Source organism: Streptomyces sp. NPDC054975 (assembly GCF_053609105.1).
Genome location: NZ_JBSGWV010000001.1, coordinates 165,987 through 223,657, shown reverse-complemented (window position 1 = coordinate 223,657; position 57,671 = coordinate 165,987). Strand labels below are relative to the sequence as shown.

Annotated in this window: 49 protein-coding genes and 2 pseudogenes (2 of these 51 cut by a window edge); 30 read left to right on the top strand and 21 right to left on the bottom strand. The window is 69.6% G+C overall.

All coding sequences use genetic code 11. From position 1 onward, the window contains the following. Both ACWF79_RS01075 and ACWF79_RS01070 read left to right on the top strand, forming a co-directional pair. Positions 1 to 1,068, top strand: the 3' portion of a protein-coding gene (locus ACWF79_RS01075) for a dihydrolipoyl dehydrogenase family protein (RefSeq protein ID WP_453725925.1). Its footprint begins 381 nt before the window's first position; the window shows 1,068 of its 1,449 coding nt (coding positions 382–1,449); its start codon lies off the left edge, out of view; the stop codon is at positions 1,066 to 1,068. After that, on the top strand, positions 1,065 to 1,970 hold the full coding sequence (locus ACWF79_RS01070; protein WP_453725924.1) for a 3'-5' exonuclease: 906 nt from the start codon (positions 1,065 to 1,067) through the stop codon (positions 1,968 to 1,970). Before ACWF79_RS01075 ends, ACWF79_RS01070 begins: the two co-directional genes overlap by 4 nt. 6 nt (positions 1,971 to 1,976) lie before the next feature. On the opposite strand, the gene ACWF79_RS01065 is transcribed toward ACWF79_RS01070, so the two are convergent. Continuing rightward, complete coding sequence (locus tag ACWF79_RS01065; protein ID WP_453725923.1) at positions 1,977 to 2,591, bottom strand: TetR/AcrR family transcriptional regulator; 615 nt, start codon at positions 2,589 to 2,591, stop codon at positions 1,977 to 1,979. 139 nt (positions 2,592 to 2,730) lie between these two features. Here ACWF79_RS01065 and ACWF79_RS01060 point away from each other — a divergent pair, with 139 nt between their 5' ends. Together ACWF79_RS01060 and ACWF79_RS01055 are read left to right on the top strand one after the other, a co-directional pair. Continuing rightward, the gene (locus tag ACWF79_RS01060) at positions 2,731 to 4,149 is read left to right on the top strand and encodes a purine-cytosine permease family protein (RefSeq protein ID WP_453725922.1); all 1,419 of its coding nucleotides are present in this window, start codon (positions 2,731 to 2,733) and stop codon (positions 4,147 to 4,149) included. 70 nt (positions 4,150 to 4,219) lie between these two features. Continuing rightward, complete coding sequence (locus ACWF79_RS01055; protein WP_453725921.1) at positions 4,220 to 5,881, top strand: amidohydrolase; 1,662 nt, start codon at positions 4,220 to 4,222, stop codon at positions 5,879 to 5,881. A gap of 53 nt (positions 5,882 to 5,934) precedes the next feature. On the opposite strand, the gene ACWF79_RS01050 is transcribed toward ACWF79_RS01055, so the two are convergent. From ACWF79_RS01050 to ACWF79_RS01040, 3 genes are all read right to left on the bottom strand, one after another. Next, entirely contained in the window at positions 5,935 to 6,570 is a 636-nt protein-coding gene (locus ACWF79_RS01050; protein ID WP_453725920.1) for a DUF305 domain-containing protein, read from the bottom strand. 95 nt (positions 6,571 to 6,665) lie between these two features. Then, on the bottom strand, positions 6,666 to 7,112 hold the full coding sequence (locus tag ACWF79_RS01045) for a DUF6153 family protein (protein ID WP_453725919.1): 447 nt from the start codon (positions 7,110 to 7,112) through the stop codon (positions 6,666 to 6,668). A gap of 79 nt (positions 7,113 to 7,191) precedes the next feature. After that, the gene (locus ACWF79_RS01040) at positions 7,192 to 7,536 is read right to left on the bottom strand and encodes a tetratricopeptide repeat protein (protein ID WP_453725918.1); all 345 of its coding nucleotides are present in this window, start codon (positions 7,534 to 7,536) and stop codon (positions 7,192 to 7,194) included. A gap of 142 nt (positions 7,537 to 7,678) precedes the next feature. On the opposite strand from ACWF79_RS01040, the gene ACWF79_RS01035 reads away from it, so the two are divergent. Beyond that, positions 7,679 to 8,644, top strand: coding sequence for a pirin family protein (locus ACWF79_RS01035; protein ID WP_453725917.1), 966 nt, complete (start codon positions 7,679 to 7,681; stop codon positions 8,642 to 8,644). Positions 8,645 to 9,545: 901 nt separating this feature from the next. Here the strand turns inward: ACWF79_RS01035 and ACWF79_RS01030 are convergent. The 5 genes from ACWF79_RS01030 to ACWF79_RS01010 all read right to left on the bottom strand — a co-directional run bounded on the left by ACWF79_RS01030 (position 9,546) and on the right by ACWF79_RS01010 (position 13,232). Beyond that, complete coding sequence (locus ACWF79_RS01030; protein WP_453725916.1) at positions 9,546 to 10,007, bottom strand: hypothetical protein; 462 nt, start codon at positions 10,005 to 10,007, stop codon at positions 9,546 to 9,548. Positions 10,008 to 10,051: 44 nt separating this feature from the next. Further along, a complete protein-coding gene (locus tag ACWF79_RS01025) occupies positions 10,052 to 11,044 on the bottom strand; it encodes a hypothetical protein (protein ID WP_453725915.1) in 993 nt (330 codons plus the stop codon). Positions 11,045 to 11,075: 31 nt separating this feature from the next. Beyond that, positions 11,076 to 11,576 carry a hypothetical protein gene (locus ACWF79_RS01020; RefSeq protein ID WP_453725914.1) on the bottom strand — a complete coding sequence of 167 codons (501 nt, stop codon included), beginning with the start codon at positions 11,574 to 11,576 and terminating at the stop codon, positions 11,076 to 11,078. A 79-nt stretch (positions 11,577 to 11,655) separates the two neighbouring features. Beyond that, positions 11,656 to 12,792, bottom strand: coding sequence for a peptidoglycan recognition protein family protein (locus ACWF79_RS01015; RefSeq protein WP_453725913.1), 1,137 nt, complete (start codon positions 12,790 to 12,792; stop codon positions 11,656 to 11,658). Further along, positions 12,789 to 13,232, bottom strand: a complete 444-nt coding sequence (locus tag ACWF79_RS01010) for a hypothetical protein (protein ID WP_453725912.1) — start codon at positions 13,230 to 13,232, stop codon at positions 12,789 to 12,791. The genes ACWF79_RS01015 and ACWF79_RS01010 overlap by 4 nt, the downstream gene beginning before the upstream one ends. Before the next feature lie 389 nt (positions 13,233 to 13,621). Here ACWF79_RS01010 and ACWF79_RS01005 point away from each other — a divergent pair, with 389 nt between their 5' ends. From ACWF79_RS01005 to ACWF79_RS00990, 4 genes and pseudogenes are all read left to right on the top strand, one after another. Further along, positions 13,622 to 22,072 (top strand): golvesin C-terminal-like domain-containing protein, encoded by an 8,451-nt coding sequence (locus ACWF79_RS01005; RefSeq protein WP_453725911.1) that lies wholly within the window; start codon positions 13,622 to 13,624, stop codon positions 22,070 to 22,072. A gap of 99 nt (positions 22,073 to 22,171) precedes the next feature. Continuing rightward, positions 22,172 to 22,792, top strand: a complete 621-nt coding sequence (locus ACWF79_RS01000) for a hypothetical protein (RefSeq protein ID WP_453725910.1) — start codon at positions 22,172 to 22,174, stop codon at positions 22,790 to 22,792. A gap of 171 nt (positions 22,793 to 22,963) precedes the next feature. Continuing rightward, positions 22,964 to 23,770, top strand: coding sequence for a hypothetical protein (locus ACWF79_RS00995; RefSeq protein WP_453725909.1), 807 nt, complete (start codon positions 22,964 to 22,966; stop codon positions 23,768 to 23,770). 223 nt (positions 23,771 to 23,993) lie between these two features. After that, a pseudogene (locus ACWF79_RS00990) lies at positions 23,994 to 24,152 on the top strand (SulP family inorganic anion transporter); the annotation flags it as partial. Between the two features lie 329 nt (positions 24,153 to 24,481). Here the strand turns inward: ACWF79_RS00990 and trxB are convergent. Genes trxB through ACWF79_RS00975 form a run of 3 tightly spaced genes read right to left on the bottom strand, consistent with a single transcriptional unit; the run spans position 24,482 to position 26,565 of the window. Next, positions 24,482 to 25,453 (bottom strand): thioredoxin-disulfide reductase, encoded by a 972-nt coding sequence (gene trxB / locus ACWF79_RS00985; protein WP_453726161.1) that lies wholly within the window; start codon positions 25,451 to 25,453, stop codon positions 24,482 to 24,484. 14 nt (positions 25,454 to 25,467) lie between these two features. Next, entirely contained in the window at positions 25,468 to 25,881 is a 414-nt protein-coding gene (locus tag ACWF79_RS00980) for an arsenate reductase ArsC (RefSeq protein WP_453725908.1), read from the bottom strand. Positions 25,882 to 25,923: 42 nt separating this feature from the next. After that, positions 25,924 to 26,565, bottom strand: a complete 642-nt coding sequence (locus ACWF79_RS00975) for an arsenate reductase/protein-tyrosine-phosphatase family protein (protein WP_453725907.1) — start codon at positions 26,563 to 26,565, stop codon at positions 25,924 to 25,926. A gap of 74 nt (positions 26,566 to 26,639) precedes the next feature. Between ACWF79_RS00975 and ACWF79_RS00970 the strand changes: the two genes are divergently transcribed. The 5 genes and pseudogenes from ACWF79_RS00970 to ACWF79_RS00950 all read left to right on the top strand — a co-directional run bounded on the left by ACWF79_RS00970 (position 26,640) and on the right by ACWF79_RS00950 (position 30,769). Continuing rightward, on the top strand, positions 26,640 to 26,954 hold the full coding sequence (locus ACWF79_RS00970) for an ArsR/SmtB family transcription factor (RefSeq protein WP_453725906.1): 315 nt from the start codon (positions 26,640 to 26,642) through the stop codon (positions 26,952 to 26,954). Between the two features lie 43 nt (positions 26,955 to 26,997). Further along, positions 26,998 to 27,765 (top strand): aquaporin, encoded by a 768-nt coding sequence (locus ACWF79_RS00965; protein ID WP_453725905.1) that lies wholly within the window; start codon positions 26,998 to 27,000, stop codon positions 27,763 to 27,765. Then, a complete protein-coding gene (locus tag ACWF79_RS00960; RefSeq protein ID WP_453725904.1) occupies positions 27,762 to 28,826 on the top strand; it encodes an ArsO family NAD(P)H-dependent flavin-containing monooxygenase in 1,065 nt (354 codons plus the stop codon). The genes ACWF79_RS00965 and ACWF79_RS00960 overlap by 4 nt, the downstream gene beginning before the upstream one ends. Before the next feature lie 299 nt (positions 28,827 to 29,125). Further along, on the top strand, positions 29,126 to 29,872 hold the full coding sequence (locus tag ACWF79_RS00955) for an SAM-dependent methyltransferase (protein WP_453725903.1): 747 nt from the start codon (positions 29,126 to 29,128) through the stop codon (positions 29,870 to 29,872). 100 nt (positions 29,873 to 29,972) lie between these two features. Then, a pseudogene (locus ACWF79_RS00950) lies at positions 29,973 to 30,769 on the top strand (IS5 family transposase). A gap of 415 nt (positions 30,770 to 31,184) precedes the next feature. Here the strand turns inward: ACWF79_RS00950 and ACWF79_RS00945 are convergent. Beyond that, entirely contained in the window at positions 31,185 to 33,101 is a 1,917-nt protein-coding gene (locus ACWF79_RS00945) for a potassium channel family protein (RefSeq protein ID WP_453725902.1), read from the bottom strand. A 355-nt stretch (positions 33,102 to 33,456) separates the two neighbouring features. On the opposite strand from ACWF79_RS00945, the gene ACWF79_RS00940 reads away from it, so the two are divergent. Beyond that, positions 33,457 to 33,627, top strand: a complete 171-nt coding sequence (locus ACWF79_RS00940; protein ID WP_453725901.1) for a hypothetical protein — start codon at positions 33,457 to 33,459, stop codon at positions 33,625 to 33,627. A gap of 153 nt (positions 33,628 to 33,780) precedes the next feature. Here ACWF79_RS00940 and ACWF79_RS00935 read toward each other — a convergent pair whose 3' ends face one another. From ACWF79_RS00935 to ACWF79_RS00920, 4 genes are all read right to left on the bottom strand, one after another. Continuing rightward, complete coding sequence (locus ACWF79_RS00935; protein WP_453725900.1) at positions 33,781 to 34,146, bottom strand: hypothetical protein; 366 nt, start codon at positions 34,144 to 34,146, stop codon at positions 33,781 to 33,783. 179 nt (positions 34,147 to 34,325) lie between these two features. Then, positions 34,326 to 35,750: a flotillin family protein gene (locus tag ACWF79_RS00930; protein ID WP_453725899.1), complete on the bottom strand. Its 1,425-nt coding sequence runs from the start codon at positions 35,748 to 35,750 to the stop codon at positions 34,326 to 34,328. A 52-nt stretch (positions 35,751 to 35,802) separates the two neighbouring features. Beyond that, positions 35,803 to 36,309 carry a hypothetical protein gene (locus tag ACWF79_RS00925; protein ID WP_453725898.1) on the bottom strand — a complete coding sequence of 169 codons (507 nt, stop codon included), beginning with the start codon at positions 36,307 to 36,309 and terminating at the stop codon, positions 35,803 to 35,805. A gap of 101 nt (positions 36,310 to 36,410) precedes the next feature. Continuing rightward, positions 36,411 to 37,169: an alpha/beta fold hydrolase gene (locus tag ACWF79_RS00920; protein ID WP_453725897.1), complete on the bottom strand. Its 759-nt coding sequence runs from the start codon at positions 37,167 to 37,169 to the stop codon at positions 36,411 to 36,413. 249 nt (positions 37,170 to 37,418) lie between these two features. Between ACWF79_RS00920 and ACWF79_RS00915 the strand changes: the two genes are divergently transcribed. From ACWF79_RS00915 to ACWF79_RS00905, 3 genes are all read left to right on the top strand, one after another. Then, positions 37,419 to 38,792, top strand: coding sequence for a TrkH family potassium uptake protein (locus tag ACWF79_RS00915; RefSeq protein ID WP_453725896.1), 1,374 nt, complete (start codon positions 37,419 to 37,421; stop codon positions 38,790 to 38,792). Further along, complete coding sequence (locus ACWF79_RS00910) at positions 38,785 to 39,501, top strand: potassium channel family protein (protein ID WP_453725895.1); 717 nt, start codon at positions 38,785 to 38,787, stop codon at positions 39,499 to 39,501. Before ACWF79_RS00915 ends, ACWF79_RS00910 begins: the two co-directional genes overlap by 8 nt. 73 nt (positions 39,502 to 39,574) lie before the next feature. Beyond that, entirely contained in the window at positions 39,575 to 40,231 is a 657-nt protein-coding gene (locus tag ACWF79_RS00905; RefSeq protein WP_453725894.1) for a hypothetical protein, read from the top strand. Here the strand turns inward: ACWF79_RS00905 and ACWF79_RS00900 are convergent. Both ACWF79_RS00900 and ACWF79_RS00895 read right to left on the bottom strand, forming a co-directional pair. Then, the gene (locus tag ACWF79_RS00900) at positions 40,134 to 40,442 is read right to left on the bottom strand and encodes a DUF3040 domain-containing protein (protein WP_453725893.1); all 309 of its coding nucleotides are present in this window, start codon (positions 40,440 to 40,442) and stop codon (positions 40,134 to 40,136) included. The genes ACWF79_RS00905 and ACWF79_RS00900 overlap by 98 nt on opposite strands. A 104-nt stretch (positions 40,443 to 40,546) precedes the next feature. Beyond that, positions 40,547 to 41,608 carry a PucR family transcriptional regulator gene (locus ACWF79_RS00895; RefSeq protein ID WP_453725892.1) on the bottom strand — a complete coding sequence of 354 codons (1,062 nt, stop codon included), beginning with the start codon at positions 41,606 to 41,608 and terminating at the stop codon, positions 40,547 to 40,549. Between the two features lie 228 nt (positions 41,609 to 41,836). On the opposite strand from ACWF79_RS00895, the gene ACWF79_RS00890 reads away from it, so the two are divergent. The 12 genes from ACWF79_RS00890 to ACWF79_RS00835 all read left to right on the top strand — a co-directional run bounded on the left by ACWF79_RS00890 (position 41,837) and on the right by ACWF79_RS00835 (position 57,198). Beyond that, positions 41,837 to 42,310 carry a hypothetical protein gene (locus ACWF79_RS00890; protein ID WP_453725891.1) on the top strand — a complete coding sequence of 158 codons (474 nt, stop codon included), beginning with the start codon at positions 41,837 to 41,839 and terminating at the stop codon, positions 42,308 to 42,310. 99 nt (positions 42,311 to 42,409) lie between these two features. After that, positions 42,410 to 44,413: an SPFH domain-containing protein gene (locus ACWF79_RS00885; RefSeq protein ID WP_453725890.1), complete on the top strand. Its 2,004-nt coding sequence runs from the start codon at positions 42,410 to 42,412 to the stop codon at positions 44,411 to 44,413. A 100-nt stretch (positions 44,414 to 44,513) separates the two neighbouring features. Further along, the gene (locus ACWF79_RS00880) at positions 44,514 to 49,370 is read left to right on the top strand and encodes a DNA repair ATPase (RefSeq protein WP_453725889.1); all 4,857 of its coding nucleotides are present in this window, start codon (positions 44,514 to 44,516) and stop codon (positions 49,368 to 49,370) included. A 14-nt stretch (positions 49,371 to 49,384) separates the two neighbouring features. Next, positions 49,385 to 49,843 (top strand): hypothetical protein, encoded by a 459-nt coding sequence (locus ACWF79_RS00875; protein WP_453725888.1) that lies wholly within the window; start codon positions 49,385 to 49,387, stop codon positions 49,841 to 49,843. Between the two features lie 422 nt (positions 49,844 to 50,265). Then, positions 50,266 to 51,804, top strand: a complete 1,539-nt coding sequence (locus ACWF79_RS00870; protein ID WP_453725887.1) for an alanine/glycine:cation symporter family protein — start codon at positions 50,266 to 50,268, stop codon at positions 51,802 to 51,804. A 230-nt stretch (positions 51,805 to 52,034) separates the two neighbouring features. Beyond that, the gene (gene nhaA, locus ACWF79_RS00865) at positions 52,035 to 53,333 is read left to right on the top strand and encodes a Na+/H+ antiporter NhaA (RefSeq protein WP_453725886.1); all 1,299 of its coding nucleotides are present in this window, start codon (positions 52,035 to 52,037) and stop codon (positions 53,331 to 53,333) included. A gap of 2 nt (positions 53,334 to 53,335) precedes the next feature. Continuing rightward, positions 53,336 to 53,599 carry a hypothetical protein gene (locus ACWF79_RS00860; RefSeq protein WP_453725885.1) on the top strand — a complete coding sequence of 88 codons (264 nt, stop codon included), beginning with the start codon at positions 53,336 to 53,338 and terminating at the stop codon, positions 53,597 to 53,599. Next, positions 53,599 to 53,904 carry a hypothetical protein gene (locus ACWF79_RS00855; RefSeq protein ID WP_453725884.1) on the top strand — a complete coding sequence of 102 codons (306 nt, stop codon included), beginning with the start codon at positions 53,599 to 53,601 and terminating at the stop codon, positions 53,902 to 53,904. The genes ACWF79_RS00860 and ACWF79_RS00855 overlap by 1 nt, the downstream gene beginning before the upstream one ends. Before the next feature lie 233 nt (positions 53,905 to 54,137). Then, on the top strand, positions 54,138 to 55,016 hold the full coding sequence (locus ACWF79_RS00850; RefSeq protein ID WP_453725883.1) for a hypothetical protein: 879 nt from the start codon (positions 54,138 to 54,140) through the stop codon (positions 55,014 to 55,016). A gap of 201 nt (positions 55,017 to 55,217) precedes the next feature. Beyond that, a complete protein-coding gene (locus ACWF79_RS00845; RefSeq protein WP_453725882.1) occupies positions 55,218 to 56,462 on the top strand; it encodes a cation:proton antiporter in 1,245 nt (414 codons plus the stop codon). A gap of 22 nt (positions 56,463 to 56,484) precedes the next feature. Continuing rightward, positions 56,485 to 56,901, top strand: a complete 417-nt coding sequence (locus ACWF79_RS00840; RefSeq protein WP_453725881.1) for a hypothetical protein — start codon at positions 56,485 to 56,487, stop codon at positions 56,899 to 56,901. Positions 56,902 to 56,934: 33 nt separating this feature from the next. Next, entirely contained in the window at positions 56,935 to 57,198 is a 264-nt protein-coding gene (locus tag ACWF79_RS00835) for a hypothetical protein (RefSeq protein WP_453725880.1), read from the top strand. A 222-nt stretch (positions 57,199 to 57,420) separates the two neighbouring features. Here the strand turns inward: ACWF79_RS00835 and ACWF79_RS00830 are convergent, their stop codons facing one another. Next, positions 57,421 to 57,636, bottom strand: a complete 216-nt coding sequence (locus tag ACWF79_RS00830; RefSeq protein WP_453725879.1) for a hypothetical protein — start codon at positions 57,634 to 57,636, stop codon at positions 57,421 to 57,423. Then, positions 57,633 to 57,671, bottom strand: the 3' portion of a protein-coding gene (locus ACWF79_RS00825) for a carboxymuconolactone decarboxylase family protein (protein ID WP_453725878.1). The gene runs 354 nt beyond the window's last position; the window shows 39 of its 393 coding nt (coding positions 355–393); the start codon falls outside the window, past its right edge; the stop codon is at positions 57,633 to 57,635. Before ACWF79_RS00825 ends, ACWF79_RS00830 begins: the two co-directional genes overlap by 4 nt.

Genomic DNA, 57,671 nt, shown 5'->3' with positions numbered 1-57,671 from the left:
GAGGGGCCCGAGGGCGACCGCCATCTCCTCTCCGCACGCCATGCCGTCGCCGTCTGCACCGGCAGCCGCGCCGCGCTGCCCGACCTGCCGGGACTGACCGGGGCCCGGCCCTGGACCAGCCGCGAGGCGACCAGCTCCCAGCACGTTCCGGGCCGGCTGATCGTGGTCGGTGGGGGAGTGGTCGCGGCGGAGATGGCGACCGCCTGGCAGGCGCTCGGCTCCCGCGTGACGGTCCTGGTCCGCGGCAAGGGGCTGCTGCCCCGCATGGAGCCCTTCGTCGGCGACCACGTCGCCGACGCGCTCACCGAGGGCGGCGCCGACGTCCGTACGGGCGTGTCCGTCGCCGCCGTCGTACGCGACGGGGGCACCGGACCGGTCACCGTGGTGCTGGAGGGCGGCGACCAGGTCGAGGGCGACGAGGTCCTCTTCGCGACCGGGCGCAGCCCGCGTACGGAGGACATCGGCCTGGAGACCGTCGGCCTGGAGCCCGGCTCATGGCTGTCGGTGGACGACACCCTCCGGGTCGAGGGCAGCGACTGGCTCTACGCCGTGGGAGACGTCAACCGCCGGGCGTTGATGACCCATCAGGGCAAGTACCAGGCCCGGATCGCCGGAGCGGCCATCGCCGCCCGCGCTTCCGGCACCTCCGTCCAGGAGCCCGACCGCTGGAGCGCGCACACGGCCACCGCCGACCACGCCGCCGTGCCGCAGGTCGTCTTCACCGACCCCGAGGCCGCGTCCGTCGGACTCTCGCTCGCCGAGGCCGAGAGCGCCGGGCACCGGGTCCGCGCCGTCGACCTCGACCTCACCTCGGTGGCGGGCGCGGGGCTGTACGCCGACGGGTACCGGGGCCGCGCCCGGATGGTCGTCGATCTGGAGCGCGAGATCGTCCTCGGCGTCACCTTCGTCGGACCGGGCATCGGGGAACTCCTCCACTCGGCGACCGTCGCCGTCGTCGGTGAGGTCCCGATCGCCCGGCTCTGGCACGCCGTCCCCTCCTATCCGACGCTGAGTGAGGCCTGGCTGCGGCTCCTTGAGGCGTACCGGGACGGTTCGGGGACGTCATGACCTCCGGGGCCCCCGACCTCACCAACGACTACGACGGTCCCTGCGCGGTCTGCGGGGCCGTCGTGGCGGCGGGGACGGGGGTCCTGCGGCACGGCCACGGTCAGGCGGAGGGCTGGCGGGTCTTCCATCCGGGGCACGTGCCCGAAGACGCGCCGCCGGCCCGGCAGAACCTGCCGGGCTGGCACCACCGCCGCCTCCTGGCGGTGGACATCGTGACCACCGGCTACCGGACGGCCGTGGATCGGATCCTTTCCGCGTCGGTGCGGGGCAGCGACGGGTATATCGGAGATTGGATCATGGATCCTGGATCCAATCTCCCATCTCCGGTGTCCGGCGAGGGGCCGGATCTCGCCGCCGCCGTCGAACGGGCCCGCGCCGAAGGCATCCCCGCACCCGAGGCCCTCGACGAACTCGCGACCGTTCTCACCGATCACCTCGCCGCGCACGAGGTGCTCGTCGTCTGGTTCTCCCCGTACGTCCTGACCACCGTCCACGCCGAGCTCCTGCGCCACGGCCTGGCCCCGCTGACCGAGCGGCTCCCGCAGGGTGTCGCCCCCGTCTGCGACCCCCTGGTCCTGGACCGCCACGCCGACCGCTACCGCCCCGGCCGCCGCTCCCTGCGCGCCGTCGCCGAGTGGTACGGCGTCCCGCACGCCCACCCCGGAGACGCGGCGTCGGACGCCGAGGCCGCGCTCGCCCTCGCTCAGGTGATCGCGGACTCGTACCCCGCGCTCGCCAAGCTGTCCCGCCCCGCGCTCCACGTCGAGCAGATCCGTTGGTACGCCGACCAGACCAGCCGTCACCCCGACGCCCCGGCCTGGCCCTTCACCGCCGTCACCCCGGAGCCCTGGCAGCCCCCGCCGGAGCGAGCGGCGCCGGCGTCACCGCGCCGCGCTCGCTGAGACCCGTCAGCCGCGCGGAATCAGGAGCCCCGCCGCCGACCGTGCCGCCTCGAGCGCCGGCCGAGCATCCGGGCCGGACTCCTGGCCGAGGACCACACGGGTACTGAGGCCGTCGAGGAGCGCGAGGAGTTCGGAGGCGCGCGCGGTCACCTCGGCCGTGTCCATCGGGGCGAAGCGGGACTGGCTCACGCCCTTGGTGAGCAGCGCCTCAAGGTCCTCCTGCCAGCCCCGGTCCAGCTCCCGCTGGGCCTCGCGCAGCGCCTCGTTCGCCGGGATGCGCGCCCAGAGCTCGATCCAGAGCGTCCACCGCGGATCGCGCGGACCGTGCGGCAGATAGAGCCGCAGGAAGAGATCGAGCTTGCGCTCCGCCGTCAGACGCCGGGCCAGCAGCGCGCGCCGCTCCTCCGCGAGGGTGGCCTCGCTCCAGCGCAGCGCGGCGAGCAGCAGCAGGTCCTTGCTGCCGAAGTAGTAGAGGATGTGGCCGCCGCTCGTGCCCAGGCGTTCGGCCAGCGCGGACATGGTGAGCGCCGCGAGGCCGTTCTCGGCGATGGCCGCCATGGCCTCCTCGAGCATTCGTTCCTGGGTGATGTGCCCGTCGCGCCGCCGTGCTGCCCCTGCCACCCGCTCCGCCTCCATCCCCGTGACCTGACAGGTCACGACTTTAACCGCAGGTCCCCGAGGTCTTGACGCGGCCGCCACCTCTCGCACATCTTGAACCCTGTTCTAAGTTCTAGAATGTCATTCAAGGTCTGGAGTGGGCATGCTGCACCAGGAAAGAGCGCCGGACGCCGGCCGAGACGGGGTCTGTCAGGACGAGGTCTTCCAGGTGGAGGGCCACGGCATCGACCCCATCCCCGACGCCGAACGCCACGGCGGCGCCAAGGACCTCTTCTGGCTCTGGTTCGGCTCCAACCTCACCTTCACCTACGTGATCAACGGCGCCCTCGCCGTCGCCTTCGGCCTGTCCTTCTGGCAGGCCACCGCCGTCGTCGTGATCGGCGGACTCTCCTTCTTCGCGATCAGCGCGGCCGGACTCAGCGGCGTCCGCACCGGCACCGCCACCCTCGTCATCTCCCGCGCCGCCTTCGGCGTGCGCGGCAACTGGCCCGCCGGACTGCTCAACTGGGTCGTCAGCATCGGCTACACCATCGTCAACACGGTCGTCGGCACCCTCGCCCTCGAAGCCCTCTTCGCCGACCTCGGCTGGTCCGGCGGCCACACGGCGCGCGCCCTCGCCCTGCTCGTCACCCTCACGATGACCTTCGCCGTCGCGCTCTGGGGTCACGCCACCGTCCAGTTCGCCGAACGCTGGATGGCCTACGCCCTCGCCCTCGGCTTCGCCGCCCTGCTCGTCTTCGTCCTGCCCGGCGCCGACACCGGTGCCGCCCCCGCCGAGGGCCCCGGCGTTTCCGCCTGGAGCCTGGCCTTCGTCGTCATGTTCGCGGGCCCCTTCTCGTACGTCCCGATGCCCGCCGACTACACCCGCTACCTGCCGCGCACCACCTCGCTCAAGGCCCTCACCTGGAGCGGCGCGCTCGGTGGCTTCCTCTCCTCCGTCGCCCTCGGGGTCGCCGGGGTCGCCGCCGCGACACAGACCGACATGACCGACGCCGTCGCGGGCGCCGAAGGGCTGCTCCCCGGCTGGTTCCAGCCGCTCTTCCTCGCCCTGGTCCTCGGTGGATCGGTCACCAACTCGATCATCACGCTCTACTCCTCCAGCCTGAACCTCCAGGTCCTCGGCATCCCCTGGAGCCGCGCCCGCGCCATCGTGGTCAGCGCCGCCGTCACCGCCCTCGGCTCGCTCGGCGCCCTCTTCCTCACCGACTTCACCACCTCGCTGCTCGCCTTCCTCTCCCTCCTGATCATCGTCTTCGCCCCCTGGGGCGGAGTCTTCCTCGCCGACATGGTGCTGCGCCGCTGCGCCTACGACTCCGCCGCCCTGCACGCCGGAGAGCACGGCGCCTACTGGTACCGCTCCGGCTGGCACCCCGCCGGCCTCACCGCCCTGCTCGCGGGCATGGCCTTCGCCGCCCTGACCTGCGACTCCGCGCTCTGGACCGGCCCCCTCGTCGCCCCGCTGGGCGGGGCCGACCTCAGCCTGCTCGGCGCGCTCGTCTCCGCGCTCGTGTACGCCGCCCTCGCGCGCCGCACCGCCACCCCGTACAGCCGTGACGCCTGATGCCCACGACGCCGCCCGTGTCCCAAAGGCCGCACCAACACACCTGTCAGAAGACGGAGTTCGACCGACCATGACCAGCACCACCCCCGCCGACCTCGTCCTCACCGGGGCCCGTATCCACACCGTCGACGCAGAGCTGCCCGAGGCGGAGGCGCTCGCCGTACGCGACGGCCGCATCGTCTGGCTCGGCGCGGACGCCGACGTCGCGCGCTGGACCGGGCCCGACACCACGGTCGTCGACGCGGGCGGCCGACTGGTCCTGCCCGGCTTCATCGACGCCCACAACCACGTACGCCTCGGCTCCGACGACGCCTGCGTCCAACTGGCCGGGGCCCGTACCCTCGATGCCATCCACGAGCGGATCTCCACCTGGCGGGCGGCCCACCCCTACGCCCGCTGGATCGAGGCCGAGGCCTTCGACTACTCCGCGATCCCCGGCGGCCGCATGCCCACCGCCGCCGACCTCGACCCCGTCACCGGCAACACCCCTGCCCTGGTGCTCAGTTACGACGTGCACACCGCCTGGCTCAACACCGCGGCCCTGCGCGTGCTCGACGTCACCCGGGACCGGACCGACCTGCCGTTCGGTACCGCCGTGACCGACCCCGAGACGGGTGAACCCACCGGATTCGTCAAGGACTTCGCCGTCAAGGGCCTCTCCCGCGCCGGTCACCGCGCCCTGCGTGAGCTCGGCGTACCGTGGGCCTCGCCGGACCGCCAGTACGGCAGGCTCGCCAAGAGCCTCGACGACGCCATCGCGTACGGCATCACGACGGTCGTCGAACCGCAGAACTCCCTGGACGACCTTGCCCTGTTCACCCGCGCCCGCGCCGAGGGCCGACTCCGCTCCCGGATCGTCGCGGCGCTCTTCCACCCGCGCGGCACCACCGACGCGGAACTGGACGAATTCGCGCTGGCGGCCAAGGAGTTCGCCGACGACCGGCTGCGGGTCGGACCGCTCAAGCTGTACATCGACGACGTCGTCGAACCCCGTACGGCCGCGCTCCTGGAGCCGTACGCGGGGTGCGGCCACCACCGCGGCGACACCTTCTACCCGCCGGAGGAGTTCGCCGACCTGCTCACCGGCCTCGACGCGCGCGGCTTCCAGTGCTTCGTCCACGCCACCGGCGACCGGGGCATCCGTACGGTCCTCGACGCCGTCGCCGCCGCCCGCACCACCAACGGCCCGCGTGACGCCCGCCACCAGGTCGTCCATGTCGAGTGCCTCGACCCGGCCGACACCCCGCGCTTCGCCGAACTCGGTGTCGTCGCCTGCATGCAGCCCCGCCACGCGGCCCCCGACATCGCGGGGCCTGGCCAGGACTGGGCCGAGAACATCGGCCCCGACCGCTGGCACAAGGCCTGGCCGCTGCGCAGCCTGCACGCCGCCGGCGCTGTCCTCGCCCTCTCCAGCGACTGGAACGTCGCCGAGATGGACCCCATGGTCGGCATCTACACCGCCGTCACCCGCCGCGCCCTGAACGGCGGGGGCGAGCCCTGGACGCCGGAGGAGACGATCGACGTCGCGACCGCCGTCGAGGGCTACACGATGGGGTCGGCGTACGCCAACTTCCTCGAGAAGGAGCGGGGTTCGCTGACCGTCGGCAAGCTCGCCGACTTCGTCGTCCTCTCCCGCGACATCCTCCGGATCGACCCGGAGAAGATCCCCGGCACGGTGGCCGAGACCGTCGTGGTGGGCGGCGAGATCGTCCACGCCCGACCGCGCGACTGAGCCCGCGTACCGGCGGCCCCCCCGGAAAGCGAGGGCCGCCGGTACGGCACCGGTCAGAGCCTGCCGAGGATCTTCTTCAGCTCGGCGATCTCGGCGGACTGGGTGCGTACGACGTCATCGGCGAGCTTCCGCGCCGTGGCGTCGCGACCGTTCTTCTGTTCGGCCTCGGCCATCTCGACGGCGCCCTCGTGGTGGGCGATCATCAGCTCGGCGAACTTGCGGTCGAAGGCCTTGCCCCGCAGGGCCGCCAGATCCTTCATGTCCTGCTCGGACATCATCCCGGCCATGGCGTGACCATCGCCGCCGTGGCCGCCGCCGTGCCCGCCGCCCTGAGCGGCGGTCTCGGGCTTGCCCCAGGCCTTGAGCCAGGTCTTCATGGTCCGGATCTCGGGGTCCTGGGCCTTCTCGACGTCGGCGACGATCTTCTTGACGCCGGCGTCCTCGGCACGCCCCTCGGCGAGCCGCGCCATCTCCAGGGCCTGCTGGTGGTGCGGGATCATGGCCTGGGCGAACGTGACGTCGGCGTCGTTGAACGCGCCGGTGGCGGATGCCGAAGGCCTGGCGCCGGTGGGCGCCGTACCGGTACCGCAGCCGGAGAGCAGAAGCCCCGCGACGACGACGGCTGCGGCGCAGGCCCCCGCGCGGCGGGGCGCGAGCTTACGGGTGGTGGGGTGGTGGAATGCACGCATGTCTGTGACACCTCGTGTGCTGTGTACGTGTGCTGTCGGAAAGGCTGAAGAGGCTTCCGCGGGCAGCGCGAGGCCCCCGCGGTGGCGATATCGGCCTAGATCCGCAGGACGGACAGCTGAGCGAGGTCGGGAGGTCTGGGCGGCGGGGCGTTCGGACCCAGCGCCGGTGCGAGTCGGCCGAGCAGCCGGACCAGCCAGTCGGGGTGCCGCCCGAGAGCGGCGAGGACGACCCGGGCGAGGGCCCAGACACCGAGGACGGCCACGCAGAGCGTGGCCATGTCGCCCTGCGCACGGGAGTCGTCGGCGGGGGCCGAGGAGGCTCCGGATTCGGACGGGCCGGAGGTGACCCCGGCGTGGTGCGCGGGGGCGGAGACGCGCGTCATGCCGTTCGCGCCGGTCCCGGTGGCGCTCTCCGAGGCGCCCTTCGGGTGCCCGACGGCGTGCATCACGAAGACACCGAGGGCGAGCACGACGACGAGCAGCAGGTGCGCGAGGGCGCCTGCCACTGTGATGTCGCTCCGACCCACCCGTCCCGTACGCACGCCTTGGACCTCCTGCGAGAAGCCTACCGAACGGCCCCAGGGCGATACGGCCCCAGGACGATCGGTCGGCGCGCCGGGGTTACTCCGGCAGGTCGCCGCTCATCGCGGCGGCGAGCCGCAGATGCGGCGCCGCTTCGGCGTGGCGCCCCTGGCGCTCCAGGGTGCGGCCGAGCATCAGGCGGGCGTAGTGCTCCACCGGGTCCCGGTCGAGGACGGTGCGGAGCTCGGTCTCGGCGCGGGAGAGCTGGGCGGAGTGGTAGTAGGCCCGGGCGAGCAGCAGGCGCTGGGCGGTCTGCTCGGGGTGCTTGGCGACGAGGCCGCGAAGGATGCGGGCGGCGGTGAGGTACTCCTTGGCCTCGAAGAACAGCTGGGCGCGGTCCCAGCGCTCGCCGGCCGTGCCGAACTCGTAGTACGTGTCGTTCACTTGCTCTCCCTCGTGGCGTCCCTACCCTGCCACCCGAAGGGGCGGCACTCGCGTCAACGCCTCAGGTTAGTTGAACATTCCACTACTATTTCCGTGTGGAGACACCCCCACGTCGTCCCTCGACAGGAATAGGTTGAACGGCATGAGCAATCTTGATCGTCAGGCCGCCCTCACCGTCTGCGGCGGCCGCGGATTCGTCGTCGCCGAGCCGGTCCGGGAACTTCTCAGCCCCCGCCACGTCCAGCTCGGCGAGTCGACCGAGGTCCGTCGGCTGCTCCCGAACCTCGGCCGCCGCATGGTGGGAGCGTGGGCCTTCGTCGACCACTACGGCCCCGACGACATCGCGGACGAGCCCGGCATGCAGGTCCCGCCGCACCCGCACATGGGGCTCCAGACGGTGAGCTGGCTCCACGAGGGCGAGGTCCTGCACCGCGACAGCACGGGCAGCCTGGAGACGATCCGCCCCCGTGAGCTGGGCCTGATGACCTCGGGCCGGGCGATCTCCCACTCCGAGGAGAGCCCGAAGTCCCACGCGCGCTACCTCCACGGCGCCCAGCTCTGGGTGGCGCTCCCGGACGCGCACCGCCACGTCGAGCCGCACTTCCAGCACCACGCGAACCTCCCGCAGGTCACGGCCGCCGGCCTCACCGCCACGGTCATTCTCGGCGAACTCGACGGCGCCGCCTCGCCCGGCACGACGTACAGCCCCCTGATCGGCGCGGATCTCGCCCTGACGGCGGGCACGGAGACGAGCCTCCCCCTGGAGCCGGACTTCGAGTACGCGGTCCTGTCGATGTCGGGCGAGGCCCACGCCGACGGCGTCCCGGTCCTCCCGGGCTCGATGCTCTACCTCGGCTGCGGCCGCACGGAACTCCCCCTCCGCGCGGTCTCCGACGCCGGCCTGATGCTCCTGGGCGGCGAGCCGTTCGAGGAGGAGATCGTCATGTTCTGGAACTGGATCGGACGGTCCCAGCAGGACATCGAGGAAGCCCGCGAGGCGTGGATGACCGGCACCAGGTTCGGCGAGGTGAAGGGCTACGACGGCGCTCCGCTTCCGGCCCCGGAACTCCCTCCAACTCCCCTGAAGCCTAGGGGAAGGGTGCGTTGAACTGCGCTTATACCATCGAGGATGGGCCAAAGGCGGTGGCTGCCCCGTCATTCCGCTTGCGGAGGTCTGGCGGCAGGCGGCTCGACCTCTGGGCGAGCTTCCTGATCTTGAGGTGGAGTCTCATGTGTCGCAGGCTGTGGTCAGGTCTGGTCGGACGAATGCTGACTCTATGCTGACTTTGCTGACGAGTAGTTAGATGGCTGCGGGAGAAGCCCAAGCCCGCTTGTCCTGGACCTGTCGGCTGCCGCGGACGCTTCCAGGCGAGCTCTCCTCCGACGTTGCCGTCCAGTGTCGGTCTGTCGCGGAGGTCGGTGCGCGACGTTGTGGGCATTCAACAAAGGCGGAGCAGAACGATCCCGCGCCGTGCGTCGGCCACACGTCGGCCTCGTCCGGCAGCGTCGCGAGTCGTCGCAGCGAGCGGTACTGGGCACGGGCCGGCTCCTCGGTGCGGTGGGCACCCGTCAGGTCGGTGCGGGCGGCGGAGTTCACGATCATCGATCCGTCGGTGAAGACGCCCAGCTCCTGAACGCCGTCGAGCAACAGGATGGAGTGGGGGGCACCGTCCCGGTCGTGCGTGCCCGCAGGCGCGGGGAGGCGCGGCAGAGTTCACCCGTGTGAACACCTCACGTAGGGTCCGCTCGCCTGGAGCCCGGATGCGGCTGGCGAACGGACCGAACGGACAGGTGAGCCGGGCCAACGCTCGCTGGTCGCAGCGGCGCAGCCGGGACATAGCCGGCCTGGGAGTTGTGGCCCGCGCTTGGCTCGGGCACACCCCACCGCGAGTAGCGTCGTCAGCGGGAAGCGCACCCTGTGGCGGTCACGCGGATCGGGCCCCCCGGCAAGGGACAAACCGTTCTGGCGGGACCACCGTCCCTTCCTTCTGGGTGGGATGATTGACCGGTCAGCCCTGAGTGCCTGCCGCGCGGATTTCCACCGACAGATCGCCCAGGGGGATGCTGTGCGCGCCTTGGACGCTGATCTCGGTCAGCAGGGTTGTGTGTGGGGCCAGAGGGGTGTCGCTGCCGATGATGCCCTGATAGAGGCTCACTTGCTGCTGGTGCGGGCTCGAGTGGACCTGGATGGTTGCCTGAACTGCGCGGGGCGCGTCGGAGCGGTTCGTGAGGAGGACGGGGAACGTGACCATGTCCCCGTCCCGCTCCGGCGCGTAGACCGTCACGCTTGAGTCCGTTGAGGCCGCGACCTGTGCGCCGAGCCGCTGCTTCTCCTTCGTGGTGATCGTGCCCGTGATGGCTTCCGCGGTGGGGTCGGATGCGGACGGGTGCGGCGAGAAACCCCGGGCGAGATCCTCGTTGGCGCTCGTCGCCAGCGTCATTCCGCCGAACACGGCTGCACCGACGATCACCGCTGTTACCGTCACGGCGCCTAGGACGCGCCCGGTGCTCGGCATCAGCCGGCCAATTCCGCTGTGGCCGCGGCCACAGCGTCGCCGTTCCGCGTGCGGGTGGCGTTCAGCTTGTTCTGGTGCTCGGCGATCTGCGCCTTTTGGATCTTCGACTCCTCGGCGAACCAGACCGCGACCAGATCGGTTTTCTCTTTGCAGTCGATTTCCGCCAGCGCGACGGCGATCTCCTCCTTCGATGCCGTCCCGCCTTCCGCGTGCGGGGCGATCTCCGTCGCCTCGAACGGGGTGGCGGCTGTGTAGCCTTCGGTCTTCATGCACAGCGACCAGTCGGCGAGGGCTTGCTTGACGGCTGTGGTCCGCATGGATTCGGTGAAGCTGTTTCCGTTCAGTTCGGAGACGAATGCCAGGTCGTCGGACGTGGGCTGCTCCAGCTTCCCCTTCGCCCACCCGGAGCAGCCTCCTTGGTGGATCTTCTTCCCCTTGTACGACTCGGGGGCGGGGGCGGCGACCGGGGCCCCACCGGCCGCGGCGGCCGGGCCGGTGGGCTTGGAGTGCCCGGTCAGCACCTGGACCTGCACGTCGGTCAGCTCGGGCATCTTCTGCCGCACCTGGTGGGTCAGCGCCTCGGGCAGGCCGTAGCCGTACTGGGCGGCGGACTGCCGGTCGGTGAGCCCGTATCTGCGCTCCATGTTGGCGTCGTTGTCGTTCGGGGGCGGGGTCGTACCGGCCAACGGCAGCTTTATGGAGAGGCCGTATTCGGCCATGCACTTCTGCTGGAGCTTCCGCGACGCCTCGTCCAGCGTCACGGTGTCCTGGTAGGTCTGCATGTACGCCTCCAGGGGCAGATTCAGGCCCTTGGCCAGGCCCCGCTCCGGAGTCGCCTTGGGCCAGTTCGCCTTGTCCACCATGGGCGCGTTCTCGGCCACCGGCTTGGCGCCGCCGCCCGTGTCGGTCGCGGCTCCTGCGCCACATCCGGCGATCAAGGCGGTCGCCGCTGCGATAGCCGCGGCAGCGGCCGTGCGCTTGTTCCAGTTCATGCTGATGTTCCCTGTCTACGGTGGCAGTGGCTCAGGCGAAGTGCTGCGAGGCGTTCTCGTTCTTGAGAGCCGAGATCAGGTTGGTGAGATTGCAGTCGCCATAGGGCTCGCGGTGGGCGAAATACTGTGAGGTGCCGCCGTAGCCCGAGTTGTAGTACACGCGGTAGTTGTCGACTCCGGAACAGTTCTGCACCGAGGCGGCGTTGTTCTTCATGTACTCCCACGCGCCGTAGCCGTTTCCGTTGAAGACATAGCGGTATGTCGTCAGGGTGGATCCCTGATACTGGCTCGTTCCGTAGTAGTCGTAGACGTTCCCGTAGAACCCGGACCAACTGGTGACGTACCTGCCATCCTTGATGGCGTACTCCTTGGAGTTGTACAGCAGCCAGAGGTCGCCTTGGGAGCAGCTGATCCACGGAACGGAGCAGTTGCTCGTGACCTTGTACTCGGCCGCGTGCGCCGGCGTGGCGGAGACCAGCAGCCCGACAGAGGCGGCGATCACGGTGACGGCCGCATTGAACCTGGTGCGCACCGACATATTTCTCCCACTGTGCATAACCTTCTCCGATGCTGGACGAGCCCATTTCCCTGCGGTCTTCCCTCGGACGAGGTCAACCTGATTGCTCTGCCGCGGCGAGCGTGCGGATGGCCGGCAGGTCGGCGTAGAGGTTGTTGCCGGGGCACTCGGTGGGGTAGCCGTCGCGGTGGCCGGAGATCCGGTTCAGGGTGACCTTCTGGCCCTTGGTGTACTTGCCGTTGTCCGCGGCGGCGGTGAGGACGACGGTGCCGGCGGCGTCGTAGTCGTACAGGCCGAGCTTCCAGGCGGCGACCCCGGCCACCGCGTCGAGCACGGGCGGCGAGGAGATCACATCGTTGTAGTTGCCGAGGACGGCGATCCCGGAGGTATCGGTGTTGAAGCCATAGGTCTGCGCGCCGAGGACGGGCTTGTCGATGCCGCCGGCGCGGCCCTCGAAGACGGTGCCGCACTTGTCGACGAGGAACTGGTAGCCGATGTCGTTCCAGCCCTGACCCTGTACGTGGTAGAGGAAGATCGCGCGGATGATGTCCGGGGACTGCTCGCAGGTGTAGTCGTTGGTGCCGGCGGTGTGGTGGGTGAACACCACCTTCGTGTCCTTGGTGTACGTCGGCGGGTCCTTGACCAGCGACTCGTCGGCGTTCCAGCCGGAACGCGGGACGACGGCGGGCTGCGAGGCCGTGCGCAGCGCGGTGGGGGCGGAGGCCGCGGTCGTGCCCGGCCCGCCCGGCTCCACCAGCTCCACGCGCAGGCCGTCCGGTAGCCGTGACAGCTTCCCGAACTGCCCGGTCACCCGGACCTGTACGCCGTTGGCCGGGCCGGTCCACAGTGGTTGGGTGCCGGCACGCACCTCGCCGGGTTCCGCATCGGGTCCGACCTCGGGCGTCCGTACGTCCAGCTCGAGCTCACGCCAGCCCGACCATACTCCGGTGGCGCTGTCCCGGGTGCGGACCTGCGCGCTGCCGCCGAGCTGGGCCCGGGGGTCGTTCCAGGTGACGCCGAGCATGCTGAACGGAACGGTGTGGCGGGCCGACAGCGCCCGCTCTGCGGGATCTGAGCCGTGCAGGGCGATGCTGTGCACCCCGTCCGCGGACGGGTACTCCGGGATCGGGAGTTCTGCCGCCGATGCAGGGGCGGTGAGGCCCACGGCCGCGAGAACGGCGGTGGCCGCCAAAGCCGTCCGGGACGCGCGGCGGACGAGATGAAGTATCACTGGGCTCCTTCGAAGGAGACGGGCGGTTCGACGGTGCAGGTCCCGCGGCCGAACGGGCCGTAGATTGTGGAGCGTTGGACATGCTTGCCACGGACGCTGAGATTGCAGCTGGCTCGGCCGCCCTTCTCGCCGAGCACGACACTGACGATCGGGGACTGGCCCACGGGCACGTGCACCGTCTTCTTCCAGGGCAGCCGGGCGTTCTCGGCGACGGATGCCTTCTCGCTCTCGCCGGTCGCGAGATACGTGATGTCGGCGGTGCCCTCGCCGAGCACTTCGTACGTCACCTCGGCGGTGGGCGCGGAGCGTGCCTCGGCCTTCTCCTCGGAGTCGAGGACGCCGTAGCCGACGAGCGAGCCACAAGCGAGCAGGAGCGCGAGACCGATCGCGAGACCTCGCCGGTCCCGCCCCCCGGAGTCCGACGGTGACGCCGAAGACACTGATTCTGGACTTTCGTCGGCGCTTTCGGCCCTTTCGGGCGCGCCCGTGACGGTCATGGAAGCCTCCGGTGAATGTGCCGTGTTCGGAACCGGGCGGTTTATACACCATGAAGTCCCGGCCGGGCGAGCGGCGGGACGAACAGGGCGTAATCCCTACCTGGTTTCACGGGCAACTGGACCGAAATGTCTGGCCAGTTGACAGACCATCACTTCCGTGGCCAATAATCCCGCCCGCGCCGTCGGCTCGGAACGTCAAAGCGACTTCCGGCCGGCCGCATCGGCGTGCCCGCTTTCCCGTGCGCGGGATGGGGTCAACGAAAGGGATGGGCTTGAAAGTGAGATATGGGAGATTCATCTCCTGCCTCGCGGCGTCCGCGATGGCCAGCACCATGGTGCCACAAATTGCTTATGCCGCAGAGGTTTCGGAAGGTGGTGACACGGGGATTCTTAGCGGCTTCGCGGAGTGGCTCTCGGACGACGAGCAGGAAGCCCAGCCCGAGTCGCCGCAGACCGGTGGGACTCCGGTGCTGCCGAGTCGGGAGAAACTGCCTCCTGGGAAGGCGGCCCCGAAGCCGAAGCGCGTCGCGGAGCTGACGGCCCGGCGCACTGCCAACGCCCGGTACTGGATGCTGTCCGACGGCCGGGTGCAGGCCGAGGTGTCGGCGGTGCCGACGGGGTACCGGTCGGGGAAGTCCTGGAAGGACATCGACCCGACCGTCAAGGCTGCCGACCGGACGGGCTTCGCCTTCTCCAACACCAGCAATGCCGCGAGCACTTGGTTCGCCGCCGACGCGAGCCGACTGATGCGGTTCGAGGCCGGTGGCCATGCGGTGACGTTAGGCCTGGAGGCCGCGGGGAAGCTCGCGCCAGTGGCCCACGGCGACACCGTGACCTACAAGGACGCGGTCGCCGGCGCCGACCTGTCGTACCAGGTTGGTCCGGGGCGGGTGAAGGAGAACATCGTCCTGAACGCCGAACCGTCGGGCCCGGTGTCGTTCACGTTCACCCTGGACGCGGGCGGGCTGACGCCGAAGGCGAACAAGGACGGCTCGGTCTCGTTCTTCGGCGAGGCCGCGGATCCCGTCCTGGTGATCCCGGCCGCGTTCATGACGGATGCGAAGAAGGACGCCCGCTCGCCGTACGGCACCGGCTACAGCTCGGCCGTGCAGCAGAAGCTCACGCGCGCGGGTACGGGCTGGAAGCTCACCGTCACGCCGGACGCGAAGTGGCTGGCGGCACCGGAGCGGCAGTACCCGGTCACGATCGACCCGACGATCTCGATCGCGCCGACGCCGACCACGGCGCAGGACGTGATGATCTCGTCGGACGGTCCGGGGACGAACTACAAGGACAACTGGCGTCTGTCCGTCGGCAACACGTCGACGGGCGCCTCGCGCGCGCTGCTGAAGTTCCCGATCTCCGGCGTTCCGGCGGGCACGAAGCTGGACTCGGCCGACCTCAAGCTCTGGTACGACCAGTGGCACACCACCGGTGACACCGAGGTCCAGCTGGAGGCGCACCGCGCCACGAGCGCGTGGACCGAGGAGCAGGCCACCTGGAACAGCGCGAACACGTTCACCGGTGAGCTGTCCGGCACCGCCGTGATCGTGGACGACGGCGACGCCGGGAAGACCGCCGCTGTGGGCTCCTGGCCCGCGTCGGGGAACACCGCGTACACGCAGTACGCGGTCAACCAGGACTACCTGTACAACAAGGACTCGGTCGCGGGCGGCTCGTACACCTGGCAACCGAGCCTTCCCGAGGACGGCACCTACCAGGTCGAGGCGCACTACGTTCCGGCCTCGGACCGCGCGACGAACGCGCCGTACACGATCACGTACGACGGCGGGTCGAAGCAGTACCTGGTGAACCAGCAGGCCGGCACGGCCGGCGTGTGGAAGACGCTGGGCAACCACCCCTTCAAGGCGGGCACGCTCGGCAAGATCGTGCTGGGTGACGGTCCGGCGTCGACGTCGACGTCCGTCATCGCCGATGCCGTTCGTTTCACCAAGGGCGGTGTGGTCACCAAGCAGCCGGGCGAGCTCAACACCTGGCACAGCTTCCCGGTGACCAAGACGGTCCAGCAGTGGATCGACGGCACCTACACGAACAACGGCTTCGTGATCAAGGCCGGTGACGAGTCTGCCAACGGTCCGAAGGGCGGTCCGCGATACGAGGGCAGTGAGTTCGGGTACGGCGGCGAGACCGCCAACTACCCCCGCCTCGTGCTGACCTTCGGCCGGCAGGGCGTCGACCTCGCCGCCCCGACCACCATCCACGACACCGGTGCGGAGCTGTCCTGGTCCGCGTACGCTGACCCGTCCACCGCGACGGGCGACGACATCGTCGAGTACCAGGTCCACCGGTCCATCAACCAGACCTTCACCCCGTCGGCCGCGACCCTCGTCGCGCCCATCGCGTCCACGGTGACGTCGTTCGTCGACACGACCGCGACGCCGACGAAGGCGGACGACCCCGACCCGTTCGGCCGCGCGTACTACTACATGGTCGCGGTCAAGACGAAGGACGGGCAGGTCGTCGAGGCCCCGACCCAGCTGGTGCGGCTGCCGAAGGCGGGCCGTACGACGAAGGTCCTCGACGCGACGCAGGACACGACCCTGTCCTCGGTCCGGACCACGTCGACGCACGACACGATCGACGACGGAGGGCCGAAGAACTGGCTGTCCGTCGGTAACAACTCCGCCACCTATGGCGACACTCGCGCGGTGCTGAAGTTCCCGGGCCTCGGCATCCCCGCCACGGCCCGCGTGCTGGACGCGAAGGTCCGCCTCTGGAGCACGCAGACCTCGCAGGACGCCACCGGCGCGATCTACGAACTGCGCCCGCTCACTCGTGACTTCGACGAGGCCACGGCGACCTGGGTGAAGGCGAACACGACCACGAACTGGACCACGGCCGGCGGCGACTTCGGCGCGGTGGCGGGCGACACCGGGGCGAAGACGAACGACCCGGCGCGTCATGACTGGAGCGTCACGTCCCTCGCCCAGTCCTGGGTGACCACTCCCGCCTCCCAGCAGGGCGTCGTCATCAAGATGGCCGACGAGGCGGCCGCGCAGGAGCGCACCCTGTTCCTGTCGTCCGAGGGCGTCGAGCAGCGTCTGCGCCCGCGCATTGTGGTCACGTACATCGACTCGACCACGGAGTCGACGTACTACGCGCCGCAGACCCCTGCGCGCATGACCCCGAACACCGACTACACGATCGACTTCACCCTCACCAACACCACCACTTCGACGTGGAAGGCCACGGACCACGTCCTGACCTACAAGTGGGCCCTGCCGGACGGCACCGACGTCACCAACGGCGGCAACCAGGTCCACACGGCCCTGCCGCAGGACGTGGACCCCGGTGAGACGGTGAGCTTGCAGGCTGTCGTCAAGACGCCGATCAACTCGGACAACGGCAACAAGCGCACCGACTACGTGCTGACTTGGGACGTCCACAACAAGGCGAACGCGACCTGGATGTCGGGTACGTCGGGCATCCCCGGTCTGAAGCAGAACGTGGCGGTTGAGGACCCGACCTCCAACCAGCTCGGCATGGAGAAGTTCTACTCGTACACGGGTAAGAACACCGGCGCCGGGTCGACCGTCATGAACAACCTGGCGTCCGGTAACAGCGTCTGGCAGTACAACGCGCTCGCGAACCCCGGCCGTGGCGTCAACACGTTCGCCCGGTTCGCCTACAACACGCTCGACACCTCGGACACGGTCCTCGGTCACGGCTGGTCTGCCCAGATATCCGGGCCCACGCGCCTCGGCGCGCCGTTGGAGTTCCACCCGAAGCCGAACCCGACGGAGATCCGTCTCCCGGACGGCGACGGCACGACCCACGTCTTCCGCTGGGACTCCGCAGCCAACGCATGGAAGGCCCCGGCCGGTGTCCACTACAAGCTGGCGCCCAAGCCCGGTCTGGACTGCACCCCGCTGAAGGACCCGATCCCCGACGCCTGGACGATGACCCGTCCCGACGGGACCCGGTTCGTGTTCGGCTGCGACGGCTACATGACGTCCGTCGTGGAAAAGAACGGCAACACGCAGACGTATACGTACGAGGAGCGGAAGTCCAACAACAAGCCGACCAAGTTCCTCAAGTACATCACCGACCCGGCCGGCCGGCAGTCGCTGACCGTCGAGTACTACACGAAGGCTGACAGCTCCAATCCGAAGATCATCGACCACATCAAGTCGATGACCGACATCTCGGGCCGCAAGCTGACCTTCGAGTACTCCGACAAGGGGCTGCTGACCAAGCTGACCGACGGCGCCGGTTCGTCCCAGCCGAAGGTGTTCGGCTTCGAGTACGACGCCACACAGGGCAACAAGAACGTCAAGCTCGTCAAAGCCGCCGACCCGCGCGGCAACGCCACGAACATGGCGTACTTCGCCCCGCAGACGGGCGACGACCCGAAGTACCACTGGTGGACCAAGACGATCACGGATCGTCTCCAGGGAACGACGACGTTCGCCTATGCGGCCAACGCGGGGAACACCAAGTTCACCGACACCAGGGTCACCGACGCCGAGAGCCACACGACGGACTACGTGACGGACGACTTCGGCCGCCCGGTCCAGAGCACGAACGCGAAGTCGGAAGCCACCAAGCTGGCTTGGGACGCGGACAACAACGTCACGTACCTCGAGGAAGCCAACGGGGCGAAGACCGCGTACTGCTACGACCAGAAGACGGGCTACCCGCTCTGGCAGCGCGACGCGGAGAACAACAAGGCCGGTGTGCCTCCGTCGTCGGACTGCGCTCCGGGCGTCTACCCGGCCAACGCGGCGAAGTACGAGTACCTGACCCGTGGGGACGGCTTCTCGGCCGACCTGGTCGCCAAGTCCTCTCCGGAGGGCCGGAAGTGGCAGTTCGGCTACGACCAGTTCGGCAACCTCAAGACCGTCACCGATCCGAAGGGCGTCGCCACCACCGGTACCGCCGGTGACTACACCACCTCGTACGAGTACGACTCATACGGCCAGCTCACCAAGGCCACCGACGCCAATGGCAACCCGACCGTCAACAGCGGATTCGGGCCCACCGGCTACCCCACGAAGATCACCGACGCCCTGAACAACCCGACGTGGTTCGCCTACGACGAGCGCGGTCAGGTCACTGAGGTCGTCGACGCGCTGAGTAAGAAGACCACCCAGTCATACGACGTCTTCGGCCGCCGCATGGAGCGGACCGTCCCCAAGAAGCAGGACCAGGGCGTTCTCATCACCACCCCGGCCCCGGTCTACGACGCCAACGACAACATCGTCACGTCGACGGCGCCGAACGGAGCGGTGTCCACCGCTGTCTACGACGCGGTCGACCAGGTCGTCTCGGCCACGGCTCCGAAGGACACCGCCACCTCGGACGAGCGCCGGACCAGCTACGCGTACGACAAGGCCGGCAATCTCACCTCCACCACCGAGCCCAAGGGCACGCTCACCTCGGGTGACCCGAACGACTACCGCACCACGCGGACCTACGACGCGGTCTACCAGCTGACGTCCGTCGTCAACGCTGCCGGTCACAAGCTGTCCTACGCGTACGACAACGTCGGCAACCTCGTCACGGTCGTCGACCCCAAGAAGAACGCGACCGCCGACACCACCGACTACACCACCAAGACCGCCTACGACCTGAACCACCGGGTCACGACGGTCACCGACGCCGCGGGCAAGACGACCAAGAAGGGTTACGACAAGGACTCCCTGGTCGTCTCGACGACGGACGCCGAGAACAACACCACGACCGTCGTCCGCGACGAGCGTGGGAAGGAGAAGGAGGTCAAGGTCCCGTATGAAGGGACCACGTTCCGTTCCACGAAGTACGAGTACGACCAGGTGGGCAACACCACCAAGGTGATCAGCCCGCGCGGCGTCGATACGGCCGCCGTCGACGACTTCACCGCGGAGACCACCTACGACGCGCTCAACCGGGTGAAGCGGCAGATCCAGCCGTACGACCCGGCGGACGCTCGTTACAACAAGAAGGTCTGGACCGAGACGACTTACGACGAGGTCGGCCGGGTCAAGACCCTGTCGGCGCCGCCGTCCGAGGGACAGACGGTCCGCAACGACACCACGTACTCCTACTTCGACAACGGCTGGGTCGAGTCGTCCACCGACCCGTGGTCCATCGCCACCAGCTACGACTACGACGCGCTGGGCAAGCAGACCGCGCGTACCCTCACCTCGGCGGGTGGTTCCTCGAACCGCACCATGACGTGGTCGTACTTCCCCGACGGCAAGCTCAAGTCCCGGTCGGACGACGGAGTCCCCGTCGGCACCGCGGTGGTGCTCGTCGACAACTCCGACACGCAGAACACCGCTGCGACCGGCACCTGGACGAAGGCCGGCGCCACCGGGCAGCACGGCTACGACCACCAGGTCCACGCCGCCGGCACCGGTACGGACGCGTTCGCGTGGACGCTGAACATCCCGAAGGACGGCACGTACACCGCGTACGTGAAGTACCCGAAGGTCACCGGCGCGGCCACGACCGCGAAGTACACGGTCACGCACGCCGGAGGCACCACGGACAAGTCGATCGACCAGAACACCGGAGACGGCGCCTGGGTCTCGCTCGGCTCGTACTCCTTCACCCAGAGCGGCGCCGCGAGGCTCCAGCTGTTCCAGAACAGCGGCGGCAAGGTGGTCGCCGACGGCGTCAAGCTCGTCCGGAACGCCTCCGGCGAGACCGACACCGAGAAGAACGACTTCACGTACGGATACGACGCCAACGCCAACCTGACGTCGATCGACGACACATCCTCGGGCGCCAGGATCGACGCGTACACGGTCGCCTACACCGGCCTCAACCAGGTCCAGAAGGTCACCGAGTCGCTGGACGGGCAGGTGAAGAAGAACACCTCCTTCGCCTACGACGCCAACGGTCTGCCGGAGACGGTCACGCACCCCGACCAGTTCTCCAAGTACACCTACGACCTGCGCGACCTCGTCGCCTCCGTGTCGGTCGGCACGTCCCCGACCGACGGTTCCCCGAAGGTCAGCTCGTACACCTACACGGCCCGCAGCCAGAAGCTGAAGGAGACCAAGGCCAACGGAAACACGGTCGACCACACCTACTTCCTCGACGGGTCGGTGAAGACCCGGACCGAGAAGAAGGCGAACGGAACGCTCGTCTCCCAGCACACGCTGAGCTACGACGCCAACGGTAACCCGGCGCAGGACGTCGGCCGGAAGATGAGCGCGGACGCGGCATCGACGTACATCGACGTCACGGCCGCCTACACCTATGACCCGGTGGACCGCATCGCGAAGGTCAGCAAGACCGGCACGTCCGCGTCCACCGAGACCTATGTCCACGATGACAACGCCAATGTCGTCGCGCAGACGGTCAAGGGCGTCTCGTCCGCCTTCACCTACGACCGCGACCGCCTGCTGTCGGCGACGATCTCCGGCGCGGTGGCGAACTACAACTACGACCCCTTCGGCCGGCTGGAGACGGTCACCGGCGGCGGCAAGGTGGTGGAACGGAACACCTACGACGGCTTCGACCACGTGATCGAGACGTCCAGACTCACCAGCGGCGGCGGTCAGTCGGTCACGCAGTACGCCTTCGACCCGTTCGACCGCACGACCAGCAAGACCGGCGGCGGCAAGACCACCACGTTCAACTACCTCGGCCTGTCGGCCGACGTGCTGAGCGAGGAGGTCGCGGGCGCGGTCACGGCCTCGTACCAGTACTCGCCGTGGGGCGAGCGACTGTCCCAGCTCAAGAACCCCGGAGCCACCGAGGAACTGGGCGTGTACGGTTACAACGCGCGCGGCGACGTCGAGACCGTCACCACGACGGCCGGTGACACCTCGGCGACGTACGGGTACACGGCCTACGGCAAGGACGAGGCGGGCGAGTTCACCGGTCGCGACAAGCCGGACCCGGACGACCCGGCCAAGGACGCGTTCAACCCGTACCGCTACAACGCCAAGCGGTGGGACGTCTCCTCGGGCACGTACGACATGGGCTTCCGCGACTACAGCCCGGAGCTCAACCGCTTCACCACCCGGGACATGTACAACGGGGCCCTCGCCGACATGCGGCTCGGCGCCGACCCGGTGACCGGAAACCGCTACGCCTTCACCGGCGGCAACCCGGTCGGCCGGGTGGAGCTCGACGGCCACGAGCCGGACTGCATGGGGTACAACAGCTTCACCTGCCCCCGGATGAACCACGACGTCGAGACGCCGTCGGGGCCGGGCGAGTGGGGCAACGGCTGGCAGCTGACCACCGATGACACGCCGTCCACGGACACGGAGCCGGCCGAGGCGCCGGCACCGCAGCCCAAGCCCATCCCCGTGTGGGAGAACTTCCTCGGCGGCGTGACCCACACGCTGCTGACCGGCTTCACCCAGGGTGGCAGCGACGGTGGCAGCACCGGCATCTGCGCCGGCATCGGCGGCGCGATGTTCACCGGCTACGCGGAGCAGGGATGCTTCATGGTCGTCCAGACCAGCAACGGCGACTACGACATCGGCTTCACGGAGAGCCATGGTCCGTCGGTCGGCAGCGGAGCCTCCGCCAGCCTCGACATCGTCTGGAGCAACGCGGACAGCTTCAACCAGATCGCGGGCTCCGGCGTCGGCGCCGATGCGGCGGTCGGCCCGCTGCTCGGCGTCCACGGCCTCTACGGCCGGGCGGTCAACTCCGAAGACGAATGGTCCTTCCCCACGGACTTCAGCAACCCGTGGGTCGTCAACAGCGATGGTGATCCCGTGTACACCGTCGGCGGCGGCGTCACCTTGGTGACGGGCTGGGACGTCGGCGGAGGCACCAGCTACACCACCGTCTACGGGGAGAGCGGATGGTGACATGATTCCAGCCGCCCGGGGTGCGGGTACGGGCATGCCCGGCGCCCGCACCCCGGGCGGCTCCCCTTCCGCACGATTCCGAACGACGAATGGAGCAGCATGTCCTACGACGGGGCGTTCCTGTGGGGCCCGGCGAACTTCTCCGGACGGCCGCCCACCCGGCTGGTGGTGGAAGGCATCGTCGTGGGCCTCGTGACCGCCGGCCTGATCGCGGCTGCCGCGGTGACGGGTGTGCTGACCGGTTTTGACACGGCAGGCACGGTGGTCGGTGTCGTCGTGGGCCTGGCCGCCGCCGGGTATCTCTTCTCCACGAACGCGGGACGGGTCTTGGTCGGCGCGGTCGCCCTGCTCGGCGGGGCCCTCGCCTGGTGGATACCGGGCCAGACCGCACAGGCCGTCCTCGCGGCGCGCGGAGAGCCCCGCACGGTAGTGGTGACCGAGGTCCACGTCCACCGCTACGAGGGACGGAACTACGTCAAGAACTCCTGCTCGGTGCGCCTCCCCGACGGCACCCCGGTTCCGACCGAAGCCTGGCGCACCTGCGGCGACACAGCGCGCCCGGGCCAGCACCTCACGATGGTCTTCGACCCGGACGACGCCGTCCCGCCGACCGACCGCATCCTTCCGGCCACCGCCACCGAAGCCCTCGCGGGCCCGGCGGCGGCGACTTTGGCCCTTGCGGCGCTGTGCTGCGTCGCCGTGATCCGCTCCCAGCCGTGACCAGCACGCCAGACGCGCCCGCGTGCGCCCGTGTTCGCGATGCTCCATCGGGCGGACGGCGGTCCCGGTTGGTGGCCGGCGGCTCTGCCACTCGGCTGACCGGCCCCCTGGGGCCGGCGTACGACTTTGACCTGACGACCGCGCGGCTCCCACGGGAGAAGGGAACAAAGGATGCAGAGGAAACACCCCGGCCACCGGGGCCGGACGGCAGGACTCTGCCTGACGCTGGCGATGCTGGCGGGCTGCGCCGGAGGGACGGCGCACACAGACGCGTCCCCGCAGAGCAGCTCGAGCACGGAGCGGCCGGCCCGGGAACAACCACCCGGGGAACGGACGGCAGGGAAGGCGTTCGACCTCCTGCGGGAAGCGAACTCGATGCGGCTGTCGTTCACGGTCCGGGGGCCCCAAGGCACCGCCGTGATCTCCGTGCACGCCGATCGGGACGGCAACTGCATGGGCACTTTCGACCTGGGCCGCACCCAGCGCGGAGACATCATCAGAGTCGCAGGCGAGGGCGTGTCCTATGTCCGCTACACCGACGCCGCACTCGCGGAGATACGTGCGGAGGCCGCCCGCCGCGGCCCCCAAGCCGCGATGCAGGCCGACGAGCGCACAGCGCAGGCTCGGGGCAAATACCTCAAGCTCTCCTCGGTCAATCCCGTCGTCAAGGACCAGTGCGACTTGGACAAGGCGCTGTCCAAGGCGCCCCGGGAGGGTGTCGGCGTCCAGCAGCAGCCCATTGTCGAGCGTGACGGCGAGAGGGTCATCCCGCTCCGCGGTCCCGAGGGGAACGAGGGCCTGACCATGTACGTGGCCGCCGAGGGTGAGCCGTACATCCGATTGATGGAGGGTTCGGTCCGAGGCGCCGAGATGAGGGTCGCGTTCTCCCAGTTCGACGAGCCGGTGAGCGCGTCGGCGCCTTCGGCGGACCAGGTCCTCGACATCGGTAGCGGGGGCGAGGGACTGCTCGGCGCCTGAGTACGGCCCCGGCACCACCGGTGAGGAGTGACCTGTGGCCAGCCTTGAGAACTCGGGATCGTGTTCGCTCAAGACCTGGAAGAGGAGGCTTCGCGGCGGTCGAGTTCCAGGGAGCGGAAACGTGTCGATGCAAAGCACCAGCCGAAGTGGTTCGTACCAAAAGCGAACTTATGGCGCACCCGCCCTACGGTCCCGTCCGACTCTCGACCCCCGTCTCAGTCGGTCCGCGGCACACATCTGGGACGCCTCTTCCGTCGCCGCCCTCGACGCCATCGAGACCAAGTACGCCCAGCGCGGCAAGACCGTCGAGATCACCGGGCTCAACACCCCTAGCGCCGACCTTCACGGCAAGCTCAGCGGCGAACTCGCGGTCGGCCACTGACCGGACGGATCCTGCCTGCAGAGCAGCCGACGACTCCGTAACCTCCATCGCTCCAACTCCCGCCGCCCTCATGGCAACTGCTCCGACGGCGTGAACGGGTCTGTGCGATCGGAAATGACGAAGGCCCAGGTCGCTGACCTGGGCCTTCGCTCATGAGCGGATGACGGGATTTGAACCCGCGCTATCGCATGGGAAGACCCGGCACTTGGGCCTGCCCTGCGGGATCACACAGGGAGGAGCATCTGCTGCCACCTTCCCTCCGGCGGACCCTTGTCACCCGCTGTCTAACGCCTCTACCTACACGTTGTGGCACGTCCGCCCGCAGAGCGTCAGGCGGCGATCGACGCAGCAGCCCTGTGCGCACGTGCTGCCAGATGGCGTTCGGTGTCGATCGCCGCCTGGCAGCCGCTGGCGGCGGCGGTGATGGCCTGGCGGTAGGTGTGGTCGACGACGTCGCCGGCGGCGAAGACGCCGGGGACGTTCGTGCGGGTGGATGGGGAGTCGACCTTGATGTAGCCCTCGTCGTCAAGGTCGATCTGGCCGGTGAAGAGTTCGGTGCGCGGGTCGTGGCCGATCGCGATGAACAGGCCGGTGGCGTCGAGGTCGCGGGTCTTGCCGGTGAGGACGTCGCGCAGGACGACGCCGCCGAGCATGCCGTTCTCATCCTTGATCTCGGCGATCTCGCTGTCGAAGGCGAAGGAGATCTTGTCCTCGGCGAAGGCGCGGTTCTGCATGGCCTTGGAGGCGCGCAGGGTGGAGCGGCGGTGGACGACGGTGACGGAGCGGGCGAAGCGGGTGAGGAAGGTGGCTTCCTCCATGGCGGTGTCGCCGCCGCCGACCACGACGATGTCGCGGTCGCGGAAGAAGAAGCCGTCGCAGGTGGCGCACCAGGAGACGCCGCGGCCGGAGAGTTCGTCCTCGTTCGGGAGGCCGAGCTTGCGGTAGCCGGAGCCGGTGGCGATGATCACCGTCTTCGCGCGGTGGACGGTGCCTTCCGAGTCGGTGAGGAGCTTGATGTCGCCCGTGAGGTCGACGGAGACGATGTCGTCGTCGATCATCTCGGCGCCGAAGCGCTCGGCCTGGGCCCGCATGTTGTCCATGAGGTCGGGGCCGTCGACGCCGGTGGGGAAGCCGGGGAAGTTCTCGACCTCGGTCGTGGTCGTCAGGGAGCCGCCCACGAAGATCGAGCTGCCGAAGAGCAGCGGCTTGAGCTGGGCGCGGGCGGTGTAAAGAGCGGCGGTGTATCCGGCGGGGCCGGAGCCGATGATGACGACGTCGCGTATGCCGTCGGTCAGGTCGATGTCGCTCACGCCCTTCACGCCTTCTTGGCGTCGATGTCGGCGATCAGGCCCTCGATGAGGGTCTTGATCTCGTCCCGGATGGGCCGGACGGCCTCGACACCCTGGCCGGCGGGGTCTTCCAGCTGCCAGTCGAGGTAGGTCTTGCCGGGGAAGTACGGGCAGGCGTCGCCGCAGCCCATGGTGATGATGTAGTCCGACGTCTGGGCGGCCTCGGTGGTGAGGACCTTGGGCTTCTGGTCGGCGATGTCGATGCCCAGCTCTGCCATGGCCTCGACGGCGGCGGGGTTGACCTTGTCACCGGGGAGCGAGCCGGCGGACCGGACCTCGACGCGGTCGCCGGCCAGGTGGCGCAGGAAGCCGGCGGCCATCTGGGAGCGGCCGGCGTTGTGGACGCAGACGAAGAGCACGGAGGCGAGCGGAGCAGTCATCGGTTCTTCCTTGAGGCAGGGGTGATGCGGGGACGGGATGGCTCAGGAGCCGGACGGCAGGGTGTCCAGCAGGGCGGCGATCCGGGCGTCGAGGGCGTCGCGGATCTCGCGTACGACGGCGATCGGGGCGCCGTCGGGGTCGGGGACCGGCCAGTCCAGGTAGCGGTGGCCGGGAAGGACGGGGCAGGCGTCGCCGCAGCCCATGGTGATCACGATGTCGGCGGCCTTGACGACCTCGTCTGTCAGCGGCTTGGGATAGACCTCGTCGAGGGGGAGGCTCGCCTCGGTGAGCGCCTGGACCACGTGCGCGTCGACGGCGCCGGACGGGTGGGTGCCGGCAGAGGAGACGATCATGTCGTCCCCGGCGCGGTGCGCGAGCAGTGCGGCGGCCAACTGGGAGCGGCCCGCGTTGTGGCTGTACACGAACAGCACCCGCGGCCTGCAACCGGTCGACGTCGGGTCGTCGACGTGGGCCAGCGCGTCGAGGCGCTCGGCGGCGAACCGCTCTGTGAGCACCACGAGGTGGGTGCGGACGTGAGCGTGTGCGGCGAGCCGCCGGTAGGAGTCGGCGATCAGCCGCTGCACGGTCTCCGGGGAGAACCGCCCGCGGTGCCGTACGGCGAGGCGGGCGACACCGGCCGCGAGGCGTTCGTCGGGAAGGACCGGGTACGGGGACGCGGTCATGGCGACAACCCCCTGGGTTCAATGAGGTCAGCCCAGGCTGGTATCAGCGCCGGGTGATGTGAGAGTATCAGTCCATGATGACGTCAGTCGATACTGATCTGATCCGGGTGCTGGGTGACCCCCTGCGGCTTCAGATCGTGACCCTGCTCGCCCGCGAGACGCTGTGCACCACCCACCTCGTGGAGGAGACCGGTGCCAAGCAGACCAACCTCTCCAATCACCTGAGAGTGCTGCGCGAGGCCGGGGTCGTCGAGACAGAGCCCTGCGGCCGGTTCACCTACTACCGGCTCAAGCCCGACGTCATCGAGCAGCTCGCCGCCCAGTTCGCCGCTCTCGCGCAGACCGCACGGCTGACCGCCGAGGCGAACTTCAAGCGTTCCTGCCCCTGAACGTCCCCTTTCCTGTGCCTCACCTGCCGAGGAGAACCAGCCCGTGACCGCCACCGAGCCCGCCGCGAGCGACGCCATAGCCGCTGACACGTCGCCGCGGCCCGCGCCCGGCGCCACCCCGCCCCGTACCCCTCTCGTCGCGCGAGCAGCCGCGGAGTTCGTGGGCACCGCCGCCCTCGTGGCGATCGTCGTCGGCTCCGGGATCCAGGCCACCGGCCTCACCGACGACGTCGCGCTGCAACTGCTCGCCAACTCCACCGCCACGGTCTTCGGGCTCGGTGTCCTGATCGCCCTCCTCGGGCCGGTGTCCGGGGCGCACTTCAACCCGGCCGTCACCCTGGCCGAGTGGTGGACCGCCCGCCGGGGCGGCGCGGGCGTCGACGCCCGCGAGCTCGCCGTCTACATACCCGCCCAGGTCGTGGGCGCGATCGCGGGCGCCGTGCTCGCGGACGCGATGTTCGGCGAGCCGCTCGTGAAGTGGTCCACGCACGACCGCTCGGCGGGGAACCTGCTGCTCGGCGAGGTCGTGGCCACCGCCGGCCTGATCCTGCTGATCTTCGGTCTGGCGCGTACGGACCGGCTCCGCTTCGCCCCCGTCGCGGTCGCTTCGTACATCGGCGCCGCGTACTGGTTCACCTCCTCCACCTCCTTCGCGAACCCGGCGGTGACCATCGGCCGCGCGTTCACCGACACCTTCGCAGGCATCGCCCCCGCCTCCGTCCCCGCTTTCATCGGCATGCAGTTGATCGGCGCGATCGCGGGCCTGGCCCTTGTCGCCGTGATCTTCATGCGTCCGAAGGCCAGCGAGTGACCCAGTCCGTGGACGTGGTGGTGATCGGCGGCGGCCAGTCGGGGCTCGCCGCCGGATACCACCTGCGCCGCCTCGGCCTCGACTTCGTCGTGCTGGACGCCGACGAGGCCCCGGGTGGGGCCTGGCAGCACGCCTGGGACTCCCTCCACCTCTTCTCCCCGGCCGCGTACTCCTCCCTGCCAGGCCGGCTCATGCCGCCGCAGGCGGGGGAGGTGTACCCGGAGGCCGCTCACGTCGTCGTGTATCTCACCGAGTACGAGCAGCGGTACGAGCTCCCCGTCGTGCGGCCCGTACGCGTCACCGGAGTCCACCGGGACAACGAATTCCTGTGCGTGGAGACCGACTCCGGTACGTGGCGGGCCCGCGCGGTCGTCAGCGCCACCGGCACCTGGTCGCGCCCCTTCGTCCCCGCGATCCCCGGCCGTGCGGACTTCCAGGGCCGACAGTTCCACACCGTGGAGTACGAGAACCCGGTGGCGTTCGCCGGACAGCGCGTCATCGTCGTCGGCGGCGGCAACTCCGGCGCCCAGATCGCCGCCGACCTCGCTCGTGACACCGACCTGACCTGGGTCACCCTGCGCGAGCCCCGCTACCTCGCCGACGACATCGACGGCCGTGCCCTCTTCGACCACGCCACCGCGCGCCGCCGCGCCCTCGACGAAGGCCGCACCGACACCGGCGGCGTCTCCTCCCTCGGCGACATCGTCGCCGTGCCGCCCGTACGCGCCGCCCGTGACGCCGGCCTGCTCAAGGCCCAGCCAATGTTCGACCGGATCACCCCGAGCGGCGTCGCGTGGGCCGACGGCACGACCGCATACGCGGACGCGATCATCTGGTGCACCGGCTTCCGCCCCGCCCTCGCTCACCTCGCGCCGCTCGGACTGCGCGGCCCCCGCGGACACATCCCCACCACGGGCACGCAGGCCCTGGGCGAACCTCGTCTCCACCTCGTCGGCTATGGCGACTGGACCGGCCCTGCCTCCGCCACCCTCATCGGCGTTGGCCGCCCCGCCCGAGAAGCCGCCCGCACGATCGCCGACTTACTGATCGTTTCAGAATGAGGTTCGAGAAGGCACCTCTGTTCCTGCCGGGGTTGTCAGCCGAGCTTGTCCAGGACTTGCGGGATGCGCCGTTCGTGACACAGACGGTGCCAGGCCAGCGACCCGCGTCGCATGAGGCGCCCGCCAGCAGGGCGCAATTGTGTTGGACACGGTGATCACGGTGGCCGTAGCCTCGATCGGTCCCAGCCTTCATACGTTCGAAGAGGTGCATTTGATGACGGTTCAGGTTCTCGCGGTCAGCTCCCGTCGGCCGCTCAGCCCCACCGTTGTGACCTCCACGAACCGAAGGAACCCCTGTCATGGATCTGCCGCGTAGCTTCACCATCCGCGAGAGCAGCCACCGCATCTGCAACCCGTTCACCAGCGACAAACTGGCGCTCCTGGGCCAGGCCATCAGCCCGGCGACAGGCACGCGCATGCTCGACCTCGCCTCCGGCAAGGGCGAGATGCTGTGCACCTGGGCCCGGGACCACGGTGTCTCCGGCACCGGGGTCGACATCAGCACCGTCTTCCTCGACGCCGCCCGTGAGCGGGCTGCGGAGCTGGGCGTTGCCGACCGGGTCGACTTTGTGCATGCGGATGCCTCGGGCCACGTCGCCGCCGAGCCCGTCGGAATCGCCGCCTGCATCGGCGCGACCTGGATCGGCTCCGGCGTCGCCGGCACCGTCGAACTCCTGCGGCGCAACCTCGCTCCCGGAGGCATGATGCTGATCGGCGAGCCGTACTGGCGCCGCGAACCGGAGGACCGGACGGTCGTCGAGGGCTGCCACATGGCCCGCAAGGACGATCTGCTCACCCTGCCGGAACTGCTTCAGCAGTTCGGGGACCTGGGCTGCGACGTCGTCGAGATGGTCCTCGCCGACCAGGACAGCTGGGACAGGTACGTCGCGGCTCAGTGGCTCAACATCCGGCGCTGGCTCGACGCCAATCCCGATGACGAGCTCGCCGACGAGATGCGCGCGGAACTGACCGCGGCACCCGTCCAGCACGCCAGGTACCAGCGTGAATTCCTCGGGTGGGGCGTTTTCGTCCTGATGGACCGCTGACAAACCACTTCGTGTGAGCCCCGGCACCACCTGCCGGGGCTCACCCCCGTGGCGCCACAATGGTCTTGCGCTCGCCGATCGCGGTCGGCAGGGTGTCCCGGTGCGTACTGATCTTGTTCCGGACGACCCGTGGGAGCGGGTGGCCCCGCTGCTGCCGCCAGCTCCCGAACGACGACACCGGCATCCTGGACGGTGTCCGGGCAGCTCTCGCTGGCATCTTGTACGTCCTGCAGACCGGCGTTGCCTGGCGTTACGTCCCCGCCAGGACCGTGGGCTGCTCCGGAGTCACGGCCTGGCGCCGGCTGCGGGACTGGACCGAGGCCGGCATCTGGCCACGCCTGCACGCTAGCCTGCTCACCGAGCTGCGCCGCGCGGTCTGCTGGACTTGGACGACTGCTCCGTGGACGGTTCTCCCATCCGGGCCCTCCAAGGGGGGACCTCGTGGGGCCCTCACCCGTTGACCGTGCCCGCCCCGGCTCCAAGCACCACCTGATCGTCGACCGCCACGGAACCCCGCTTGCCGTCACGCTCACCGGCGGCAACCGTCATGACGTCACCCAGCTCCTGCCGCTGCTCGATGCCGTGCCGTCGATCCGGGGAAGGCGAGGACGCCCCTGCCGCAAACCCCGGCGCCTGTACGCCCACCGGGGCTACGACTTCGACAAGTATCGCCGCCTGCTGTAGAAGCGCGGGATCAAGCCGCTGATCGCGAGACGTGGCTTCGCCCACGGCCCCGGACTGGGCAAGGTGCGCTGGGTCGTCGAACGAGCCTTTGCCTGGCTGCACCAGTTCAAACGGCTCCGCCCCCGCTACGAACGACGCGCTGACCTCCACCAAGGTCTGCTTGAACTGGCCTGCAGCCTCATATGCCGCCGCCGTCTCCGAACCTCATTCTGAAACGATCAGTTAGCTGGGCGGGCAGTTGAGGGCTTCGTGCAGGACTCCGGAGCGTGCCGAGAGCGTCTCTGATTTCGGCGCCCAGTGTGCTCTTTACCTCCTCGGCATCGAGGGCCGCGTCCACCGCGGGGGCGGACCAGCCGATCCCTCCTGCCCCGTCGTACGCCGCCACCGCCTCGACGCCCGCACCGGCCATCCGCGCGTAGTCCACGGCTCAGCGCAGCGCCGCGTAGGAGGCCGGGGAGCTGTCGATGCCCACGACGACCCGCTTACCACCTGCTTCGGCCCGCATCTCAGGTCACTCCCTTCGATGGCCGGCGATGCCATTCGAAAGCCGCGGATCTCCCCAAGGGCGCGTACCAAGACCGCCGTTCCGTATCCAGGAGCTGATGGTCGAAGTCCACACGCCCGCCGATCAGCCCGGGGATTGCGCGTCCATGTCGCGGGCACTCGCGTGATGTCTTCCCAGCAGCTCGGCGAGGCCGCGGCGTGTGGCTGCGATGACGACGCGGTCCTCCGACCGGAGCACATAGCCGGGGTGGAGGTCCCATAGGAGTTGCGGGTGCTCGCCGTCCTGGTGGGCCGAGGCGAGGTCGGGACGGCGTGAGCCGGGGGAGGCGGTGTCGAGGGCGAGGACGCGCCATGCGCCGGGGCGGAAGGATTCGGCGACGGTACGGTCCTCGAACTGAGGATGCCCGGAGACGAGGAGGGCGGCGAAGAGGAGGACCTTGCGCTCGACCGGGATCGCGCCGAGGATCTGGCGCCCCATCATGGCGCCGGCGAACGCGGGTGCCGCGAGGTGGGTGACGCTGCGGCTGCGGGTGAGGGCCTCGGGGTGGGCGGTGCGCAGGGTGCGGTAGACGGCGGTGGCGAACTCGTCGTCGTACAGCCGCAGGGCGACACGCAGATCGGCCTTCACGGTACGGGCGTACAGGGCGGCTTCCAGGTTGGTGGTGTCGGAGCTGGTGAGGGCGAGCAGCGCGTGCGCTCGGTGGATCTTGGCTGCTTCGAGTACGCCTTCCTCGGTGACGTCTCCCAGGACGACGGGCACGCCCAGGTTGCGGGCGAGCGGGATGCCACGCGCGTCGGGGTCCTCCTCGACGCACACGACGGGGATGTCCAGTTCACGGAGTCGGGCCAGCACCCGACTGCCGATCTTGCCGAGGCCGAGCAGGACGACGTGCCCGGACAGCCCGCGAGGCGGTCGCCGCAGCGCGCCGACGGCGCGGAACGTGCCCAGTGCTTCCAACGCTGCCGCGATGAGGAGCGGGAGCAGGGCGAGGCCGACGAGACCGGACAGCAGCTGGAGGACCTGGTGGGTGGCCGATGCGTCCAGGGCGGGGTCGTTGATGGAGAACAGGTCGAGGAGCGTGATGTACGCGGCGTGCACCGGGTCGGCGTCGGTGAGCGCGATGGTGGTGAGAGTCAGAGCGAGTACGGAGGCGACGATGCCGGCGAGCGCCCAGCGCAGGCGGCTGGAGAAGAGCTCCCGCAGCGGCGCCCCACGGCGGGCCAGGCGTCGCGCGGGCAGAGCGGGGCCGGCGTACTGGACGGTTTCCAGGACCACGCTGCCTCGCCCGGTGCTGCCTGCCACGGCCCCGTCGTCCGGCAGGAGGACGGGCCCTTGCGGCCCGCTGGCCTCCGAGCCTTCGGCGCCCGCCGGGTCGGCCGTCGTGGACGACAGCAGCGCCAGGGTGCACAGGCCGGGGTCCGGTACCTCGCCGCGCGCGGGAGGAGTTCGCTCGGCGGCACGCAGGAGGACGCCGTCGGCCTGGACGACCTTGCTCGTTCCGGCGACGGCGGTGGCGGCGAGCGCCGGGGCCGCGGTGTCGGCGTCGGACAGGACGGTCGTCGAGGCGTCGAGAACGGCCCGGTCCATGCCGGGTGAGTGCACGAGCGCTGCCTGGTCGAGCAGCTCCTCCACGTGCTGGCCCAGCTTGCGGTTGTACATGCGGACGACAAGCCGCAGCCCGGGGCTGAGACGGCGGGCGGCGAGCGCGGCCCGCAGGTTCGTCTCGTCGTCCTCGTACAGCAGCGCCAGCGCCTCCGCACGATCCACACCGGACCGGAGCAGAGCCTCCCGGGTGGGGGCCGGCGCGGTCGTCACTTGTACGGGGACGATCGTGTCGCCGCTCGATGAGCCCGCCGGCTCCGCGACTGGCTCGATCGACTGCTCCTCGGCCCCTGCCTCCGTGACGACGAGGACGACCCGCTGCCGGTAGACCTCCCGCAATTCGTCGGCCAGTCGGCGGGCGAGCCCGTCGTCCCCGCAGACCACCATGTGCCCGCCGACGGGTGCCTGCGCGTGTCCCTGGCGCGGCAGTTCCGCCATGTCTCCCCCTGATGACGTCATGGATGTCCGCCTGGTCACCGGCCGACCGGGTCAGTCTTCCTCGCCTCGGCGCGATGTCGATCCGCGGCTGCGACGTCGGGACGCCAGCGAGTTCACGAGAAAGGCGGACCAGACGATCGCGAGAATCCCGGCGACCATCCGCAACCACACCGGGTTGCCGGTGCTCGCGGCGGTCCAGCCGTAGCACACAAGACAGAGACCCATCCAGGAAGGAGTCTTCGTGAAGTCGTGCCACGCGTTTCGCGATGACATGGATCCACATCCTCGTGGTGATGGCTCGGCGGCATCAAGCGCCGGGCGCGGTTGGGGTTCACCGACGTGCGCGGAGTCGCCGATGGCCATGGACCAGGGGAGCGGAGTCCACAGCGTGGCGAAGAGTCCGAGGCTCGTCGCCCGCCCGTCCAGGACGAGCATCAGCACGAAGGCCCAGACACTCATCCCGGCCACCGTCCAGCCGCTTCTCGTGAGCGTGGCCGGCTTCCGCCGCCACGCGGCGGCATCCTGATCCTGGAGCGCCCACTGCGCGGCAAAGGCGACGCATCCTCCGTTCAGGATCAGGATGATGCGGACCCGGGGGCGAACAGCGCGGTACCGGCCGGATGGGCCTGTATCCGCAGGCGCCGGGTGTCGTACGGTTTGCTGGGCCGCGAAGACCGCGTCATGGTCTGCCGGCCCAGGTGTCCAGTTTCCCGAAGACGAGCGTCAGACCGCCACCGCCTGCCGCGAGAGCGGCGTAGATCGTGAACATGCTCCGCTGATCCTTCTTGCTCAGCGCCTGGTGCTCACTTCGGGTGACCTCGATCCTCGAACGCCGAGGGTCTGTGGTGTCCACCGCGTAGTAGCGGCCGCGGGCGGAGTCGGTCGCCTGGAGGCCGGAATCGTCGTCCGGAACCGTCAGTAGCGCGGCCACCGCCAAGCCGAGACCGGCGAGCAGCACGTGCAGCGACCGGGGCAGGGCCCGCAGCGCGAGCCACTGCTCCGCTTTTCCGGCCCCTGAACGGATGCCGCGGATGATCGTTGCCACGTGGAGCGGGAAAGCACGGCGAAGCCGATGCCGAGCAGGACACCCAGGTGGGCGAAGGGCGGAAGGCGGGGGACGGCGGTGTAGGCAGCGGCACACAACGCCACTGTGGCCAGCGACAGTTGCAGCCCCGCATGCACCTTGATGCTCTTTCTCACGCCGTCCCCCCTCGGACCTGTGGCTCAGTCGGTGATCTCGACCGGCGCGCTCGGGGCGACCGGTGCAGGCTCGTGTGACGTGTTCTTCTGGGTGATCTGCTGGAGGAGGGCGGTGAGGTCGACTCCGGTGGTGGAGCTGAGGAGTTCCATGCCCTGGGTGACGTTGTCGGTGACGGTGCGGGTCAACTGGCTCGCGCCGTCGGTGGAGATGACGGTCATCTTGTCGACGGCGGCGAGGGGTTCGGCGGCCTTGGCGACGACCTGGGGCAGGACCTCGACGAGCATCTGGAGGACGGCGGCGTCGCCGTACTGGGCGAAGGCGTCGGCCTTCTTCCGCATGGCCTCGGCCTCGGCGGCGCCCTTCGCGCCGATGGCGGCGGCCTGGGCCTCGCCCTCGATGCGTACGGCGTCGGCAAGGGCGGCGCGGTGGGCCTTCTCGCCCTCACCGGTCAGGCGGGAGCGCTGCGCGTCGGCCTCGGCCTCCTTGACCAGGGCGATACGCCGGGCCTCGGCCTCCTGCTCGGCCTGGTAGCGGGCCGCGTCGGCGGGCTTGCGGACCTGAGTGTCGAGCTGACGATCGGTCAGCGCGGCCTGTCGCTCGGCGACCTTCTCCTGCTCGGCGAGGATCTGCTGCTGGCGGTCGGCCTCGGCGAGCGGACCGGCGGCGTTGGCCTGGGCGGCGGCCTCGTCGGTCTGCGCCTTGATCTCGGCCTGCTTCAGGTAGAGGGTCCGCTGCGCGATGGCGATCTCCTCTTCCGCCTTGAGCCGGGCCTGCTCGGCAGCGCGGCGGGCGACGGCCTCGGCGATGTCGGCCTCCTGCTTGGCGCGGGCGGCCTCGGGGCGGCCGAGGTCCTCCAGGTAGGAGCCCTCGGTGGTGATGTCCTGGATCTGGAAGGCGTCCAGGACCAGGCCCTGCCCGGAGAGGCTGGCCTCGGCCTCCTCCGCGACCTGTCCGGCGAACGCCGCTCGATCACGGATGATGTCCTCGACCGACATCCGGCCCACGATGGACCGCAGCGCGCCGGAGAGCACCTCCTGCGTGAAGCCGACGATCCCGTTCTGCTGCATCAGGAACCGCTGCGCGGCGGCCCGGATCGAGTCCTCCGTACCGCCGACCTTGACGATCGCGACGCCTTCCAGGTTCGCCTTCACACCGCGCAGGGTCACCGCGCCGCGCACGGCCACCGGGATGTGCCGGCTGGACAGGTCGAGGGTGAACTTCTGCTGTACGAACGGGACGACGAAGACACCTCCGCCGACCACGACCTTCTGGCCGCTGTTGTCGGTGAACACCCGCCCCGTGGCCGGATCGGTGGCCTGCTTGCCGCGCCGCCCGGTGATGATGAACGCCTCGCTGGGCCCCGCGACCTTGTAGCGCGTGATGACGACGAGGGCGAGCAGGACGACGAGTACGACGATGCCCACCACAGCGGTGAGAACAGGGGTCATGAGCACATCCCTTGAGAGTGGAGCCGAAGAAGCAAATCAGGTGGGGGAACGGTCAGCGCTCGACGGGGCGTACGGCGACCGAGGTGGGCGAGAGCACCGACGAGACCCAGACCTCGGCGCCACGGGGAACCGGACCGGACGCCTTCGCCGCGTACTTCACCGGCTGTCCGCCCAGATACAGCAGCACCTCGCCGTAGCCATCGGCCGGAATCGCCGTGACCACCGAGCCCGAACTCCCCGTCAGGTCCTCGCCCCGCGGCGCGGGCGCGGCTCCGTCGCGCATGAGCACCCGGCTGAACTTCCACGTCAGCCGGCCCACGACGACCCCCGCGACCACACCCGCACCGGTGGCGACCCCCGCCCCCGTACCCGCGATCCCCAGGACGATCGCGCCCGTGAAACCGAGCGCGGAGACGAACCCGGCGATCACCGGCAACGACAGAAACCCGTCCAGCCCCCCGCCGAACCCGTCGAGGAGCCCGTCCACCACCCCGTCGAGAACCAGGGACAGGACGAGCAGCACGAGACCCGCGATGCCGAGACCGAGAAACCAGCCCATGTACGCCACCTCACCCCGTGCGTCGCTTCCGCCGTCACAGGGATGGTTCCATGGAGCAGCACAGATGTTCACTGCCGTATCCCGGCAATCTTTATGCGCTCTTAATGCCGTCTCCGCGCGCCAAGGAACTCGGCGACGAGGTCGGCGACGCGCTCGGGAGACTGCTCAAGGACGAGATGTCCGGCGCCGTCGAGGACGCGCAGGTCGACGCCGAGTCGATGTTCGGCGGCGGGGGCCAGGCGGGCCGGGGGAAGGAAGACGTCGTCCGAGCCCACCACGGCGACGCAGGGCTTCGCCGCAGCACTGTCCAGAGTGGCGGACGACAGCGGCGAGGGGGCGAGGCTGCTGTGGCAGGAGCGGCCCACCAGCGCCATCCACGCGCTGAGTTCGTCCGGTACAGGCGCACCGGGCGCCGTCATGTGTCGCAGGAGCCTCTCGGCTCGCGGCACAGAGGGGCGGAGCAGCCAGGGCAGTGTCGCGCCCAGCACGGAAGCACTGACACGAAGCCGCACCAACCCGGCAGTCGATACGAGCACCCGACCCGCGATCAGGTCTGACGCGCAGGCGAGAGCGATGGCGCCACCGAGTGAATGCCCCACGACCACGACCGGCCCGGACGCCACCTGTGCCAGGGTCTCGCTGAGCCATGTCCCGTACCAGTCGGCGCGCCCGCGGCGAGGTCGCTCGCCGGCGCTGAGGCCGGGCTGGCCGGGCACGTCCAGGACGACGAGGCGTCCGACCCGGGAGAGAGCCTCCATGATTCCCAGGGACACGGCCGCGTTCATGTTCGTACCGGGTATCAGCACGATCGTCGCCGCGCTTGCCGCTGGACCGGGCTCGGTGGTGATCACGCTCGTCATGCCGGCGGAGGTCTCGACCCGTCCTCGGCTGTGAGAGACCGGCCACGCGGCGAGGCGCTCTTCGCACCGGCCGCGAACCCGCTCCCTCGCGGCCTGACTGCGATAGATGGACGGCATTGAGGCATCGTAGGCGGGGTGCCATGTCTGTGCCGTGCCCAGAGGTAGGGTGACGGCCGATCTTTGATGCGTCGCTGATGCGTTACTGACACAAGGGGCGTGACGTATCGGCAGGGAAGGGGCGTCGGAATCGTGGTGACCGCTGCGCGTCTACGGGCGCGCTCGTTCTTCTCGGCCCATCCCGCCCGCACGGTCGTCCTCGGGTTCGCCGGCGTCGTCGTGGTCGGCACGGTTCTGCTGATGCTGCCTCTCGCGGCGGAGGACGGTGGCGCCACCAGCGTCCTGACCGCGCTGTTCACCTCCACCTCGGCCGTCTGCGTCACGGGGCTCGCGGTCGTGGACACCGGTACGTACTGGAGCGGCTTCGGCGAGGGCGTCATCCTCGCGCTGATCCAGATCGGCGGCTTCGGCATCATGACCATGGCCTCCCTCCTCGCCCTGCTCGTGTCCGGACGGCTGCGGCTGCGGATGCAGCTGACGGCGCAGGCCGAGACGAAGAGCCTCGGGATCGGAGACGTACGACGCGTCCTGCTCGGCGTCGCCGGATCGACGCTCGCCGTCGAGCTCGCGGTCGGCGCGTTCCTGGCGCTGCGTTTCCGCTTCGGGTACGGCTCCGGTTTCGGCGAGGCGGCCTATCTCGGGTTCTTCCATGCCGTGTCCGCGTTCAACAACGCGGGCTTCGGCCTGCACGCGGACAGCCTCACCCGCTACGCCCAGGATCCATGGGTCACCTTGCCGATCGCCGTCGCCGTCATCCTGGGCGGCATCGGCTTCCCCGTCCTGCTGGAGATGCTGCGCCACCGCAACCGGGTCCGTACCACGGGCCGGAGGAACTGGACGCTGCACACCAAGCTCACGGTCATCACCACCATCGTGCTGCTGGTGGTCGGCACGGTGCTCACGGGGCTTCTGGAGTGGACCAACCCTGCCACGCTCGGTGCGCACGACGTCTGGGGCAAGTTCCTCAACAGCTTCTTCCACTCGGCTATGAGCCGCACCGCCGGATTCAACTCCCTCGACATCGGCGCGATGCATGCCTCCACCCTCCTGATGACGTGCATGCTGATGTTCATCGGCGGCGGCAGTGCGGGAACCGCGGGCGGCATCAAGGTCACCACCTTCGCGGTCCTGGCCGCCGCCATCCTCGCCGAGGTGCGGGCCGAGACGCATTCCGTCGTCCTGGGCCGCCGCCTCGCCCCGCACGTACTGCGCCAGGCTCTGACGGTCGCGCTGCTCGGCGTGGGGTTGGTCATGAGCGCCGCTCTCGCCCTGCTCTCGGTGAGCAAGGCGTCGTTCGATGCGGTGCTGTTCGAGACCGTCTCGGCCTTCGCGACCGTGGGCCTTTCCACCGGCATCACCGCCGACCTGCCGGCCGTCGGACAGCTCATCCTGATCGCCCTGATGTTCATCGGACGTATCGGCCCGATCACCCTGGTCTCCGCGCTCGCGCTGCGCGAACGCACGCGACGGTACGAACTGCCCGAGGAGCGACCCGTCATTGGCTAACTTCCTGCACAACCTGCGCAAGCGCCGTCGGCGGCCCATCGAGCAGCAGCGGGCCACCGGCGACCAGCGGGTCGCCGTCATCGGTCTCGGCCGGTTCGGCAGCTCGCTCGCCAACGAACTGATGCGCCGGGGCTGGGACGTATTGGGCGTCGACACCGACGCCCGGCTCGTCCAGAAGTACAGCGACGGCCTCACCCACGCCGCCGTCGCCGACTTCACCGACCCGGTGGCCCTGAACCAGCTCGGCGTCCACGAGTTCTCCAGCGCTGTCGTCGGCATCGGCACCGACATCGAGGCGAGCATCCTCGTCAGCTCCAACCTCCTCGAAGCCGGCGTCCCGAACATCTGGGCCAAGGCCATCAGCCGCCAGCACGGCAAGATCCTCGAACGCCTCGGCGTGCACCATGTCGTGCTTCCCGAGCACGACATGGGTGAGCGCGTCGCTCACCTCGTCACCGGTCGGATGCTCGACTTCATCGAGTTCGACGACGACTACGCCCTCGTCAAGACCGTCGCCCCCAGCGTCGCCACCGGGCAGCCGCTCGGGCAGTCCAGGGTCCGCAGCGAGTACGGCATCACCGTCGTGGGCATCAAACGTCCCGGCGAGGACTTCACCTACGCCACCGCCGACACCGTCGTCGAAAAGGGCGACATCATCGTCGTCACCGGCAAAACCGCGGCCGTGGAGACCTTCACAGACCTCCCCTGACCACTAGGATCAGCCCTGGTGAGCCGGGAAGTCTGGTCGGCGCAGACTTCCGCCTGTCCTGGAGCTCCCGGCCATGTCTCTCACCCTTCTCCTGCTCGGCCTGTGGGCACTCGCCTTCCTGACCTTCAACATCGTCATCAGCGTGCGGGTCTGGCGGATCACCTCACTGCCCCGGTGGCGTCGCGCCCTGCCCGGACTTCTGCTGGGCGCCGCGCTCGCAGCCACCCTCAGCCGTGCCACCGGAACAACGGTCATCGCCGAGACGCTTGCCTTCCCCCTGAACGCCGCCACCGCCGTGCTGGGTCTCTTCGAGCTGCGTCGGCACCGCGCGTGCGTCCGGAACCGACGCCCCAGGAGTCCCAGCATGAGCACCTGGGCGAGCTGGACCCTGCTGATCGCCGGCGGGGCACTGGTCCTGGCACCGAGTGTCGCCGTCCTGCTGGGCTGGAGACCAGGTCGACTCCGTCGCACCGCGGGACCGGCCGGGCTGCTCGGAGCCGCCGGCGTGACGCTGTACGGGGCCGCACTGGCAGACGAGGTACCGCGCTTGGCCGAGGCGGGGAACGGCGTACTCAAGGCCCGCCGGACCGTTGACCGTCACCCCGGCGCCGAACGGATCGCCGGCCGATCGATCACGGCGACGGGTGCACCGCCATGGCGGCAGGGCGCGGCGCGGGTCTCTCGTCCTCTCCCGCGGGCGGAGTGGATGGGGAGCCCAGGGCGGCTGTGAGGATCAGTGCCAGTAGGGCGATGACGGACAGGACGACCGCCGCCACGATGCGCGGGTTGCGCCTCCAGGAGCGAACGTCCTCGGGTCGCTCCGGCTGCCGGGGGAACTGCTGATTCAGCGTGATCATCAGGGAGGCGAGAGCGGGGTCGTCGCGGCTGAGGTTCCGCTCGATCTCGGCGAGGATGCGCTGGTCATCTGTGGGGTGACTCATGGCGACCGCCTCGGGACTGCTGTGAACCGGCGGATGGACGTTCTCTGTCACATTGCTCCTCACTTGGAGTGTTCCCGTCCGGCCCTGCCTCAACGCTTCCGTCGTCAGAGTGCCTGGTCGGGCCAGCCCAGGAGCCTGGCGCCGACAACGGCTGTCTGGAGGGTGTAGCGCTGCACGGGATCGCCGGGGTCGGCGCCTGTCAGACGCTGGATGCGGTCGAGGCGGTACGTCATGGCCCGCACGCTGAGGTTCAGGCGGCGGGCCGCCTGGGCTGTGACGCATCCGGTGTCGAAGTACGCGGTGAGGGTGTCGATGAGGGGCTGGGCGCCGCCACGTGCTTGCTGGAGGGGGCCGAGGACGCTGCGTACGAGGTCGGCCATGGCTTGCCGGTCTCGGGTGAGGACGGGGTAGACGAGGAGGTCGGCTGCGTGCAGGACGGGGTCGTTCAGGTCCATGCGGGAGGCGAGGTCGAGGGCGTTGAGGGCTTCTTCGTAGGAGTGGACGACACCGCCGGCACCGGGGTGGGCCCGGCCGATGGCGACCTGGCCGCCGTCGGTCGCCGCGTACGCCTGCTTCGCGAAGAAGGTCAGCACGTCGGGTTCGTCGGCCGGCGCGACGCAGATCAGCCGGCCGTCCTTCGTGGTGATCAGAATGCGGCGGTTGCCGAAGCGGGCGACGAGCGAGGACTCGACGGCACGGGTGACCGCATAGCCGTCGTCGTACGGCTCCGGGCCCTGCGCCACGGCCACGGCATGGGCGTGGGAGAGGAGCAGACCGAAGCGTTCCGCCCGTTCGGCAACTCTCCCGAGGTCGCTGCGGCCGTAGAGGAGATCGTCAATGAACTCCCGTCGAGCAGCCTCTTCTTGACGCATCGCCAGGTGCTGTGCCCGCTCGTGTCCCTCGGCGAAGGCGTCCACGGCCTGCTCGACGGCGCTCAGGAGATGGGCGGCGGCCGCCTGCGTCAGCGCGGGGTGGACACGCTGCGCGACGCAGAGGTGGGCTCGGATGAGTTCCCGCAGCCCGATGCCGGCCTCCGCGGCCCGCTCCCCGCGGGACCGCAGCGCCTCCAGCTCATCGCGCCTGAGCCTGCGGCGCGTTGCGCACACACTCGACAAGATCTCGGAGTATCCCTCCAGATACTGCTCGGCGGTCTCTCGCTCCGTCACGGCCCCTCCCGGCTTCCTGACGCGCCTCTGACGAGTTCCTGACGCGCGCAGACCAAGATTGGCACGGCGCCCCCTGGGGGCTGCCACCGGCATCAAGAGGACGTCAAAGACTGCCGGGTCACGGCAATGCCGCCGAGGTCCCTGCTGCGTCAGGATGGTCGTGCGAGAGGCCGCGGGCGTCGCCCCGATGCCAGGAGCCGGAAGCGTTCACATGTCAGGGGGAGATCGATGGGCGAGTTCCTGAACGCCGCCGTCGGTTTCCCCACGATGCTGTACACCGCGGCCCTGATCGTCGTGGCGGGCTTCTGGCTGCTGGTCCTGTGCCGTGCCGCGGACCGCGAAGGCTTCGACTCGGACGTGGACACCACAGCCCTGCGTCTCGACGGAGTGCCTGTCTCCGTGGCAGCGACCCTGTCCGTCGTGGTCAGCTGGCTCCTGAGCATGGGCGGCTCGGTGCTCCTGGGGCGAGCCGCACTGCCCGGCAGCCTTTCACACGTGCTCTCCACAGCTCTGCTTCTGGTGGCGCCGATCGTCTCCTGGCGGGCGACGCGACGGCTCGTACCCACGCTGGCGAAGCTGTTCCCCGACGAACCCGGGCCGTCCCAGCAGGACCTCGCCGGCCTGCCGAGCGCGCCCGAGCGGCACCGATCCGCTGCCCCTGGGCACCACCGGACCGTCGTGCCGGTACGGCGACGCCGATAGCTCGTCCGGGTCGCGCCGCGCCTGTGGCGCTCGACCTCTCCGTAACACCGCCGCCTGAGCCTGCGGCTCCCCATCTCTTCCATCGACACGGGGTTTCTCATGGATGCCATCACCGTGGGCATCGGCGTGCTCGTCGCCGTTGTCCTGCTCGCCACCCTCGCTCTCCTGTTCGTGCTCAGCCGGCTGTTCCGCAAGGTGGAACAGGGCAAGGCGCTGATCGTCTCCAAGATGCGCAAGGTCGACGTCACCTTCACCGGGCAGGTCGTCCTGCCCGTGCTGCACAAGGCCGAGATCATGGACATCTCGGTGAAGACCATCGAGATCTCCCGGACCGGCCGGGACGGGCTGATCTGCCGGGACAACATCCGCGCGGACATCCGCATCTCGTTCTTCGTCCGGGTCAACAAGACCGTCGAGGACGTCATCAAGGTGGCGCAGGCGATCGGAACCCAGCGGGCCTCCGACAAGGAAACGCTGCAGGAGCTGTTCAACGCCAAGTTCTCCGAGGCGCTCAAGACGGTCGGCAAGCAGATGGACTTCACCGACCTCTACACCAAGCGAGAGGAGCTGCGCTTCCGGATCATCGAGATCATCGGCATCGACCTCAACGGCTACAGCCTGGAGGACGCGGCCATCGACTACCTGGAGCAGACCCCGCTCTCCCAGCTCGACCCGGGCAACATCCTGGACGCCCAAGGCATCCGGAAGATCACCGAGCTGACGGCCGTCGAGAACGTCCGGACGAACGAGTTCCGCCAGCACGAGCAGAAGGAGATCACCCGGCAGAACGTCGACGCCCGCGAGGCCATCCTGGAGCTGGAGCGGCGCCAGGCGGACGCCGAGATCAAGCAGAAGCGGGAGATCGACACCGTACGGGCACGGGAGGAGGCCGAGACCGCCCGGGTGGTGGAGGAGGAGCGGCTGCGGGCGCAGAGCGCGTTCCTGAAGACGGAGGAGCAGCTCGGTATCCAGCGCGAGAACCAGGCCCGTGAGGTCGCGGTCGCGCAGAAGAACCGTGAGCGGGTCATCGCCGTCGAGAACGAGCGGATCGAGAAGGACCGCCTGCTCGAAGTCATCGCCCGCGACCGGGAGACCGAACTCACCCGCATCTCCGCCGAGAAGGAGGTCGAGGCGGAGCGCCGGGACATCGCGGAGGTCATCCGGGAGCGGGTCGCCGTGGACCGTACGGTCGCCGAGCAGGAGGAGTCGATCAAGCGGCTGCGGGCGGTGGAAGAGGCCGAGCGCGAGCGCCAGGCGATCATCATCGCCGCCGAGGCCGAGGCGCAGGAGAAGCTGGTCAAGGACATCAAGGCAGCCGAGGCCGCCGAGCAGGCCGCCGTCCACCGCGCTGCCGAGGAGCTCACGCTCGCCGAGGCCCGGAACAAGGCCGCCGACATGGACGCCCGCGCCAAGATCCGCCTCGCCGAGGGGATCCAGGCCGAGGCGGCTGCAGAGGGCTTGGCGGCGGTGCAGGTACGGGAGAAGGAGGCCGACGCCATCGAGAAGGCGGGCCGTGCGGAGGCGGAGGCGACCGAGGCTCGCCTGCGTGCCGAAGCCGTCGGTACCCGGGAGAAGGCCCTGGCGGAGGCGACCGCGATCGGCGAGAAGCTGAAGGCGGAGGCGGCCGGCCTCACCGAGAAGGCGGCCGCCATGGCCGCGCTGGACGAGGCGTCCCGTACCCACGAGGAGTACCGGCTGCGTCTGGAGGCGGAGAAGGACATCCGTCTGGCCGGGCTCGAAGTGCAGCGGCAGGTCGCGGAGGCGCAGGCCACGGTCCTCGCGACCGGCCTGGAGAACGCCGACATCAACATCGTCGGTGGCGAGTCGGTCTTCCTCGACCGGCTGGTGCAGTCGATCGCGCTCGGCAAGTCCGTCGACGGATTCGTGGAGCACAGCCAGACCGCGCAGGCGCTCGCCGGTCCGTGGCTGAACGGGGACGGGTCCTTCACCGAGGACCTGACCAAGGTGCTCGGCTCGCTGTCCACCGCCGACGTGCAGAACCTCAGCGTGTCCGCGCTGCTGGCGAAGGTCATGAAGTCCGGGGTCCTGGACGTGGCGGCCCCGACCGGCACCGAGGCGCTGAACGGCGCCGTCAAGAGCTGACCGCCCACGGGGGAGCGGTCAAAAGCGGGTCCGGTGCCGGCAAACGGGGGAGTTACCGGCACCGGACCCGTACCCATCACGGTACAAGGAGCGGAACGGGATGAGTGCGGGACTCGACCAGGACACGTACGCGATACTGCGCGACCGCCTCGTCGCGCAGGCAGGCGAGCTGGCCCGGCGGGCCGAGGCCCTCAACCAGGCGCGGATCACGGAATTCGGTTCCGGCGAGCTGACCCTCATGGGCACCGACCGCATCCGCGCCGAGAGCAACGGCCTGCCCCGGGACCTCGTGGCCGTCGGCGACGATGTCCTGCTCTTCGGCCGCCACACACCCCTCGCGGGGCGTGCCGAGACCCTGGTCGCCGACGTGTTCACGTTGTACGACCGCGAGTTGAAGCCGCTGCCCGAGGGCGCAGTGCCCGGCCTCCTCGACGACCCGGATTTCGTTCGGGAGTTCACCGCCCTGCACCGCTACTTCCGGGGCGCCCGTCTGCTGCGGCTACGCCGTCTGGAGGGCCGTCTCCTCGCCGTGTTCCGGACCGGGGCGCAGGCCGATGACCTCCGTGTCCTGCGCTGGTCCGTCGGACCGTCCGGCGAGATGCGTTTCCTCGATGCCCAGGGGGAGCGCGATCACGTCTTCCCTCCCTCCCACGACGTCGACTGGGTGGAGACGACTCGCGACGATCACCTGCTGGGTCGGCACCCGCACATCTCGCTCGACGGCCGCCTCTTCGTGTCCACGGTCGGCGGGGCGTTGACGGTGAAGACGGAGAACGACACCGAGACCGGCGAGGGTATCCACAGCGAGCCGGTCGACGAGCCCCTCCAGTCGCTGGCCGACGCGGAGGTCGCGTACGCGACGGTGGGCGCTCTGATCGTGGTGCGTGTCCGCCCGTACAAGGAGGAGACCCGACGGCACCTCGTCTTCAACACCCTGACCGGGACCGTGGTCCGCCTGGACGGCATCGGACAGGCATGTCTGCGGCTGCCCGAGAACGAGGGCATCGTGTTCCCCGGCGGCTACTGCGTCGCCTCCGGCACGGTGAAGACCTTCGACATGGACTCGGCGGAGCTGACGTTCGAGCGGGCGATCCGCTCACCCAACGGCGAGGACATCCTCTTCGTCTTCGACGCCCAGGAGGCCGGCCGCAGCCTGCTCCTTCCGTACAACCTGATCCGCAAGGAGATCGCCACGCCCGTCTCCTGCGGCGGATACGCGCTCCTCGACGACGGGACGATGGTCGTCCTGCGCGCGGCGGACGGGGAGCCCGGCCGCGTGCACCCGGTGCAGATCTGGCAGACCGCGTACCTGGCCGACACCCACATTGCTGAAGCCGGAACTGGGCCGTTGGCCCGGATCGGCAACGCGGACCTGGTCCGGGGCATCTCAGACTGCCTCGCCATCGCCCGGCAGGCCGTCGAGCTGACGCCCGCCGGCGCGGTGTACGAATCGCTGGTCGCCGCATGCTCGCGGGCGGCCGACGTCCACCACTGGTTGGGCGACTCGGAGACGGGCGACCTGCACGGTCCGCTGGCCGAGCTGCGGGACACAGCCGCGCAGGTTCTCGACGAGTTCGAGACCGTGACCACACTCACCCGGCAGGCGACCGACGCGCTGGCCGAGTCCGCCCAGCGGATCACCCGGCTGGTCCGGCGTGTCCGGGGCGAGGCACCCGTCACGGCTGAGGAGTGGATCTCACGGATCACCGAACTCCGCCAGGCGCAGGGGCACCTGCTGACCCTGAAGGAGATGCGGTACGCCGACACGGAGAGGATCGACACTCTCGCCGGGGACGTCGAGGCCGACATCGCCTCGGCCGCGCAACGGGCCGTCGGGTTCCTCCAGCGCGAGGACGCCTTCACCGTCCACCAAGCGGACGCCGAACGGCTCGCCACGGAGGCTGGGGAGCTGACCACCGTCGCCGAGGCGGGCCCCGTCGGCGACCGGCTCGACGAGCACACCCTCGGCCTGCGGACGCTCAGCGAGATCGTCGCCGGCCTCGACATCGCCGACGCGACTGTGCGCACCTCGATCCTGGAACGGGTCGCCGACGTCCTCGGCTCGCTCAATCGCGCTCGTGCTGTCCTCGCCGCGCGGCGCGCCGAACTCCTCGACCAGGAGGGCCGGGCGGAGTTCGCCGCCGAGCTCGCCCTGCTCGGCCAGGCCGTCACCGGTGCTCTGGCGGCGTCGGACACCCCGGAGCGCTGCGACGACCAGCTCGGCCGGCTGCTGCTCCAGCTGGAGAACCTGGAGTCCCGCTTCGCCGAGCACGACGGCTTCCTGGCAGACATCGGCGAGAAGCGGACCGAGATCTACGACGCCTTCACCGCCCGCAAGCAGTCGCTTCAGGACGCCCGGGCCCGCCGAGCGGAGCGTCTGGCGGAGTCGGCGGGACGCGTACTGGAGGCGATCACCCGACGCGCCTCAGTCCTCGGAGACCTCGACGAGCTGCACACGTACTTCGCCTCCGACCCCATGGTCGCCAAGGTGCTGCGCATCGCGGCTGAGCTGCGGGAACTCGGTGACCAGGTACGGGCGGAGGAGCTGGACGGCCGACTCGGAGCCGCCCGTCAGGAGGCCGGCCGCGCACTGCGGGACCGCACCGACCTCTTCTCCGACGGCGGCGACACGATCCGCCTCGGCCGACACCACTTCGCCGTCAACCGGCAGGACCCGGAACTCACGCTCGTACCGTACGAGGACACCCTCGCCTTCGCACTGACCGGAACCGACTACCGCGCACCCGTCACCGACCCGAAGTTCGCCGCGACCCGGCTGTACTGGGACCGGACGCTGCCCTCGGAGTCGCCCGAGGTCTACCGCTCCGAGTACCTGGCCGCCCGCCTCCTGGCCGAGCATGGTGCGGATGGCCTGGCAGGCGCGGACCTCGGCGCGCTCGCACGGCGGGCGGCCGAGGCCGCCTACGACGAGGGCTACGAGCGTGGCGTCCACGACCACGACGCGGCGGCGATCCTGGAGGCGGTCCTCGGGCTGCACGAGGGGGCCGGCACTCTCAGGTACCCGGCGAAGGCCCGCGCAACGGCCCAGACCTTCTGGGCCCACTCCGCCACCGCCGAGGCCCGCGCCGAGTGGAGCCGGCGTGCGGTCTCACTGACACAGGCCCGTGATCTGTTCGGTTCGCCATCGGCCTTGGACGGACTCCGGTTGGAGCTGGCCGAGGAGATCGGCGACGCGACTGCTGCCGAGTATCTGATCGCAGAACTGGCGTCCGGTCGGCAGGGCTTCGCCTTCGCCGCCGAGGCGCATGCATTGCTGGACAAATTCCGCCACGCCGTCGGCACCTCCGCGTACGACGAGACCCTCGCCGCTCTCACGGAGCCGGGCGCGCGCCGGCAGCTGGCCGAGGCATGGCTCACCTCGTACGCGTCCGCCTCCGGAGAACAGCTCGACGAGGGCGTACTGACCGAGGCCGTCGCTGTCGAGCTGGCGCCGGACCTCGACCGCTACGAGATCGCGGCTCCGACCACGGCCACGGTCACCGGACTCCTCGGCACCCACCCCCGCGTGGAGGCACGCGCGCTGGAACTGCGCCTTGACGAGTACCTCGCCAGGACGCGGGCCTTCGCCGACCGGGAGGTGCCCGCCTTCCGCACCTACCAGCAGCGCCGGGCGGAGCTCGTGACGGCTGAGCGCGCCCGGCTGCGCGTGGATGAGCACCGGCCCCGGGTGATGTCGTCCTTCGTCCGCAACCGGCTCGTCGACGAGGTCTACCTCCCCTTGATCGGCGACAACCTCGCCAAGCAGCTCGGCGCGGCAGGCGCAGCCAAGCGAACCGACTCCCACGGCCTGCTCCTGCTCCTGTCCCCGCCCGGCTACGGCAAGACGACCCTGATCGAATACGTCGCCGACCGCCTCGGGCTTCTCCTCGTCAAGGTCGACGGTCCCGCCCTCGGTCAGGACACGACCTCCCTGGACCCCGCCGAAGCGCCGGACGCCGCAGCCCGGCGGGAGGTGGAGAAGATTGCCTTCGCCCTTGGGGCGGGCAACAACGTCCTGCTGTACGTGGACGACATCCAGCACACCTCGCCGGAGTTCCTGCAGAAGTTCATCCCCCTCTGCGATGCCACCCGCACCCTGAACGGCCACGACCTGCGCGGCAAGCGCTTCGCCGTCTGCATGGCCGGAAACCCGTACACAGAGTCCGGGCAGCGATTCCGCGTGCCGGACATGCTCGCCAACCGCGCCGACGTGTGGAACCTCGGCGACGTGCTGACGGGCAAGGAGGACGCCTTTGCTTTGAGTTTCGTGGAGAACGCCCTCACCTCCCATCCGGTCCTCGCTCCGTTGGCTGGCAGGGAACGTGCGGATCTGGAGCTCCTCGTCCGGCTCGCGGCAGACGACCCGACCGCGCGCCGGGACCGGCTCACCCACCCCTACGCGCCCGCAGAACTCGACCGCGTCCTCGCCGTCCTGCGCCACCTGCTGACCGCCCGCGAGACCGTCCTCGCGGTCAACGCGGCCTATATCGCCTCCGCCGCCCAGTCCGACGACGCCCGCACCGAGCCGCCCTTCCGGCTCCAGGGCTCGTACCGGAACATGAACAAGATCGTCGCCCGTATCTCACCCGCCATGAACGACGCCGAACTCGCCGCCGTGGTCGACGACCACTACACCGCCGAGGCCCAGACCCTCACCGCCGAGGCCGAGACCAACCTGCTCAAGCTCGCGTCGCTCCGTGGCACGCTCACCACCACGCAGGCAGACCGCTGGTCGGAGGTCACGACCGCCTACACGCGCACCCGGACAATGGGCGGCACCGGAGAGGACCCGCTGAGCAGGGCGGTCGCCGCCCTCGGCCTCCTCGCCGACCGCATCACGGCCGTTGAGGCGGCGATCACCCGGGCCGCCGACCCACGCCATCTCCTGGCGCGCCCCGCCGGACGGGACGCCTCGCGTTGCTCTGACGTGCCGGCTCCCGAGCCTCGTCAGAACTGACACAGGAGGCGGACATGCCCGACGTTTGGATCGGCCTGAGCGCCGCTGCCCGGCGGAGGAACTGGTGGTGGACCGGTGTCCTGACGCTCGCCTGTGCCAGTGCGGCGGTGGCCATGATCCTGACTGCACCGGCGGCAGACCGATGGGGGTGGGTCGGTGGCGTCGGTGTGGTCTGGTTGGCATCCTGCTTCTACATGATCAACCGCGGCTATGGCCGCACGCTCCTGACTGCGAACGGCATGGAGTTCCGCACCTTCGTCAGTCGGCGCGCGGTGCCATGGAACGAGATCACCCAGATCGAGGAGTGCCGGCACGCCACGAGCAGCGGCTGCTGGCGGGAGCTGCAGGCCGTTCGTGTGCGCGGGCGCTCGCTGACGATTCCCGGGGCCTTCACCAGCCGGAGTCGGGATGCGGAGTTCGAACAGAGACTGGCCGTCATTCACGAACGCTGGTCTCGCGCGGTCGACGGCTGAGGTAACTCAGGCCGCGAGCCGCGAGAGCAGCGAACCGCCGGATACGCCTGCGGACATGTGCGTACCCCGGTATGGCTCCTGACCTGCGGAGATAAGTGCACTGCGAACGGACACCGTGTCCGAATAACGGTCATGTCACGCGTGCTGGGATTTTCGTAGATCACCGTCGGTGATGTGACGCCCGTCACGCTGCATGTGGCGGGTCTCGTGGTAGGAATGCGCAACTTCGCAGGTGGCGCCACCCCTCGCCGCTCCTGCGCAGTGCCGGCACGCACCGGCAGCACGACCAAGGTGATCACGTTCCGAGTCCGTGGACGTCGACCCCTCGGGTCGCCGATCGGACAACGGCGTTCGCTCAAAGACCGCACTCCCCACTGGCGTAGCCTCCCGCGCGCCGGTCCTGCGTTACTGAGGTCCTTACCGTGTCACTCGATTCCTTCACGCAGTCCGTCGACAAGGCTGTCAGCGGATTCTTCGAGCCCATAGCCACGTGGCTGGGCGAGGTCGTCTTCTACTCCGTGCCTGTCGGGGGTACGGAACTTCCCCTCATCGTGGCCTGGCTCGTCGTCGCCGGTCTGGTCTTCACCGGCTGGTTCGGCTTCGTGCAGCTGCGCAAGTTCAAGCTCGCCGTGAACGTGGTGCGGGGCAAGTACGACGAGAAGGGGTCGGCCGGTGAGGTCAACCACTTCCAGGCGCTGACCGCCGCCGTCTCCGGCACCGTTGGCCTCGGCAACATCGCCGGTGTGGCCGTCGCGGTCTCCATCGGTGGCCCGGGCGCCACGTTCTGGATGATCCTGTGCGGCCTGCTCGGCATGGCGACCAAGTTCGTCGAGGTCACCCTCGGTGTGAAGTACCGCGAGGTGCACGCCGACGGCACCGTCTCCGGCGGCCCGATGCACTACCTCCCCAAGGGCCTCGCCGAGCGCTTCGGCAAGAACGGCAAGACCCTCGGCAAGGTCCTCGCGGTCCTCGCCTCCTTCTTCGTGCTGTTCTTCGGCCTGTTCGGCGGCAACCTCTTCCAGGTCAACCAGTCCTACGCCCAGCTCGTCTCCGTCACCGGCGGCGAGAACGGCCTCATGGGCGGCTCCGCGGGCGCGCTCTTCTTCGGCATCCTGATCGCGGCCCTGGTCGGCATCGTGCTCCTCGGCGGCATCCGTTCAATCGCCTCCGTCACCAGCAAGCTCGTCCCCGCCATGGCCGGCATCTACATCGCCGCCTGCCTCGTCGTCATCGCCGTCCACGTCACCGCCGTCCCCGCCGCGATCTCCACGATCATCGAGGGTGCCTTCAACCCGCAGGGCGTCGCCGGCGGTGTCCTCGGCGCGCTGATCATCGGCTTCAAGCGGGCCGCGTTCTCCAACGAGGCCGGCCTCGGCTCCGCCCCGATCGCCCACTCCGCGGTCAAGACCAAGCACCCCGCGAGCGAGGGTCTGGTCGCCCTGCTTGAGCCGTTCATCGACACGGTCGTCATCTGCACCATGACTGCGCTGACCATCGTCATCGCCAACCCGGCCAGCTACGTCGAGGTCCGAAAGGGCGGTGAGTCCATCGGCGGCGTCACCATCACCTCCGACGCCTTCGCCACCGTCCTGCCCTGGTTCCCGTACATCCTGACCATCGCGGTCATGCTGTTCGCCATCTCCACGGTGCTGACCTGGGGCTACTACTGCATGAAGGCGTGGACCCACCTCTTCGGCCGCAGCAAGGGCAGCGAAGTGACCTTCAAGGTCTTCTACACCCTGTTCGCGGTGGCCGGCTCCCTGCTGACCCTGCAGACCCTCATCGACATGGCCGACGCGGTGCTCTTCATGCTCGCCGTCATCAACATCATCGGCCTCTACCTCCTCGCCCCCGTCGTCAAGAGGGAGCTCAACTCCTTCCTCGCCTTCGTCAAGCGGCGCGACGCCGGCCTCGACACGGACGAGGACACCGACGAGGAGCCGGTGAAGACCACCGTCTGACCGTCCCCCCGGCGGCCCGGCTCCCGAAGGGCTCTGTCCCCACCTCGCGCCTTGGTGGGGACAGGGCCCTTCACCCTTGTTCCAGCAGGTGAGAGACGCCTGGTGAGGCTCCCGCGCGCCCGATAGGGTGTAAACAACGCGTCAAGGAATGACGCTGGTGTGCCGGGAAGTCTGGTCGGCGTCCTAGGGCCCGTGTGCCCGTTTGTCGACATGCCCCGGAGGCCCGCCCCATGACGCAGTCACGTCCCCGCAAAGTCGTCTTCGGTCTGCTGCCCTGGCCCGAACGCCAGGCCGTCGCCGAAGCCCTACGGACGGAGACGGTCGGCGGCCTGGTCCTCCTCGCGGCGGCCGTCGTCGCGCTCGTCTGGGCCAACAGCCCGTGGAGCGCGGCGTACGAGTCCGTACGCGACTTCCACTTCGGCATCCCCGCCCTGGGCCTGGACCTGTCCGTCGCCCACTGGACCGCCGACGGCCTTCTCGCGATCTTCTTCCTCGTCGCGGGCATCGAGCTGAAGCGCGAACTCGTCGTCGGCGAACTGCGCACCCCCGCCACGGCGGCCCTGCCCGTGATCGCCGCCCTGTGCGGCATGGCAGTGCCGGCGGCCGTCTACACCCTCGTCGCAGCGTCGGGCGGCGGAAGCCTCGACGGCTGGGCCGTCCCGATGGCCACCGACATCGCCTTCGCCCTCGCCGTCCTCGCGGTGATCAGTACCCATCTGCCCTCCGCGCTGCGGGCGTTCCTGCTCACCCTCGCCGTCGTGGACGACCTCGGGGCCATCCTCATCATCGCGATCTTCTTTACGAGCGACCTCAACTTCTGGGCCCTGGGCGGAGCCTTCGCCGGCCTGGTCCTCTTCTACGCACTCCAGCGCTTCCGGGTGCGCGGCTGGTGGTGGTACGTCCCGCTCGGTGTCGCCGTCTGGGCGCTGATGTACAACTCAGGCGTCCACGCCACCGTCGCGGGCGTCGCCATGGGCCTGATCCTGCGCACGACCCGCGACGAGGGCGAGAACGCTTCCCCGGGCGGCCGCGTCTCCCACCTCGTCCACCCCTTCTCGGCGGGCGTGGCCGTCCCTCTCTTCGCCCTCTTCGCCGCCGGCGTCGGCATCTCGGGCGCCGCGCTCGCGCACGTCTTCACCGACCCGGAGCCACTCGGGGTCTTCCTCGGTCTGGTCGCGGGCAAGATCCTCGGCATCTTCCTCGGCACCTACCTGGCCGCCCGCTTCACGCGTGCCCAGCTCAACCCCGACCTCGCCTGGGCCGACGTCCTCGGCCTCGCCACGCTGGCCGGCATCGGCTTCACGGTCGCCCTCCTGATCGGCGAGCTCGCCTTCCCGAACGCGGCCGAGGCGGAGCACATCAAGGCCGCCGTCCTGATCGGCTCCCTCGCCGCTGCCGTCCTCGCCGCTGTACTCCTGCGCCGCCGCAACCGCGTCTACAAGCGCCTGTGGGAAGACGAGGAGAGCGACGAAGACGCGGACGGCATCCCCGACATCTACCAGACGGGGTCGGTCGACGGCGGCCGGTGACCATGGGGGACGCTGGACCGGCACTTCTCGGCACGGCTGTCGTGCTGGCCATCCTGGTCATCCGCACCGCCATACGCGAGATGAGGGAGCCCGGGAGCGCCCGGCTCGAGTGGTCCGCCCTCCGACGACAGCGGTCCCTGGCCGTGGCCGCTGCGACGGCCCTGGTCCTCGGCACCGTGGGCTGGGCGTATTCCGGACCGGCAGCCGTCCCGTGGGCCGTCCTCGCCGGTCTCCTGGCAGCCCGGATCAGCGGCGGAGGTGACTGATGACGTTTGAGGTCGTGTGGATCGTGCTCTGCACGGTCGGCCTTGTGCCCATCGGGATCGCCTCCCTGCGCGGATGGGCCCCGCGCTGGGCGCGCGATTCCAGTGCGCGCGTCACCAGGGCACGCGGCATCGCCGCGTTCACCCTCTACGCAGGCTCCCTGACCCCGGCGGTACTGAGCCTCGCGGGAGTGCCGGGAGACGAACTCATCGCGCTGCGGATCGCGGCCGGCCCGCTCCTGATACTCGCTGCGATGGTCCTGGTGCTGTGGGCGTCGGTGACAGACCGCCGAGACACAGCGCGCTGAACCCGGAACCGACGGGACAGCAAGGGTGCTGCCGGGGCGATAGGGCGGGACCTGCGGCCGACGAGGTTCGTCGGCCGCGCAACGATCAGACGGGGGTAAGGATCATCAGCACACGCGCGAAGGCAGTCGTCGGAGTGCTTCTCATGGTGCTCGCGGGCGGGGTTCTGGTCCGTGTCGCGGGCGGAGGGAGTGAGGCTTCGGGGGATGACCTGGAAGGCGCCTGCCGTGGGTTGATGGCGACGGACGAGGCACGCGCCTTCTTCTCAGGGGCCGACCTCAAGGCCCGTGGCCACACCTCCGAATGGGTTGGACACGATGTCGAGCGGTGCTCCGTGTGGGCGCGTTCGGACGCGAGCGGTCCGGTCCTGCGTCTGCAGATCCGGCCGGTGGCGGCCCACCGGACCAGCGGAGCGGCCGAGGAGGCGTCGGCGACCCCGCTCGGTCACGGCTGGAACGGCTCCTTCCTCATACGCAAGAACCCGGAGGCCGCCGTGCTCGTGGACTGCGACTCTCTTCCGGGCAAAGGACTGCTGGTTCTGACCGAGTCCGCTGAGGATGTCGAGGACCTGTCCGAGCAGCAGGTGCTCCAGGTGGCGCGCTTCGCGACCGAGAGCGCCCGCCTCGCGGCGAAGCACTTCGGTTGCCAAGGCACCCTGGGCGGGCGACCCGCGCGGGTCGCCCGGACCGAATGGCAGAAGCGGAACCCTGCCACGGCTTCCGGTACGTGCCGAGGCGTGGTGGAAGCCCGCGCCGCGAGCGGGGCCGGCATCACTACGGTCACGGAGAAGCCGGCCGGGCGCGCGCTGACCGAGTCGTGCTCGGTGGCGATCGCCGGGGGAGGCCACTACCGACTGACTGCGTACTACGGGGCGTCGGCCAAGCAGGAGATTTATCTGGACACCCGGTACCCGGGCAGCGTGAAGGGCGCACTGATGCGTCCGCACACGTGCCGTGGGGCCATGGAGACGGCGTACTACAAGCTCGTCCACTTCAGGCCGTCCGGTGCGTCGGACGGCACCGAGCCGGCCGAGCGGGAAGCCGTCGGCGACCCGCAGAAGTTGCTGGAGCGCTTCGCCGCCGCCTCCGCCGAAAGGCACGGTTGCCCACGGTGAGTACGGATCGGCCGCCGAGCACAAGGTAGGGGAGGGTGAACTTGCCGTGCACCGGCAAGTTCACCCTGCTCTCATTGCGTGACAAGGGCCTGTCAATGATGCGTAAGGAACGTATAAGGTCGGTAGCGGTGTGCCGGGAAGTCTGGTCGGCGAACAGGGGAGACGTCTCTGTTCTGACCTGCCGACAAGGGGACTTCTGCCATGGTGCTTGTTGCCGTCTTCGGAGCCGCGCTGCTTATCGCGGTCCTGCTGTCCGGGCTCGCGGCCCGGACCGTGCTGTCCACGTCGCTGCTCTTCCTGGTCGGTGGGGCGTTGGTCAGCGACGGGTTCCTCGGGCTGATTCACATCACGCCCGAGAGCGAGATCGTGTCGGTCACCGCCGATCTCGCCCTGTTCGCCGTGCTGTTCACGGACGGCATGCATGTCTCGTTCGCCAAACTGCGTGCCAACTGGCGTAACCCGGTACGGGCCCTGGGTCTGGGGATGCCCCTCGCATGCATCGGGATGGCACTGATCACCCACTACCTGGTGGGCCTGGACTGGACGACGTCCTTCCTCGTCGGAGCCGTCCTCGCGCCGACGGACCCGGTGTTCGCCTCGGCGATCGTGGGCCGTAAGGAGGTCCCGGCCCGGCTGCGTGAACTCCTCAATGTGGAGAGCGGGATCAACGACGGCCTCGCGCTGCCGGTCGTCCTGATCCTCATCGCCGCGGCAGGTCCCACCGCCGCCGCCGAGGCGTCCTTCGGGAAGATCGGTCTGGAGCTGGGACTCGGCCTCGCGTTCGGTGTGGCGCTGCCGCTGCTTGTCAACCTGCTCGTCCGCGTGCGGTTCCTCGGCGCCGAGCCCAAGCTCCAGCCGCTGCTGCCGCTGGCCACCGGCGTCATCCTCTACGCGGCCTGCCACCTCACCCACGCCAACCCCTACCTCGCCGCCTTCTCCGCGGGCGCGGTGCTCGCCGCCGTCTCACCGGAGTCCCACAAGGCGTTCGAGTCCCTGGGGGAGTCGCTCGCGGAGCTGGCCAAGTTCGCGGCCCTCCTGGTGTTCGGCGCGCTGCTGACCCCGCAGCTGTTCGGCGACCTCTCCTTCGGCGGGTACGTGGCCGTGGTTCTCGCGATCGTGCTGGTTCGCCCGGGCTCGCTGCTGCTGTCCCTGTGGGGGACGCGGATCGACCGCAGGGAGAAGCTGGTCGCCGCCTGGTTCGGGCCGAAGGGCTTCGCGTCCGTCGTCTACGGCCTCCTGGTCCTCCAGGCCGGCATCCCGCAGGGGCAGGAGGCATACACGCTCATCGCTGTCTGCATCGCCTTCTCGATCATCGCCCACAGCAGCACGGACGTCCCGATCGCCCGCCTCTTCCACGTCGACGACCTCGTCGAGGCGGGCAGAGAGCGGACGCAGGCTCGCTCGGAGGACGCCGACGTGGAAGCGGTGAGCCATGCGCGCACGTGACTTCGCCCGGCGGTGCGCCTCCGTGACCGCCGACGAGCCTGTCCTCCAGGCCGTCGAGCTGCTGGCCGACGAGGGCGCGGCCGCGATCGTGGTGGTGACCGGGGAGGGACACCCCTTCGCGATCCTGGAAGGCCATCACATCCTGGCCGCAACCCTCCCCGATGTGGTGCGCGACGACCATCTCCGGGCCAGCGTCGTGGCCGACCGCCTCGATCACGAAGTCCGCGCGAACATGGCCACGTTGACGGTCGCCGACGTGCTGCCCAGACACCGGCCCGCCCTTGCGCTTGTCAGCCCCCATGCCTCGCCGTTGCAGATGTCCGCCGTCATGGCCCGGACCGGCAGCCCCCGCGTAGCGGTCGTTGAGTACGACGGCGACGACCGCCCGCACCTGTTGGGGACCGTCACCGCCGCCGCGGTGCTCGCGCACTTCCGCTGACGGTCTCGGCACCCAACCACCTAGGAGCAGCTTGTGAACAACGACGACGAGCCCGTTTTCAAGAAGAGCGCATGGGGGACGAACCGCTACTACTACAACCCGAACAACCCCGTCGGTCTCTTCCTGATCATCGCCAGCGTGGCCTTGGTCATCGTGATGATGGTGATGATGGAGAACCGCGCGGGACCTTTCGCGCCCCCCTCCACCCCCACCTGGAGCCCGCCCGCGTACGACGAGTCGTGGACCTTCTCGCCTCGTCCCGAGGAGCCGAGCTCTTCGTCCTCCGCGCAGCCGTGAGTCGCGTCAGCGGTCCGGGGCCGATCGAGGCGCGGCTGAACCTGCTGCGAATGACAGCCCCGGGCCTGCATCGCCACCGCCAGCATCGACCTCGACGCCGCGCCTGCCGTCCTGGGGCGGACCGGGCAGCGGTGGCGGACGGCGTCCTGGGATACGCACTGCTGATCGCGGAAAGGGGTCCACGCGACGCGTGATCGCGCCTCGCAGGTGCGGCGGGATCCTTCAGGAGCCGTCTGGCGGCGGCGCTTCGCGCAGATGGCGCGCCTGGGTGTCGTAGTCGCTCAGGATGTGCCTGAGCTGTTCCAGCGACTCCTCCGGGATGTCGGGCGGAGCGGACTCGGCCACGAAGCGGGCGGCAGCCACCAGCGCCGCGAACTCGAAGGCGTGAGCGGTGGCACGCAGGACGCCGGGCCGGGCCCACTCGAGCTGCATGGTCATCCCTTCGATGCCAAGTAGTCCTTGATCTGCCCGAG

What these genes read in the sequence shown, in the direction of transcription:
- ACWF79_RS00880 (WP_453725889.1), top strand. Translation starts at nt 44,514, where the DNA reads ATGAGTGCGGGACTCGACCAGGACACGTACGCGATACTGCGCGACCGC.
- ACWF79_RS00930 (WP_453725899.1), bottom strand. Translation starts at nt 35,750, where the DNA reads ATGACCCCTGTTCTCACCGCTGTGGTGGGCATCGTCGTACTCGTCGTC.
- ACWF79_RS00855 (WP_453725884.1), top strand. Translation starts at nt 53,599, where the DNA reads ATGACGTTTGAGGTCGTGTGGATCGTGCTCTGCACGGTCGGCCTTGTG.
- ACWF79_RS01000 (WP_453725910.1), top strand. Translation starts at nt 22,172, where the DNA reads ATGTCCTACGACGGGGCGTTCCTGTGGGGCCCGGCGAACTTCTCCGGA.
- ACWF79_RS00830 (WP_453725879.1), bottom strand. Translation starts at nt 57,636, where the DNA reads ATGACCATGCAGCTCGAGTGGGCCCGGCCCGGCGTCCTGCGTGCCACC.
- ACWF79_RS00845 (WP_453725882.1), top strand. Translation starts at nt 55,218, where the DNA reads ATGGTGCTTGTTGCCGTCTTCGGAGCCGCGCTGCTTATCGCGGTCCTG.
- ACWF79_RS00860 (WP_453725885.1), top strand. Translation starts at nt 53,336, where the DNA reads ATGGGGGACGCTGGACCGGCACTTCTCGGCACGGCTGTCGTGCTGGCC.
- ACWF79_RS00970 (WP_453725906.1), top strand. Translation starts at nt 26,640, where the DNA reads ATGATGACGTCAGTCGATACTGATCTGATCCGGGTGCTGGGTGACCCC.
- ACWF79_RS01050 (WP_453725920.1), bottom strand. Translation starts at nt 6,570, where the DNA reads ATGCGTGCATTCCACCACCCCACCACCCGTAAGCTCGCGCCCCGCCGC.
- ACWF79_RS01035 (WP_453725917.1), top strand. Translation starts at nt 7,679, where the DNA reads ATGAGCAATCTTGATCGTCAGGCCGCCCTCACCGTCTGCGGCGGCCGC.
- nhaA (WP_453725886.1), top strand. Translation starts at nt 52,035, where the DNA reads ATGACGCAGTCACGTCCCCGCAAAGTCGTCTTCGGTCTGCTGCCCTGG.
- ACWF79_RS00850 (WP_453725883.1), top strand. Translation starts at nt 54,138, where the DNA reads ATGGCGACGGACGAGGCACGCGCCTTCTTCTCAGGGGCCGACCTCAAG.
- ACWF79_RS00885 (WP_453725890.1), top strand. Translation starts at nt 42,410, where the DNA reads ATGGATGCCATCACCGTGGGCATCGGCGTGCTCGTCGCCGTTGTCCTG.
- ACWF79_RS00920 (WP_453725897.1), bottom strand. Translation starts at nt 37,169, where the DNA reads ATGACGAGCGTGATCACCACCGAGCCCGGTCCAGCGGCAAGCGCGGCG.
- ACWF79_RS00955 (WP_453725903.1), top strand. Translation starts at nt 29,126, where the DNA reads ATGGATCTGCCGCGTAGCTTCACCATCCGCGAGAGCAGCCACCGCATC.
- ACWF79_RS00995 (WP_453725909.1), top strand. Translation starts at nt 22,964, where the DNA reads ATGCAGAGGAAACACCCCGGCCACCGGGGCCGGACGGCAGGACTCTGC.
- ACWF79_RS00900 (WP_453725893.1), bottom strand. Translation starts at nt 40,442, where the DNA reads ATGAGTCACCCCACAGATGACCAGCGCATCCTCGCCGAGATCGAGCGG.
- ACWF79_RS00975 (WP_453725907.1), bottom strand. Translation starts at nt 26,565, where the DNA reads ATGACCGCGTCCCCGTACCCGGTCCTTCCCGACGAACGCCTCGCGGCC.
- ACWF79_RS00945 (WP_453725902.1), bottom strand. Translation starts at nt 33,101, where the DNA reads ATGGCGGAACTGCCGCGCCAGGGACACGCGCAGGCACCCGTCGGCGGG.
- ACWF79_RS00940 (WP_453725901.1), top strand. Translation starts at nt 33,457, where the DNA reads ATGGCCATGGACCAGGGGAGCGGAGTCCACAGCGTGGCGAAGAGTCCG.
- ACWF79_RS00875 (WP_453725888.1), top strand. Translation starts at nt 49,385, where the DNA reads ATGCCCGACGTTTGGATCGGCCTGAGCGCCGCTGCCCGGCGGAGGAAC.
- ACWF79_RS00905 (WP_453725894.1), top strand. Translation starts at nt 39,575, where the DNA reads ATGTCTCTCACCCTTCTCCTGCTCGGCCTGTGGGCACTCGCCTTCCTG.
- ACWF79_RS00980 (WP_453725908.1), bottom strand. Translation starts at nt 25,881, where the DNA reads ATGACTGCTCCGCTCGCCTCCGTGCTCTTCGTCTGCGTCCACAACGCC.
- ACWF79_RS01070 (WP_453725924.1), top strand. Translation starts at nt 1,065, where the DNA reads ATGACCTCCGGGGCCCCCGACCTCACCAACGACTACGACGGTCCCTGC.
- ACWF79_RS00925 (WP_453725898.1), bottom strand. Translation starts at nt 36,309, where the DNA reads ATGGGCTGGTTTCTCGGTCTCGGCATCGCGGGTCTCGTGCTGCTCGTC.
- ACWF79_RS01060 (WP_453725922.1), top strand. Translation starts at nt 2,731, where the DNA reads ATGCTGCACCAGGAAAGAGCGCCGGACGCCGGCCGAGACGGGGTCTGT.
- ACWF79_RS01005 (WP_453725911.1), top strand. Translation starts at nt 13,622, where the DNA reads ATGGTGCCACAAATTGCTTATGCCGCAGAGGTTTCGGAAGGTGGTGAC.
- ACWF79_RS01055 (WP_453725921.1), top strand. Translation starts at nt 4,220, where the DNA reads ATGACCAGCACCACCCCCGCCGACCTCGTCCTCACCGGGGCCCGTATC.
- ACWF79_RS00890 (WP_453725891.1), top strand. Translation starts at nt 41,837, where the DNA reads ATGGGCGAGTTCCTGAACGCCGCCGTCGGTTTCCCCACGATGCTGTAC.
- ACWF79_RS01025 (WP_453725915.1), bottom strand. Translation starts at nt 11,044, where the DNA reads ATGAACTGGAACAAGCGCACGGCCGCTGCCGCGGCTATCGCAGCGGCG.